Source organism: Paraburkholderia sp. UCT31 (genome assembly GCF_014397655.1).
GTDB lineage: Bacteria > Pseudomonadota > Gammaproteobacteria > Burkholderiales > Burkholderiaceae > Paraburkholderia > Paraburkholderia tuberum.
In genome coordinates this window covers 55,006-110,809 of sequence record NZ_VZQP01000023.1, presented here as the reverse complement: position 1 = coordinate 110,809, position 55,804 = coordinate 55,006, and the positions used below count along the sequence as shown (strand labels likewise).

General features: G+C 65.4%; 51 protein-coding genes and 2 pseudogenes (2 of these 53 running past the window's edge). 32 read left to right on the top strand and 21 right to left on the bottom strand.

Annotated features, from left to right (window positions below; all coding sequences use genetic code 11):
* A protein-coding gene (locus tag F6X40_RS20700; protein ID WP_184051401.1) for a nucleotide pyrophosphohydrolase crosses the window boundary here: on the bottom strand, positions 1-316 show its 5' portion. Its footprint begins 35 nt before the window's first position; the window shows 316 of its 351 coding nt (coding positions 1-316); it begins with the start codon at positions 314-316; its stop codon lies off the left edge, out of view.
* Positions 317-347: 31 nt separating this feature from the next.
* Positions 348-827 (bottom strand): cyclic pyranopterin monophosphate synthase MoaC, encoded by a 480-nt coding sequence (moaC, locus tag F6X40_RS20695; RefSeq protein WP_018421713.1) that lies wholly within the window; start codon positions 825-827, stop codon positions 348-350.
* 229 nt (positions 828-1,056) lie between these two features.
* Here moaC and F6X40_RS20690 point away from each other — a divergent pair.
* Positions 1,057-1,482 (top strand): annotated as a pseudogene (locus F6X40_RS20690) (M48 family peptidase); the annotation flags it as partial.
* Positions 1,483-1,500: 18 nt separating this feature from the next.
* Here F6X40_RS20690 and F6X40_RS20685 read toward each other — a convergent pair.
* From F6X40_RS20685 to F6X40_RS20660, 6 genes are all read right to left on the bottom strand, one after another.
* Positions 1,501-2,076 carry a DUF2946 family protein gene (locus F6X40_RS20685; RefSeq protein ID WP_184066540.1) on the bottom strand — a complete coding sequence of 192 codons (576 nt, stop codon included), beginning with the start codon at positions 2,074-2,076 and terminating at the stop codon, positions 1,501-1,503.
* Positions 2,069-3,121 carry a hydrolase gene (locus F6X40_RS20680; protein ID WP_184066537.1) on the bottom strand — a complete coding sequence of 351 codons (1,053 nt, stop codon included), beginning with the start codon at positions 3,119-3,121 and terminating at the stop codon, positions 2,069-2,071. Before F6X40_RS20680 ends, F6X40_RS20685 begins: the two co-directional genes overlap by 8 nt.
* 52 nt (positions 3,122-3,173) lie before the next feature.
* The gene (locus F6X40_RS20675) at positions 3,174-3,620 is read right to left on the bottom strand and encodes a nuclear transport factor 2 family protein (protein ID WP_184022998.1); all 447 of its coding nucleotides are present in this window, start codon (positions 3,618-3,620) and stop codon (positions 3,174-3,176) included.
* A gap of 165 nt (positions 3,621-3,785) precedes the next feature.
* Positions 3,786-4,811, bottom strand: a complete 1,026-nt coding sequence (gene waaF / locus F6X40_RS20670) for a lipopolysaccharide heptosyltransferase II (RefSeq protein ID WP_018421708.1) — start codon at positions 4,809-4,811, stop codon at positions 3,786-3,788.
* A 209-nt stretch (positions 4,812-5,020) separates the two neighbouring features.
* Entirely contained in the window at positions 5,021-5,215 is a 195-nt protein-coding gene (locus tag F6X40_RS20665) for a zinc-finger domain-containing protein (protein WP_008920434.1), read from the bottom strand.
* A 74-nt stretch (positions 5,216-5,289) separates the two neighbouring features.
* Complete coding sequence (locus tag F6X40_RS20660) at positions 5,290-6,213, bottom strand: branched-chain amino acid transaminase (protein ID WP_187629032.1); 924 nt, start codon at positions 6,211-6,213, stop codon at positions 5,290-5,292.
* Between the two features lie 227 nt (positions 6,214-6,440).
* On the opposite strand from F6X40_RS20660, the gene F6X40_RS20655 reads away from it, so the two are divergent.
* From F6X40_RS20655 to F6X40_RS20615, 9 genes are all read left to right on the top strand, one after another.
* Complete coding sequence (locus F6X40_RS20655; RefSeq protein ID WP_184066531.1) at positions 6,441-7,196, top strand: AzlC family ABC transporter permease; 756 nt, start codon at positions 6,441-6,443, stop codon at positions 7,194-7,196.
* A complete protein-coding gene (locus F6X40_RS20650; protein ID WP_090801726.1) occupies positions 7,193-7,516 on the top strand; it encodes an AzlD domain-containing protein in 324 nt (107 codons plus the stop codon). Before F6X40_RS20655 ends, F6X40_RS20650 begins: the two co-directional genes overlap by 4 nt.
* A 278-nt stretch (positions 7,517-7,794) precedes the next feature.
* Positions 7,795-8,988: a phosphoglycerate kinase gene (locus F6X40_RS20645; protein WP_187629031.1), complete on the top strand. Its 1,194-nt coding sequence runs from the start codon at positions 7,795-7,797 to the stop codon at positions 8,986-8,988.
* A 451-nt stretch (positions 8,989-9,439) separates the two neighbouring features.
* Positions 9,440-10,876, top strand: a complete 1,437-nt coding sequence (gene pyk / locus F6X40_RS20640; protein WP_018421702.1) for a pyruvate kinase — start codon at positions 9,440-9,442, stop codon at positions 10,874-10,876.
* A 187-nt stretch (positions 10,877-11,063) separates the two neighbouring features.
* Positions 11,064-12,128 carry a class II fructose-bisphosphate aldolase gene (gene fba / locus F6X40_RS20635; protein WP_184023005.1) on the top strand — a complete coding sequence of 355 codons (1,065 nt, stop codon included), beginning with the start codon at positions 11,064-11,066 and terminating at the stop codon, positions 12,126-12,128.
* 133 nt (positions 12,129-12,261) lie between these two features.
* Positions 12,262-13,152, top strand: coding sequence for a phosphoribosylaminoimidazolesuccinocarboxamide synthase (locus tag F6X40_RS20630; RefSeq protein ID WP_184006461.1), 891 nt, complete (start codon positions 12,262-12,264; stop codon positions 13,150-13,152).
* Between the two features lie 56 nt (positions 13,153-13,208).
* Positions 13,209-13,727 (top strand): 5-(carboxyamino)imidazole ribonucleotide mutase, encoded by a 519-nt coding sequence (gene purE / locus F6X40_RS20625; protein WP_018421699.1) that lies wholly within the window; start codon positions 13,209-13,211, stop codon positions 13,725-13,727.
* 104 nt (positions 13,728-13,831) lie between these two features.
* Complete coding sequence (locus tag F6X40_RS20620) at positions 13,832-15,028, top strand: 5-(carboxyamino)imidazole ribonucleotide synthase (protein ID WP_184066527.1); 1,197 nt, start codon at positions 13,832-13,834, stop codon at positions 15,026-15,028.
* Between the two features lie 10 nt (positions 15,029-15,038).
* The gene (locus F6X40_RS20615; RefSeq protein ID WP_187629030.1) at positions 15,039-16,088 is read left to right on the top strand and encodes an L-threonylcarbamoyladenylate synthase; all 1,050 of its coding nucleotides are present in this window, start codon (positions 15,039-15,041) and stop codon (positions 16,086-16,088) included.
* 151 nt (positions 16,089-16,239) lie between these two features.
* Here the strand turns inward: F6X40_RS20615 and F6X40_RS20610 are convergent, their stop codons facing one another.
* From F6X40_RS20610 to dacB, 3 genes are all read right to left on the bottom strand, one after another.
* Positions 16,240-17,463, bottom strand: coding sequence for an SGNH/GDSL hydrolase family protein (locus F6X40_RS20610; protein ID WP_187629029.1), 1,224 nt, complete (start codon positions 17,461-17,463; stop codon positions 16,240-16,242).
* A gap of 95 nt (positions 17,464-17,558) precedes the next feature.
* The gene (locus F6X40_RS20605) at positions 17,559-18,476 is read right to left on the bottom strand and encodes a sterol desaturase family protein (protein ID WP_187629028.1); all 918 of its coding nucleotides are present in this window, start codon (positions 18,474-18,476) and stop codon (positions 17,559-17,561) included.
* Between the two features lie 188 nt (positions 18,477-18,664).
* Positions 18,665-20,227: a D-alanyl-D-alanine carboxypeptidase/D-alanyl-D-alanine-endopeptidase gene (dacB, locus tag F6X40_RS20600; protein ID WP_409340018.1), complete on the bottom strand. Its 1,563-nt coding sequence runs from the start codon at positions 20,225-20,227 to the stop codon at positions 18,665-18,667.
* A gap of 321 nt (positions 20,228-20,548) precedes the next feature.
* Between dacB and F6X40_RS20595 the strand changes: the two genes are divergently transcribed.
* From F6X40_RS20595 to F6X40_RS20570, 6 genes are all read left to right on the top strand, one after another.
* Positions 20,549-21,211 carry a response regulator gene (locus F6X40_RS20595; RefSeq protein WP_184066517.1) on the top strand — a complete coding sequence of 221 codons (663 nt, stop codon included), beginning with the start codon at positions 20,549-20,551 and terminating at the stop codon, positions 21,209-21,211.
* Positions 21,212-21,215: 4 nt separating this feature from the next.
* Positions 21,216-22,514, top strand: coding sequence for an ATP-binding protein (locus tag F6X40_RS20590; RefSeq protein ID WP_187616399.1), 1,299 nt, complete (start codon positions 21,216-21,218; stop codon positions 22,512-22,514).
* A 168-nt stretch (positions 22,515-22,682) separates the two neighbouring features.
* Positions 22,683-24,200, top strand: a complete 1,518-nt coding sequence (locus F6X40_RS20585; RefSeq protein ID WP_187629027.1) for a DegQ family serine endoprotease — start codon at positions 22,683-22,685, stop codon at positions 24,198-24,200.
* Positions 24,201-24,478: 278 nt separating this feature from the next.
* On the top strand, positions 24,479-24,973 hold the full coding sequence (locus F6X40_RS20580; RefSeq protein WP_187629026.1) for a carboxypeptidase regulatory-like domain-containing protein: 495 nt from the start codon (positions 24,479-24,481) through the stop codon (positions 24,971-24,973).
* Positions 24,974-25,120: 147 nt separating this feature from the next.
* Positions 25,121-25,501 carry a DUF427 domain-containing protein gene (locus tag F6X40_RS20575; protein WP_184023015.1) on the top strand — a complete coding sequence of 127 codons (381 nt, stop codon included), beginning with the start codon at positions 25,121-25,123 and terminating at the stop codon, positions 25,499-25,501.
* Positions 25,502-25,535: 34 nt separating this feature from the next.
* Positions 25,536-26,258 carry a CoxG family protein gene (locus tag F6X40_RS20570; RefSeq protein ID WP_184066506.1) on the top strand — a complete coding sequence of 241 codons (723 nt, stop codon included), beginning with the start codon at positions 25,536-25,538 and terminating at the stop codon, positions 26,256-26,258.
* Between the two features lie 107 nt (positions 26,259-26,365).
* On the opposite strand, the gene F6X40_RS20565 is transcribed toward F6X40_RS20570, so the two are convergent.
* A complete protein-coding gene (locus tag F6X40_RS20565) occupies positions 26,366-27,361 on the bottom strand; it encodes a helix-turn-helix domain-containing protein (protein WP_187629025.1) in 996 nt (331 codons plus the stop codon).
* Positions 27,362-27,531: 170 nt separating this feature from the next.
* On the opposite strand from F6X40_RS20565, the gene F6X40_RS20560 reads away from it, so the two are divergent.
* Complete coding sequence (locus tag F6X40_RS20560; RefSeq protein WP_187629024.1) at positions 27,532-28,170, top strand: cysteine hydrolase family protein; 639 nt, start codon at positions 27,532-27,534, stop codon at positions 28,168-28,170.
* Between the two features lie 92 nt (positions 28,171-28,262).
* Here F6X40_RS20560 and F6X40_RS20555 read toward each other — a convergent pair whose 3' ends face one another.
* On the bottom strand, positions 28,263-28,904 hold the full coding sequence (locus F6X40_RS20555) for a TetR family transcriptional regulator (protein WP_184066498.1): 642 nt from the start codon (positions 28,902-28,904) through the stop codon (positions 28,263-28,265).
* 428 nt (positions 28,905-29,332) lie between these two features.
* Between F6X40_RS20555 and F6X40_RS20550 the strand changes: the two genes are divergently transcribed.
* The 3 genes from F6X40_RS20550 to F6X40_RS20540 are packed head-to-tail and all read left to right on the top strand — an operon-like array spanning position 29,333 to position 35,327.
* Positions 29,333-30,556 carry an efflux RND transporter periplasmic adaptor subunit gene (locus F6X40_RS20550; RefSeq protein WP_187629023.1) on the top strand — a complete coding sequence of 408 codons (1,224 nt, stop codon included), beginning with the start codon at positions 29,333-29,335 and terminating at the stop codon, positions 30,554-30,556.
* Between the two features lie 18 nt (positions 30,557-30,574).
* Positions 30,575-33,805, top strand: coding sequence for an efflux RND transporter permease subunit (locus F6X40_RS20545; protein WP_187629022.1), 3,231 nt, complete (start codon positions 30,575-30,577; stop codon positions 33,803-33,805).
* Position 33,806: 1 nt separating this feature from the next.
* Complete coding sequence (locus tag F6X40_RS20540; RefSeq protein WP_187629021.1) at positions 33,807-35,327, top strand: efflux transporter outer membrane subunit; 1,521 nt, start codon at positions 33,807-33,809, stop codon at positions 35,325-35,327.
* A 115-nt stretch (positions 35,328-35,442) separates the two neighbouring features.
* Here F6X40_RS20540 and F6X40_RS20535 read toward each other — a convergent pair whose 3' ends face one another.
* The gene (locus F6X40_RS20535) at positions 35,443-36,852 is read right to left on the bottom strand and encodes a nucleobase:cation symporter-2 family protein (RefSeq protein ID WP_187629020.1); all 1,410 of its coding nucleotides are present in this window, start codon (positions 36,850-36,852) and stop codon (positions 35,443-35,445) included.
* A 465-nt stretch (positions 36,853-37,317) separates the two neighbouring features.
* On the opposite strand from F6X40_RS20535, the gene F6X40_RS20530 reads away from it, so the two are divergent.
* The 3 genes from F6X40_RS20530 to fghA all read left to right on the top strand — a co-directional run bounded on the left by F6X40_RS20530 (position 37,318) and on the right by fghA (position 40,921).
* Positions 37,318-38,784 carry a xylulokinase gene (locus F6X40_RS20530; protein ID WP_187629019.1) on the top strand — a complete coding sequence of 489 codons (1,467 nt, stop codon included), beginning with the start codon at positions 37,318-37,320 and terminating at the stop codon, positions 38,782-38,784.
* A 163-nt stretch (positions 38,785-38,947) separates the two neighbouring features.
* On the top strand, positions 38,948-40,054 hold the full coding sequence (locus F6X40_RS20525; protein WP_187629018.1) for an S-(hydroxymethyl)glutathione dehydrogenase/class III alcohol dehydrogenase: 1,107 nt from the start codon (positions 38,948-38,950) through the stop codon (positions 40,052-40,054).
* Positions 40,055-40,069: 15 nt separating this feature from the next.
* Positions 40,070-40,921 (top strand): S-formylglutathione hydrolase, encoded by an 852-nt coding sequence (gene fghA / locus F6X40_RS20520; protein WP_187629017.1) that lies wholly within the window; start codon positions 40,070-40,072, stop codon positions 40,919-40,921.
* An 84-nt stretch (positions 40,922-41,005) separates the two neighbouring features.
* On the opposite strand, the gene F6X40_RS20515 is transcribed toward fghA, so the two are convergent.
* The 4 genes from F6X40_RS20515 to F6X40_RS20500 all read right to left on the bottom strand — a co-directional run bounded on the left by F6X40_RS20515 (position 41,006) and on the right by F6X40_RS20500 (position 44,303).
* Positions 41,006-41,788 (bottom strand): metal ABC transporter permease, encoded by a 783-nt coding sequence (locus tag F6X40_RS20515; RefSeq protein ID WP_090801692.1) that lies wholly within the window; start codon positions 41,786-41,788, stop codon positions 41,006-41,008.
* Entirely contained in the window at positions 41,781-42,731 is a 951-nt protein-coding gene (locus F6X40_RS20510; RefSeq protein WP_187629016.1) for an ABC transporter ATP-binding protein, read from the bottom strand. The genes F6X40_RS20515 and F6X40_RS20510 overlap by 8 nt, the downstream gene beginning before the upstream one ends.
* A complete protein-coding gene (locus F6X40_RS20505; protein WP_187629015.1) occupies positions 42,728-43,714 on the bottom strand; it encodes a metal ABC transporter solute-binding protein in 987 nt (328 codons plus the stop codon). The genes F6X40_RS20510 and F6X40_RS20505 overlap by 4 nt, the downstream gene beginning before the upstream one ends.
* 91 nt (positions 43,715-43,805) lie before the next feature.
* Positions 43,806-44,303 carry a Fur family transcriptional regulator gene (locus tag F6X40_RS20500; RefSeq protein WP_187629014.1) on the bottom strand — a complete coding sequence of 166 codons (498 nt, stop codon included), beginning with the start codon at positions 44,301-44,303 and terminating at the stop codon, positions 43,806-43,808.
* A gap of 297 nt (positions 44,304-44,600) precedes the next feature.
* Between F6X40_RS20500 and F6X40_RS20495 the strand changes: the two genes are divergently transcribed.
* The 6 genes from F6X40_RS20495 to F6X40_RS20470 all read left to right on the top strand — a co-directional run bounded on the left by F6X40_RS20495 (position 44,601) and on the right by F6X40_RS20470 (position 50,670).
* Positions 44,601-45,380, top strand: coding sequence for an L-iditol 2-dehydrogenase (locus F6X40_RS20495; RefSeq protein ID WP_184066470.1), 780 nt, complete (start codon positions 44,601-44,603; stop codon positions 45,378-45,380).
* Between the two features lie 97 nt (positions 45,381-45,477).
* Positions 45,478-46,800, top strand: a complete 1,323-nt coding sequence (locus F6X40_RS20490) for an ABC transporter substrate-binding protein (protein ID WP_187629013.1) — start codon at positions 45,478-45,480, stop codon at positions 46,798-46,800.
* A 167-nt stretch (positions 46,801-46,967) separates the two neighbouring features.
* Positions 46,968-47,903, top strand: a complete 936-nt coding sequence (locus F6X40_RS20485; protein ID WP_090801682.1) for a carbohydrate ABC transporter permease — start codon at positions 46,968-46,970, stop codon at positions 47,901-47,903.
* The gene (locus F6X40_RS20480; RefSeq protein WP_184006437.1) at positions 47,900-48,775 is read left to right on the top strand and encodes a carbohydrate ABC transporter permease; all 876 of its coding nucleotides are present in this window, start codon (positions 47,900-47,902) and stop codon (positions 48,773-48,775) included. Before F6X40_RS20485 ends, F6X40_RS20480 begins: the two co-directional genes overlap by 4 nt.
* Positions 48,772-49,473, top strand: a complete 702-nt coding sequence (locus F6X40_RS20475) for an HAD family hydrolase (protein WP_187609898.1) — start codon at positions 48,772-48,774, stop codon at positions 49,471-49,473. The genes F6X40_RS20480 and F6X40_RS20475 overlap by 4 nt, the downstream gene beginning before the upstream one ends.
* Positions 49,474-49,560: 87 nt before the next feature.
* Positions 49,561-50,670 carry an ABC transporter ATP-binding protein gene (locus F6X40_RS20470; protein WP_187629012.1) on the top strand — a complete coding sequence of 370 codons (1,110 nt, stop codon included), beginning with the start codon at positions 49,561-49,563 and terminating at the stop codon, positions 50,668-50,670.
* A 239-nt stretch (positions 50,671-50,909) separates the two neighbouring features.
* Here the strand turns inward: F6X40_RS20470 and F6X40_RS20465 are convergent, their stop codons facing one another.
* Positions 50,910-51,263: a contact-dependent growth inhibition system immunity protein gene (locus F6X40_RS20465; protein WP_316251822.1), complete on the bottom strand. Its 354-nt coding sequence runs from the start codon at positions 51,261-51,263 to the stop codon at positions 50,910-50,912.
* Positions 51,264-51,702: 439 nt separating this feature from the next.
* Between F6X40_RS20465 and F6X40_RS20460 the strand changes: the two genes are divergently transcribed.
* From F6X40_RS20460 to F6X40_RS20450, 3 genes and pseudogenes are all read left to right on the top strand, one after another.
* Positions 51,703-52,533 (top strand): RNase A-like domain-containing protein, encoded by an 831-nt coding sequence (locus F6X40_RS20460; RefSeq protein WP_187629011.1) that lies wholly within the window; start codon positions 51,703-51,705, stop codon positions 52,531-52,533.
* 15 nt (positions 52,534-52,548) lie between these two features.
* Positions 52,549-52,959 carry a hypothetical protein gene (locus F6X40_RS20455; protein WP_187629010.1) on the top strand — a complete coding sequence of 137 codons (411 nt, stop codon included), beginning with the start codon at positions 52,549-52,551 and terminating at the stop codon, positions 52,957-52,959.
* A gap of 49 nt (positions 52,960-53,008) precedes the next feature.
* A pseudogene (locus F6X40_RS20450) lies at positions 53,009-53,215 on the top strand (contact-dependent growth inhibition system immunity protein); the annotation flags it as partial.
* A gap of 122 nt (positions 53,216-53,337) precedes the next feature.
* Here F6X40_RS20450 and F6X40_RS20445 read toward each other — a convergent pair.
* Positions 53,338-54,285, bottom strand: a complete 948-nt coding sequence (locus tag F6X40_RS20445; protein ID WP_184066452.1) for a sugar-binding transcriptional regulator — start codon at positions 54,283-54,285, stop codon at positions 53,338-53,340.
* Positions 54,286-54,362: 77 nt separating this feature from the next.
* Positions 54,363-55,804: the 3' portion of a xylulokinase gene (gene xylB / locus F6X40_RS20440; RefSeq protein ID WP_090801671.1), read on the bottom strand. Its footprint extends 40 nt past the window's final position; 1,442 of the gene's 1,482 nt are visible here — the last part of the coding sequence; the start codon falls outside the window, past its right edge; the stop codon is at positions 54,363-54,365.

Genomic DNA, 55,804 nt, shown 5'->3' with positions numbered 1-55,804 from the left:
CCTTGTCGACGGGGTAGCGCGCTTCGTTCAGCTTCAGTTTTTCCGCTGCCGCGTCGACGAGATCGAAGCCGGCGGTATGGGCGACCAGCAGCAGATACATGAACACGTCGGCGCACTCGTGCCTGAGGTTCGTCGATTGCGCGGGATCGCCGAGCAGCGCGTCGATCTGCGCATCGGTCTTCCACTGAATCGTCTCCAACAGCTCGCCGGCTTCGATGCCCGTGGAGACGATCAGGTTGCGCAGCGTGTGAAACTGCCGCCAGTCGCGCGCGTCGCGAAACGCCAGTAGCTGCTCGAGCAGTTCGTCGATGGTCATGTTGCTATCCGATTAGTTGTCGAACCGCAGGTCAAGCTTGCGCCACCCAATCCCCCGATTTCCCGCCATGCTTCTCCATCACCTTCACATCGGTGATGGTCATGCCGCGATCCACCGCCTTGCACATGTCGTACACGGTCAGCAGCCCGATCTGCACGGCGGTAAGCGCCTCCATTTCGACGCCCGTGCGTCCAAACGTCTCGACCTGGACCGTGCAATGCACGCCGGGCATCTGCTCGTCGAGTTCGAAATCGGCCTTCACGCGTGTCAGCGCGAGCGGATGACAGAGCGGAATCAGATCGGCGGTGCGCTTCGAGGCCTGGATCGCCGCGATCCGCGCGATGCCGATCACGTCGCCCTTTTTGGCGTTGCCGTCGCGGATCAGCGCGAACGTGTCGGGCAGCATGCGGATCGAGCCACGCGCGATCGCGATGCGCCTGGTCTCCTGCTTGCCGCCGACGTCCACCATATGCGCGTCACCGGCCGCATCGAAATGAGTGAGTTCAGGCATGGTTGACTCCTTCAGAGGGCGCCTATCATAGCAGGGCGGCGCGGCCTCGAATCGTCGCGGCGACTGATTACATTTGCGCTGTGTCGTGCTCTGAGTTTTGCCTCGTACGCGTCCTGCGACGCCCTTGCCCATTATCTTAGTCCGGGCCACGCGCGGCGTTTTTCGACTTCGTCAGGCCGGCTTCGCGATGCATCCAAAACGATTCCTCGCTGCGTCGCTATCCGTCGCACTCGCGATCGACATCGCACGGAGTGCCGGTCACACCGACGAAGCCGCGCGTCTCGCCGAGCTCGCGCAGAAGCGCTGGCCGCAATCGAACGCGGCGATCGACATGCATATCCGCACGCTGTTCACGCTGCATCGCTTCACCGACGCGCAGGCGCTCGCGAAGCAGGAGACCCGGGCGCATCCCGATCAACCCGCGTGGTGGCTCTATCTCGCGCAGGCGAGCGCGGGCAGTGGCGATGCATTGACGCAGCATCGCGCGATGGCGGAGAAGTTCGCGCTGGAGGGCGCGTGGCCATCGGCGATCCGGCAGATGAAGGACGCGCGCGACCTGAAGACGATCGGCTATTACGACCTCGCGACCGTCGACGCGCGCCTGCACGAGATGGAGAGCCGCTACAAGGAGGAGCGGCTCGACGAGAAAGGGTAGGGTGGACGTGAGCGCGCGTCAGACCTGCGCCGCCGGGCTCGCAACGAAGCCAAAGCGCGCGGCCACCTGATCGCGTCGCACGCTTTGCAGCGGCAAGGTGCGCTGAACACTCCAGTGGAACGCACCGCTCAATGAGCCATCGTCGGCGAGCGTCGCGTGATCGGAGAAGATCTCGAGGTCGTGATCGTGCAGCACCGCGATACGTGCTGGCTGCGAGCGATCGGCAAACAGAATGCCGCCGTCTTCATCCACGAACACCGCCGCCGGCTCGAACGCGCCGCCGCCCTGGTCGTGCAGCGCGAGCGTTCCATCCGCGTGCGCGGACAATCTGACCACCCACGGCGTATAAGCCAGCTCGACATACACGCGCTGTGGTCCGTTCTGAAAAAACCACTGCCCGCGCTCATCGGCCTCATAGTTCCGGTTGATGAAGCCAAGCAGCGCCTCATGCCGGATCGGCACGCCGGGCGCGCCGCTCGTCTGGGCCGCTTCGTCGCGCATGCGCCAGTTGCCGCGCCGGTCGAGCATCAGCCAGCCGGTGCAACTCGGCACGTTCGGCCATTTGGCGAGCGCCTGTTTGACGATGTCATCCATGATCGACGTGTCGCTCCAGATAGCCGAACACGCGCCGCGACAGCCAGTCGATGCGGCCCGGGAACGGCCCGGTCATGAAGCCCGCGTGGCCGCCGTGCTCAGGCTGATAAAGCTCGACCGCCGCCGACACCTCGTGCCGCGACGGCAGCGCTTCGGCCGGCAGGAACGGGTCGTTGCGCGCGTTGAGCACGAGCGTCGGCACCTGAATGTGCGGCAGCAGCGGGCGGGTGGTTGCGGTGCTCCAGTAGTCGTCGGTATCGCGAAAGCCGTGCAGCGGCGCGGTCACGACGTTGTCGAACTCGTACATCGTGCGGCTCGCGAGCATCGCGTCGCGATCGAACAGGCCCGGGAACTGCTCGAGCTTCTGGTTGGCCTTGTGCTTCAGCGTCTTCAGGAAGCTGCGCGTGTAGACGAGGCCGAAGCCCTGCGACAGCGCACGGCCGCCCGCATGGACGTCGATCGGTGTCGAAATCGCGGCAGCGGCGGCTACCACCCGCGCCGCATCGGCCTGCCGCTCACCGAGCCAGCGCAGCAGCACGTTGCCGCCGAGCGACACGCCCGCCGCGACCACCGACCCGCGATGCGCGGCGCGCAGGCGGCGCAGGATCCAGTCGACCTCGTTGCTGTCGGCGAGATGATAGAAGCGCGGCAGCCGGTTCAGCGGGCCGCTGCAACTGCGAAAGTGCGGCACCACGCCGTGCCAGCCGTATTCGCGCGCGGCGGCCATCAGCGCGACCGCGTAGTGCGACGACGAACTGCCTTCCAGGCCGTGAAACAGCACGAAGAGCGGCGCGGTGTCGGTGGGCGGAGTATCGTGCGCGACCCAGTCGAGATCGATGAAATCGCCGTCCGGGGTGTCCCAGCGCTCACGGCGAAACGATACCGCGGGGCGGCGCGCGAACAGCGACGGGACGATCGTCTGCACATGCCGGTTCGGCAGCCACAGCGGCGCGCGGTACAGCAGCTCGACGGTCGCCTCGACGGCGGCCGCCACCTTGACGGGGGCCGTACCGGAGGAAGCGGGTTTATGTGGCGTCGAACTCATACCGGCGGAAAAGCGAGAGAACGTGATTCTGAATCTGTCGTGGTGCCGCGCGTCAGTGCAGCGGACCCTGGCCATGCCGCATCTTCGTCGCGAACTGGCTGGCGGTCTCGTTCGGCATCGGGCTTGCGTGAATATGCGCAATGCGCCATTCGCCGCGTTCATGGACCAGCACGTAGGTGGTGAAGACCATCGCGGGCGTGGCGGTCGGGTCGGCCGGACGGTGTGCTTCGGCAATCGCATAGACGACGGTGCCGAGGCTGTCGTAGACGCGGATGTCGAGCGGCTCGATCGACACCGGCAGCGCTTCGAGCTGGACCTGCAAGCCATTGCGGATGCTCTCGAGGCCGTGCAGATGCGAGCCGTCCGCGCAGATGCAGCTGACGAACTCCTCGTCGATCCACAAGCCCATCAAGCTGTCGATATTGACCTCGGCGACGGCCTGATAGTAGGCGTTCAGGGTATCGGCGGCGGCTTCGAAGATATGGGCAAAACGTGGCATGGCTCGTCAGTCTCTTGTGCGCGGCGCGCGGTTGCGGGTCAGCGGTAGCGGGACGGTCCAGAGCGCCGGACCATCGCCCCCGGCGTCAGCTTGCCCGTGCCGCAAGGCGCGAACATGACGCGACGCGCTCGGGGCGTGCGGTGTTGCGTGCAAGTACCAGTCAGCTCAGCGCTGCGCGAGCAGCATGCCGCGCAAATCGCCGAAAACCTGCTCGGCGCTCAGCTGCTTCAGACAGTTCAGATGACCGAGCGGGCACTCGCGCTCAAAACAGGGGCTGCATTCGAGATGAAGCCATTGTACCTTCGCGAGCTCGGACAAGGGCGGGGTGTGGCGCGGATCGGTCGAACCGTAGACGGCCACGAGCGGGCGGCGCAGCGCGGCGGCGACGTGCATCAGTCCGGAGTCGTTGGTGACGACCGCGTTGGCCCGCGAGATCAGCGCGCAAGCCTCGCCGAGTGCGGTCTGGCCGCACAGGTTGCGCACGTTCGGCGCTTTCTCGGCGATCGCCTGCGCGAGCGGCGCGTCTTTCGGCGAGCCGAGCGCGACGATTTGCGTGTACGGGAACGACTGGCCGACCATCTGCGCGAGCGACGCGAAGTGCTCGGGCGGCCAGCGCTTCGCGGGACCGTATTCGGCGCCGGGGCAGAACACCAGCAGCGGCACGCGCGTATCGAGATTGAAGCGCGCCGACACGCGCGAGGCCTCGTTCAGGTCCGTGTCGAGGCGCGGCATCGGCAGATCCTCGGGGACCTTGGCGCCTGGCGCATAGGCGAGGGCGGCGTAGTGGCCGACCATCGGCGGGCGGGCGTCCTTGCGCGGATTCGCGTGACGCACGTTCAGCACGCCGTAGCGACTCTCGCCGGTGTAGCCGATGCGCAGCGGAATGCCCGCCAGCCACGGAATCAGCGCCGACTTGAACGAATTCGGCAGCACGTAGGCCGCGTCGTAGCCGACGTCGCGCAGATCGCTCGACAGCTGCCAGCGGCGCAGCATCTGCAGCTTGCCGTGGGCGAGATCGGTCGCGTAGACGTCGCGGATTTCCGGCATGCGTTCGAGCACGGGTGCGACCCAGCTGGGCGCGACCGCGTCGATGACGATGCGCGGATGCAATTTCACGAGGCGCGCAAACAGCGGCTGCGCCATCAATGCGTCACCGATCCAGTTCGGTGCGATAACCAACGCGCGACGCATCAGAGTGAGTGTCCGGTGTCGATAACAAGCGCCGCGCGCGCGATGCGCGCGGCACTCGGATAGGTAAATGGGGAAAGCGGAAAGCCGCACGGCGCGATGCCGTTCGGCCGCACGGGTCGTGCGGTCGAGCCTGCGGCGCGGCGAGCGCGTGATTCAAAACGCGCGCCTCGTGCCGTGCAAGCTGGCTCAGAACCGCTCGATGCGTTGGATCAATGGCCCTTGATCACTTCGCCGTCGCGCAGCTTGTAACGCGTGCTGCAATACGGGCAACGCGCTTCGCCGTGCGACACGTCGATGAAGACGCGCGGATGCGCGCTCCAGCGCGGCATGGCCGGGTTCGGACAATACGCCGGCAGATCTTTTGCCGACAGTTCGACCAGCGGCATTTCCTTGATTTCGCTCATGAGACTTTCTCGTTGTATGCGGGGTGCTTGCAGTGCGCCGCCGTTGGGCTGCGCGGGGCATCTCGAAACGTCGCTCAGATCTTCGTGAGCCAGTGCGCGTATTTCGCGCTCCTGCCGTTCACGACGTCGAAGAAAGCCGACTGCAGCTTTTCGGTGATCGGGCCGCGCGCGCCAGCGCCGATCGTGCGGTTGTCGAGCTCGCGGATCGGCGTGACTTCGGCCGCCGTGCCGGTGAAGAACGCTTCGTCGCAGGTATAGACTTCGTCGCGCGTGATGCGCTTTTCGATCACCTGCAGGTCCATGTCGCGCGCGAGCGTGATGACGGTGTCGCGCGTGATGCCGTCGAGGCACGACGACAGATCAGGCGTGTACAGCTTGCCGTTGTTGACGAGGAAGAAGTTCTCGCCCGAGCCTTCCGACACGTAGCCGTCGACGTCGAGCAACAGCGCTTCGTCGTAGCCGTCGGCGATCGCTTCCTGGTTCGCGAGGATCGAGTTCACGTACCAGCCCGACGCCTTCGCGCGCACCATCGACACGTTCACGTGATGGCGCGTGAACGACGACGTCTTTACGCGGATGCCCCTGGTGATGCCGTCTTCGCCGAGGTATGCGCCCCACGGCCACGCGGCGATCGCGACGTGAATCGTGTTGCCCTTGGCCGACACGCCGAGCTTTTCCGAGCCGACCCAGATGATCGGGCGCAGATAGCACGAATCGAGCTTGTTCTCGCGAACCACTTCGCGCTGCGCGGCGGCGAGCGTTTCATGGTCGAACGGCACGTTCATCTGGAAGATCTTCGCCGAGTTCAGAAGGCGCTTGGTGTGCTCCTGCAGGCGGAAAATCGCGGTGGCGCCGTCGGCCGTCTTGTAAGCGCGCACGCCCTCGAACACGCCCATGCCGTAGTGCAGCGTATGGGTGAGCACGTGGATTTTGGCATCACGCCACTCGATGAGCTTGCCATCCATCCAGATCTTGCCGTCGCGGTCGGCCATTGACATACGGTTCTCCAGCAGGTGCGTTATGAGGTGCGGCCATGAGCGCAGGACATGGCCGGGAGCGCTATTTTAGCGTCATTTGCACACACCACGGGCATTTGGGCGCACCCCGGACGCTATAATCCAGCGCACGCATAAATCAAATCCGGATGCGCCAGCGGGTGGTCTCGCAAGCTGGCTTGCGACCTGGCCTTCTTGACGGCGTTTCCTGCGCCCGCACCCTTCGCCCGATGCTCGCTCGACTGTCCGACACCGATCGCCGCGCTTTTCGTGAAGGCGCGCGCGCCTACGCCCCCACGCTGATGGCGATTTTTTCCTGGGGCCTCGTGACCGGCATCGCGATGAGCAAGTCCGTGCTGACGCTGCCGCAGGCGCTCACGATGTCGCTGCTGTGCTACGCCGGATCGTCGCAGCTGGCGGTGTTGCCGCTCCTCGCGGCGAAGCTGCCGGTGTGGACCGTGTTGCTGACCGCGGCGATGGTCAACACCCGCTTCGTGATCTTCAGCGCCGGCCTCGCGCCGCACTTCCCGTATCTGTCGATGTGGCGGCGCATCGTGCTGGGCTATTTCAACGGCGACGTGATCTATCTGCTATTCGTCAAGAAGAGCTTTCCGACCGGCTACGTGCCGGGCAAGGAGGCGTACTTCTGGGGCATGGCGGTATCGAGCTGGCTGTCGTGGCAGGTGTCGTCGATCATCGGCATCCTGCTCGCGAGCCTGATTCCGGACAACTGGGGGCTCGCGCTGGCCGGCACGCTCGCGCTGCTGCCGGTGATGGTGTCGGCGATCGCCACCCGCTCGACGCTGGTCGCGGTCAGCGTGGCCGGCATCGTGTCGCTGCTCGCGCTCGATCTGCCGTACCGGCTGGCGTTGCCGCTCGCGGTGATCGCGGCGATCGCGGCCGGCAGTGCGGCCGACCTGATGATCGAGCGCGCCGACCTGCGCCGCATTCGTGGCGTGAACGATCGCGCCGGAGACTCCCGATGACCTCCACGCAAATCTGGCTCGCCATTTTCGGCATGACCTTCGTCACCGCGCTCACCCGCGCGATGTTCCTGATCGGCGGCGAGCGCACGGTACTGCCGGCGCGCGTGCAGAAGATGCTGCGCTACGCGCCGGCCGCCGCGCTCGCCGCGGTGGTGGTGCCCGACGTGCTGACGACGTCCGACGGGCTGTCGTTCGCGCCTTCCAACCATGAGCTTTACGCGACGCTCGCCGGCCTGGGCTGGTTTTTGTGGCGGCGCACCATGCTCGGCACGATCGTGACCGGAATGGTCGTGTTCACGCTGATGCGCGTCTTCCTGTGAGGGCCGGGCCCGGGGTGCGGCGATGAATGCTACGCCGCGGCATCTGCGGCCTTGCGATCAAATGCGCGACATTCGCCGTGTCGCGGATCAGAAGGCCGTTGGGATCAGTTAAAATGCCTTTTCCGGGTTGAGCGCGCCGCGGCAAGGCGCCTGGTGCCGCGGCCGGCCGCCGGCGCCCGATCCCGCGGAGCCGTTGGGCCGAAGCGCTGGAGTTCGCTGCGCTTCGGCCCCGCGCGCTGTCCGTCACCGCCTTCTCATCAACTCGCATACTCAAGCCCATGAACAAGGTATTGCGTCTCTCCGACCTGATCGCCGAAGGCAAGCTGTCCGGCAAACGCGTGTTCATCCGCGCCGATCTGAACGTGCCGCAGGACGATCAAGGCAACATCACCGAAGACACCCGCATCCGCGCTTCCGTGCCGGCCATCAAGGCCGCGCTCGACGCCGGCGCCGCGGTGATGGTCACCTCGCACCTTGGCCGTCCGACCGAAGGCGACTTCAAGCCGGAAGATTCGCTCGCACCAGTGGCGAAGCGTCTCGCGGAGCTGCTCGGCCGCGACGTGCCGCTCGTCGCGAATTGGGTCGAAAAGGGCGTGAACGTCGCGCCGGGCTCGGTCGTGCTGCTCGAAAACTGCCGCGTCAACAAGGGCGAAAAGAAAGATTCCGACGAGCTCGCGCAGAAAATGGCCAAGCTCTGCGATATCTACGTGAACGACGCGTTCGGCACCGCCCACCGCGCCGAAGCGACTACGCACGGCATCGCGAAGTACGCGCCGGTTGCCTGCGCGGGTCCGCTGCTCGCCGCTGAGCTCGAAGCGCTCGGCAAGGCGCTCGGCGCACCGAAGCGTCCGCTCGTGGCGATCGTCGCGGGCTCCAAGGTGTCGACCAAGCTGACCATCCTGAAGTCGCTCGCGGAGAAGGTCGACCAGCTGATCGTCGGCGGCGGCATCGCCAATACGTTCATGCTCGCGGCCGGCCTGAAGATCGGCAAGTCGCTCGCCGAAGCCGATCTGGTCGACGAAGCGAAGGCGATCATCGACGCGGCCAAGGCCCGCGGCGCCTCGGTGCCGATCCCGACCGACGTCGTCACGGCCAAGGAGTTCTCGCCGACCGCGAAGGCAGAAGTAAAGGCCGTCGCCGATGTGCAGGACGACGACATGATCCTCGACATCGGCCCGGAAACGGCCAAGGTGCTCGCCGCGCAACTCGAGAAGGCCGGCACGATCGTGTGGAACGGCCCGGTCGGCGTGTTCGAGTTCGACCAGTTCGGCAACGGCACGAAGACGCTCGCGGACGCGATCGCGCGCTCGGCGGCGTTCTCGATCGCAGGCGGCGGCGATACGCTCGCGGCAATCGCCAAGTACGGCATCCACGACCAGGTGAGCTACATTTCCACGGGCGGCGGCGCATTCCTCGAGTTCCTCGAGGGCAAGAAGCTGCCGGCGGTAGAAGTTCTGGAATCGCGGGCTTAACGTGGCGACGCGCTCCCCAGCGGCGAAGTCGACCAAGGCGCGTGGCGTGAAAGCGCCGCGCGGTAACGCGGCAACGCCGGCAGGGGAGCGCGCGACACGCGCGGCCGCTGCGTCGGCAGCGGCCGGACAGGACGAGGCTGCCGAAGCGCCGATAGCGCCCGCGGGACCGGTTGCAGCGCATGCTCCGACCGGCGACGCGGAGCAGCCCCCAACGGCACAGGTCGAAGCTGCTCAACACGATTCGGCCCGGCCGGAACAGCCTTCCGGCAAGCAGGGCAGCAAATCTCCGGCGCGCGAGGCGCCGCTCTCGAATATCGCATCACCCGCATCACTCCACAAAGCGACACCGGCCACAACCGGCGCGCGACCCCAGCCAGCATCTTTCGATGCGCGAACTCCGCAGCAGCCCCGCAGCGCTCTTACCAGCGATCCTATCCAGACGAGGAGACTCATGCATCGCGCCACCAAGATTGTCGCTACTATCGGTCCGGCTTCCAGCACGCCGGAAATCCTGCTGCAAATGATTCAGGCGGGATTGGACGTGGTGCGGCTCAATTTCTCACATGGCACCGCGGACGACCATCGCCAGCGCGCCGAATTCGTGCGCGAGGCGGCCCGCCAGGCCGGCCGCGAAGTCGCCATCATGGCTGACCTGCAAGGCCCGAAAATCCGCGTCGGCAAATTCGAGAACGGCCGCACGACGCTCGTCACCGGCAATCCGTTCGTCCTCGATGCCGACTGCGAGCTCGGCAACGACGAGCGCGTCGGCCTCGACTACAAGGATCTGCCGCGCGACCTGAAGCCGGGCGACGTACTGCTGCTCAACGACGGCCTGATCGTGCTGAACGTGCAGCGCCTGATCGGCAACGAGATCCACACGGTCGTGAAGATCGGCGGCGAGCTGTCGAACAACAAGGGCATCAACCGCCAGGGAGGCGGTCTGTCGGCGCCCGCGCTGACCGCCAAAGACATGGAGGACATCCGCACGGCGATGTCGCTCGGCGTCGATTTCGTCGCGGTGTCGTTCCCGAAAAACGCGACCGACATGGAAATGGCCCGCCAGCTCGCGAACATCGCCGGCGCGCCGTACGGCATCAAGCCGAAAATGATCGCGAAGATCGAGCGCGCGGAAGCGATTCCGGCGCTGCAAGGCATCCTCGACGCGTCGGACGGCATCATGGTCGCGCGTGGCGATCTGGCCGTGGAAGTGGGCAATGCCGCGGTGCCGGCGCTGCAAAAGCGCATGATCCGGATGGCGCGCGAATCGAACAAGTTCGTGATCACCGCGACGCAGATGATGGAGTCGATGATCCACGCGCCGGTGCCGACCCGCGCGGAAGTGTCGGACGTCGCCAACGCGGTGCTCGACGGCACGGACGCGGTGATGCTGTCGGCGGAATCGGCGGCGGGCAAGTACCCGGTGCAGACCATCGAGACGATGGCCGCGATTTGCGTCGAAGCGGAAAAGTCCGAGCAGTCGGAGCTCGACAAGGACTTCCTCGACCGCACGTTCACGCGGATCGACCAGTCGATCGCGATGGGCGCGCTGTTCACCGCCTATCACCTTGGCGCCAAGGCCATCGTCGCGCTGACCGAATCGGGCTCGACCGCGCTGTGGATGTCGCGTCACTGGACCCACGTGCCGATCTTCGCGCTGACGCCGCGCGTCGGCAGCGAACGGGCGATGGCGCTGTACCGCAACGTGACGTCACTGCATCTGGACACCAACACCGACCGCGACACGGCGCTGCAGCAGGCGCTCGAAACGGTGGTCGGCAAGGGCTACGCGTCGCACGGCGACATGGTCGTGCTGACGGTCGGCGAGCCGATGGGTCAGGCGGGCGGCACCAATACGTTGAAGATCGTGCGGGTCGGTGAACCGTACTGATCAGGCAGGACTGCTCGATCGGCACAGGCTCGATTGAGCGAAGCAGGGCGGCGAAACCCGCACGGTCCATGTGCGACGGCGCACCAAAGTGCCGGTGTCATCGCGGGAACGCCCCCTGCGTCGCGATAAAATCGCCGCAAAAGATGCCGACGGCAAAAGAATTCGTTTCAATCTAAGGAGTTTCAGCATGCCTCTCGTATCAATGCGTCAACTGCTGGACCATGCTGCGGAAAACGGCTATGGCCTTCCGGCATTCAACGTGAACAATCTGGAGCAGGTGCAGGCGATCATGGCCGCGGCCGACAAGGTCAACGCCCCAGTCATCATGCAGGCGTCGGCCGGTGCGCGTAAGTACGCGGGCGAGCCGTTCCTGCGTCATCTGATCGAAGCGGCGGTCGAGTCGTATCCGCACATTCCGGTCGTGATGCACCAGGACCACGGTCAGTCGCCGGCGGTGTGCATGGCGGCGATTCGCAGCGGCTTCACCAGCGTGATGATGGACGGTTCGCTCGAAGCCGACGGCAAGACGGTCGCATCGTACGAGTACAACGTCGAAGTGTCGCGCAAGGTCGTCGAAGCGGCGCACTCGATCGGCGTCACCGTGGAAGCGGAGCTGGGCGTGCTCGGTTCGCTCGAAACGATGAAGGGCGACAAGGAAGACGGCCACGGCGCCGAAGGCACGATGACGCGTGAACAACTGCTGACCGATCCGGAGCAGGCCGCCGACTTCGTCAAGCTGACCCAGTGCGACGCGCTGGCCATCGCGATCGGCACCTCGCACGGCGCCTACAAGTTCAGCAAGAAGCCGACGGGCGATATTCTCTCGATCCAGCGCATCAAGGAAATCCATCAGCGCATTCCGAACACGCACCTCGTGATGCACGGCTCGTCGTCGGTGCCGCAGGAGCTGCTCGCGGAAATCCGCGAATTCGGCGGCGACATGAAGGAAACCTACGGCGTGCCGGTCGAAGAAATCCAGGAAGGCATCCGTCACGGCGTGCGCAAGGTCAACATCGATACCGACCTGCGTCTGGCGATCACGGGCGCGATCCGTCGCTACATGGCGACCAACCCGGGCAAGTTCGATCCGCGCGATTACCTGAAGCCGGCGCGCGAAGCGGCGATGAAGATCTGTATCGACCGTTACACACAATTCGGCTGCGAAGGCCAGGCTGGCAAGATCAAGCCGGTTTCGCTTGATAAAATTGCGCAGAAGTACAAGTCGGGCGAGCTCGCGCAAGTCGTCCGTTAAGCTGTAGTTTTGGCTCCGCGCCTGGCCGTTTGGCCAGGTTGTCGTCCGATCGCCGTTCCCGCATCATCGGGGGAACGGCGTTTCCCTTTTGTTCCGGTCACATTTTTTGCACCACTTTTAGCGAACCACGACGATGTCTACCCTCTACGAATCCACGCTCCGCTCGCTGCCGCTGCTCGGCCGCGGCAAAGTCCGCGACAACTATGCGGTGGGCAACGACCAGTTGCTGATCGTCACGACCGACCGTCTGTCGGCGTTCGACGTGATCATGGGCGAGCCGATTCCGAACAAGGGTCGCGTGCTCAACGCGATGGCGAACTTCTGGTTCGAGAAACTGAAGCACGTGGTGCCGAACCACCTGACGGGCGTCGCGCCGGAGTCGGTGGTCGCGCCGGACGAAGTCGAGCAGGTCAAAGGGCGCGCGGTGGTCGTCAAGCGTCTCGAGCCGATCCTCGTCGAAGCGGTGGTGCGCGGCTATCTGGCCGGCAGTGGCTGGAAAGATTACCAGGCCACCGGTTCGGTCTGCGGCGTGCAACTGCCGCCGGGTTTGCAGAACGCGCAGAAGCTGCCCGAGCCGATCTTCACGCCGGCCGCCAAGGCCGAGATGGGCCACCACGACGAAAACATCACCTACGACGAGATGGAGCGCCGCATCGGCACCGAACTGTCGGCCACGATCCGCGACATTTCGATCCGTCTGTATAAGGAAGCCGCTGATTACGCGGCCACGCGCGGCATCATCATTGCGGACACGAAGTTCGAATTCGGTCTGGACAACCACGGCAAGCTGTACCTGATGGACGAGGCGCTGACCGCCGATTCGTCGCGCTTCTGGCCGGCGGACCAGTACCAGGTCGGCACGAACCCGCCGTCGTTCGACAAGCAGTTCGTGCGCGACTGGCTCGAAACCCAGCCGTGGAAGAAAGAGCCGCCGGCGCCGAAGCTGCCGGACGACGTGGTCGCGAAAACGGGCGAGAAGTACCAGGAAGCGCTCGAGCGCCTGACCGGCCACAAGCTCGACTGATCTGATCGCGCGCGCCGTGTCAGGCGCGCATCGCCGGGAAACAAGGAAGCCGTAAGATGAGTGAAGCACAAACCGCCCATACGCATGATGCGCCGGTCGTCGGCGTATTGATGGGCTCCAGTTCCGACTGGGAAGTGATGAAAAACGCCGTCGCGATTCTGCAGGAATTCGGCGTGCCGTACGAAGCGAAGGTCGTGTCCGCGCACCGCATGCCCGACGAAATGTTCGCCTATGCTGAAAGCGCGCGCGAGCGCGGCATTCGCGCGATCATCGCGGGTGCGGGCGGCGCCGCGCATCTGCCGGGCATGCTGGCCGCGAAGACCACGGTGCCGGTGCTCGGCGTGCCGGTCGCGAGCAAGTATCTGAAGGGCGTCGATTCGCTGCATTCGATTGTGCAGATGCCCAAGGGTGTGCCGGTCGCGACGTTTGCGATCGGCGAGGCGGGTGCCGCGAATGCGGCGCTGTTTGCGGTGTCGCTGCTCTCCGGCACCAGCGCCGAATACGCGGACAAGCTCGCTGCATTCCGTGTGCGCCAGAACGAAGCGGCTCACGCGATGGTATTGCCGGCGCTGTAAGTGCGCTGGTTGTTTTATAAGACGTCTCCTGTCCGACCCCCGGCCGGATGCCCGCCGCTCGATGCATGAGCGCGACGCGTATCCGGCCGCGACCGACCACCAAGATGAACCCTGACAACACACCGGTTTCACCGATTCTGCCCGGCGCATGGCTTGGCATGGTCGGTGGCGGCCAGCTCGGCCGCATGTTCTGTTTTGCCGCCCAGGCGATGGGCTATCGCGTCGCCGTGCTCGATCCGGACGAAACCAGCCCGGCCGGCGCGGTCGCCGACCGCCACCTGCGCGCGGCCTACGGCGACGAAGCGGCGCTGACCGAACTCGCGCGGTTGTGCGCGGCGGTGTCGACCGAATTCGAGAACGTGCCGTCCGCGAGCCTCGACTTTCTCGGCAAGTCCACCTTCGTGAGCCCGGCGGGGCGTTGCGTCGCCGTCGCGCAGGACCGGATCGCCGAGAAGCGCTTTATCGCGTCGTCGGGTGTGACGGTTGCGCCGCACGTCGTGATCGAGTCGTCGGATGCGCTTGCGGCGCTGGGCGATGGCGAGCTCGAAGCGGTGCTGCCCGGCATCCTGAAAACGGCGCGCATGGGTTACGACGGCAAAGGCCAGATTCGCGTGCGCAACGCCGAGGAAGTGCGCGAGGCGCATGCGTCGCTCGGCGGCGTACCGTGTGTGCTCGAGAAGCGCCTGCCGCTGAAGTTCGAGGTGTCGGCGCTGATCGCGCGCGCGGCGAGCGGGGCGTCGGTGGTCTATCCGCTCGCGCAAAACACCCATCGCGACGGCGTGCTGTCGCACACCATCGTCCCCGCGCCGGACGCGTCGCCGGCGCTCGTGCAGCAGGCTCAACAGGCCGCGCTGCAGATCGCCGAGAAGCTCGGCTACGTCGGCGTGCTGTGCGTCGAATTCTTCATTCTCGAAGACGGCTCGCTGGTCGCCAACGAAATGGCGCCGCGCCCGCATAACTCCGGCCACTACACGGTCGACGCGTGCGCGACGAGCCAGTTCGAGCAGCAGGTGCGCGCGATGACCGGCATGCCGCTCGGCGACACGCGCCAGCATTCGCCGGCGGTGATGCTGAACATCCTCGGCGACGTGTGGTTTCCGGACGGTCCGAAGCGCGCGGCGGTCACGCCGCCGTGGCAGGAAGTCGCCGCGATGCCGTCAGCGCGCCTGCATCTGTACGGCAAGGAAGAGGCGCGTTGCGGCCGCAAGATGGGCCACGTGAACTTCACCGCGCCGACGCTCGAAGAAGCCCGCACCGCGGCGCGCGATTGCGCGCGGCTGCTGCACATCGCCACCAGCTGACGCGCGCGCCATGCCGGATCAACAGAAACCCGCCGAGGACGCTACCAACGCGTTGCCGGTCAGCGCCGCGCAGATCGAGCACGCGGCTGCCTTGCTCGACGCGGGGGGGCTGGTCGCGTTTCCGACGGAAACCGTGTACGGCCTCGGCGGCGATGCCGAGAACCCGGACGCGGTCGCGCGCATTTACGCGGCGAAGGGGCGGCCGGCCAATCATCCGGTGATCGTGCATCTCGCGCCGCATGGCGATCCGAACTACTGGGTCGAGCATTTGCCGGCGGATGCGCAGCGCCTGATCGACGCGTTCTGGCCGGGACCGCTCACGCTGATCCTCAAGCGCGCTGCGCGCATTCCGGCAGCGGTCAGCGGCGGGCAGGACTCGGTGGGACTGCGCTGCCCGTCGCATCCGGTTGCGCAGGCGTTGCTCGATGCATTCAGCGCGTTGCGCGGCGGGCATGGCGGCGTCGCCGCGCCGTCGGCGAACCGCTTCGGGCATGTGAGCCCGACCACCGCGCAGCATGTGCGCGACGAGTTCGGCAGCGCGATTCATGTGCTCGATGGCGGCGCGTCGGATGTCGGTATCGAGTCGACGATTCTCGATCTGTCGCGCGGCTTTCCGGCGCTGCTGAGGCCCGGTCGCGTGACGCCGCAGGATATCGCCGACGTGCTCGGCGAGGTGCCGCGTCTGCCTGACGGGTCGGACGCGACCGCGCCGCGCGCGTCGGGCACGTTGAAAGCGCATTACGCGCCGCGCACGCCGCTCGTGCTGCTGCCATTCGGCGAGCTCGAGCCGCTTCTCGCGGTGCGCGAGCCGGGCGAGCGCGTCGCGCTGGTCGCGCGCGCGTCGCGTGCGGGACAGTGGGCCGATGTCGACGGCGTGCATTTCGTCGCCGCGCCGGAAGATCCGCACGTCTATGCACGCGAACTCTACGGCTTGCTGCGCGCGCTCGATCGCGCGAACGTCACGCGGATTCTGATCGAGAAGCTGCCCGATACGATCGAATGGATCGCGCTCAACGATCGGCTCGGGCGCGCGGCGGCGGCGTTCGAAGCGCAGCACTGACGCAATCGGATCGCTGCGCTGCATGGTGTGGCCACCGGAAAAGGCAAAGGCCCGGCTCGTTCAACGAGCCGGGCCTTTTGCCATCTAGCCAGCCTTAGCGATGCCGGTTAGCTGTCATGTCAATACCGCTAACCCCACGGCCACCGCCGCGTTACTTGCCAAGCCCGCTAGCAGCGATCTGCGTCTCGACCTGCTGTGCGAACAGCGCCTGCAGATGCGTGGTCGGATGCACGAGGTCGGCGAACATGTAGGTCTGGTCCGCGCCGGCCACCGTGTAGGTTTGCGGCGAGCAGAACAGCGACGACGCAAGCGCGCTGCCGAAGTCCGCCGCCGTCTGGCCGGATGCGAGCACGCTCGGATTGTTCGTCGCGTACGTGGTCGCGCTTTGGGCCATCGACGCCAGATTACACGCGGTGCCCGCATTCGACACCGTGAAACCGAGCGACTGATAGTTCTGCAACGTCTGGTCGATCCACGCGAATGCGCTCACGTAGATGACCTGCTTGGTCGACGCGAGGCCTTGCTGTAGCACGCCGTTGTAGGTCTTGACGAGCGCGTTGATGAGCGCCTGGCCTTGCGCGCCCGCGGCGAGACCTTGCGGCGTCTGCGCGATGTCCGGCACGTCCGACACCACCACGTGCGTCGCGCCCGACGCGACGACCTTCTGCACCGTGCCGACGAACGTGGTCGCTGCGGTGGTGATGTCCTGCAGCGCGGCCAGCGTGGCCGTCTGCGACGCGGCGGCTGCCGCCGTCTGCGCGTCGGCCGGGGTGCCGCCGTTCAGGAGCGCCTGCGTCGCCGCTGCCGTACCGGCAGCCGAGACCGCTTGCACCGCGACGAAGATGTCGTTCGCGCCGCCGTTCATCAGCACGAGCTGGTTCGAATTGAAGCTGTTATTGTGCCCGGCCAGATACTCGGCGACCTGCGTCGTGACCGGCACCGTCGTCGCGGCCATGTTGTTCGGCGCGTAGCCTTCGCCCGGCTGCAGATCGACACGCGAGCCGCCCTGCGCGTAACCGAGGCCGCCCGTCGCGGTGAGCGGCATGCCGAAGCCGCCGACGTACGCGGCGGTGAGCGTGCCGCCGTAGTACTCGGCGACCTTCTGCGTCCAGACCTCACCCGGATTCGTCGTGAAGCGGCCGCCGCCCGTGCCGACGTTCGCCTGGACCGTCGGCATGTATGTGCCGACATCCGACAGGCTGTCGCCGAATGACACGACCTGCAGCGTGACGCCCCCCGGCGGCGTGTTGCTGCTGCTCGAACTATTGTTGTCGCTGCCACCGCCGCATGCCGCGAGCGCGGCGAACGCTGCGCTCGCCACTGCGATCTGCGTGACGCGCAACCATTGCTGTTTCTTCGAAGCGGTTCGATTCATGTTGACTGCATCTCCTCGTATGTGTGGCCCTTGATGCCATGTGTTGCAGGCGGCGTCCACCGCGTTGGCGGCGTGACGACAGCTTACAGAATCTTCTACGGCCTGCGCGATGTCCGAAGCGCGACCGTATGGTTTGAGTTCAAGCCGGCTCCCTTCGCGCGCTGCGCATGATAAGCGGCGGCCCAGGCGGGCGGCGCGAACAGCGCACGCCATTTGTTGCGCCAGCCGCGCACGCTCGCGAAGTCTGCGGCCATCGATGCCCATTCGTGAAACGTCGCCTTCAGCGGGTTGTACGTGTGCAGTGGCTCGACGATGCCGTACCGCGGCGCCTCGTGCGGATCTTCTTCGACGTAGCTGCCGAGCAGGCGATCCCAGATCACCAGTACACCTGCGTAATTGCGATCGATGTAGCGATCGTTGCACGCATGATGCACGCGATGGATCGACGGCGTATTGAACACGTATTCGAGCCAGCCGAGCTTGCCGATCGCCTGCGTGTGCACGAAGAACTGGAAGCCGAGATTGACCAGCACGATCGCGACAATCTGCTTCGGAGCAAAGCCAGGAATGGCGAGCGGAATCCAGAACACCCACATGCCGGCGATCGGGTACATCAGGCTCTGGCGGAACGCGGTCGAAAAATTCATCCGCTCCGACGAGTGATGCACGACGTGCGCGGCCCACAGCCAGCGCACGCGATGACTGCAGCGATGAAAGACGTAATAGAGCAGGTCCTGCGCGACGAACAGCACGACGAACGACAGCCATGTCGCCGGCCATGTATGAAAGCGGTAATGCTCGTAGAAAAACGCGTAGACAGGGATGATCGCGAGCCACGCGAGCTTGTCGGCGGCCTGCTGCAGCAGCGCTAGCGCGGCGTTGCACAGCGTGTCGCGCCAGCTGTAGAGCCGCTCGGCCGGGCGCGTGCGGCTCACGTGCCACGCCTCCCAGCCGATGCAGGCAAGAAAGACCGGCGCCATGGCGAGCAGCAGCAATTCGGCATCGAATTGCATCTTGTCTCCCTTCCTGGTCCCTGACCGCCGCGCGGTACGCGGCGGGTGGTGTCGTTATCGTTCGTGAGGTCGCGCGGTATCCACGACCGGCGCCCTGCGCGGCAAGCCCGTGATGTCGCGCGCCGCATGCTGCCCGACAGCGTACACGGTTAGGAGCTTGCCGCGCGCGGCATCGCTAGAAGGAATACTCAGTGGCTGCCGCGCTTGCGCGGGTTTTTCCTGGGCTTCTCGCGCGCTTCCTCGATGGGCGCGGAAACCTTCGTGAAGCCCTGCGACGGGCCTTCGTACACCCATTCGAGCAGCGCGTCGTGCGCGGCGCGCGCCGCTTCCGAATGCGGATCGTTGATCAGGCTGACGACGACATAGCTGTTGCCGTCGGCCGACGCGACGTAGCCGGCGATCGCGCGTACGTCGCGCAGCGTGCCGGTCTTGATGTGCGCGTTGCCGCCCGCGCCCTGGCTGGTCAGGCGGTTGCGCATCGTGCCGTCGACACCGGCGATCGGCAGCGAGTCGACGAACACCTGCGCGACTGGGCTCGCGTTCGCGCGTTGCAGAACATCGGCGAGCGCGAGCGCGGTGATGTGTTCGTCGCGCGACAGGCCCGAGCCGTTATCGAGCGACAGGTATTCGGTGTTCAGGCTGTCGCGCGTCAGGAAAGCTTCGACCGCGTGCGCGGCTTTCGCGGGCGTGGCGGGCGGCCTTTCTTCGGCGGCGCCGATTGTCAGGAACAGGTTGCGCGCCATCGTGTTGTTGCTGAACTTGTTGATGTCGCGAACGATGTCCGACAGCATCGGCCCCTCGTGCCTGGCGACGAGCTTCGCGCCGGCGGGCACCGCGCCTTCGCGGGTCGCGCCCGTGAATGTGCCGCCGGTTTGCTGCCACAGCGCGAGAAAGCCGCGCGCGAAGAACGTCGAGTGATCGAGCACGGCGACGTTGATCGTGCGCGCGTCGCAGCGCACCGGAAAGTCGCCGATGAACGACGCGACGAGCGTGCCGTCAGGCTCCGGCGTGACGGTCGGCGTCGGCAACTCGCCCCGGCATGGGCCGCTCGTCGCACGCAGCTGGTTGTCGATGCGCAGTTGCGCGAGCGCGGGCAGCACGTCGATCGCCACCGTGCCGTCGGGCGACGGCGTCAGCGTGAACGACAGCGATTTGAACGCGTACAGCAGCGGATCGGGGCCGACGTTGTACGGCGCGTTCACGTCGTCGTCGAACGCGGGCAGGTCGCGAGTCGACGGATCGAAGTAGCGCTTGTCGAGCACCAGCGCGCCGTCGATACCGTTGATGCCCGCCTTGTGAATCTTCTGCACGAGGTCGATCAGTTCTTCGGGCACGAGCTTCGGGTCGCCGGTGCCCTGGATGTACAGATTGCCGTGCAGCACGCCGCTCGCGTCGAGCGGGCCGTCCGCGTACGCGCTGGTGCGCCAGCGGTAACCGGGACCGAGGATCGACAGGCCTGAGTAGGTGGTGACGAGCTTCATGGTCGAGGCGGGCATCATCGGCTTGCCGGCGTTCAGCGCGAGGATCGGCGTGCGATCGCCGACCTTTTCGACGACCACGCTGATCGACGACAACGGCACGTGCGCGCGCTGCAGACCGACCATCACCGGCTGCGGCAGTACCGTCGTGACGTTGACGCTCGGATGCGTGGCCTTGACGCGTGCCTCCGCGGTCAGCGGCAGCAGCGTGCCTGCGCCGAGCGCGGCGGCGCAGAGCCAGACGGCTGCGCGCGGCACGACGCGGTTAGGCATGAAGGCTGCGCGATCGAACATACGGCGCGAGTGCAGCGCCATACGGCGTGCGACGGAAGACAGAAAAGCGTGCGTCATGAATGGGTGAACGGGCAAACGGACGAGCAGGATTTCAAGGTCGGCGTGCGAGGGACGATGGAACGGCAAGCTGGGCGCCTTGACGGCGCGGTAGCGCGCCGCGGTCTACCGGCCGTCGCGCGACGCAAAGCGCCCATTGTAGTGACATCCCGCGAGGCTGCGGTGAAAAAAGCGCCACACGCCGCACGGGTCGGAAGCGGGCGCTAGAATGCGGCATCATCGAATGTTTTGGAACGGACAACCATGCGCATCCTGCTAGTCGAAGATGACCGGATGATCGCCGAAGGCGTGCGCAAGGCGCTGCGCGGCGAAGGCTTCGCCGTCGATTGGGTCGAGGACGGCGAAGCGGCGCTGCGCGCGGCGGCGTCCCAGCCTTACGACCTCGCGTTGCTCGACCTCGGTCTGCCCAAGCGCGACGGTCTCGAGGTGCTGCGCGCACTGCGTGCGCGCGGCCATGCGCTGCCGGTGCTGATCGTCACCGCGCGCGACGCGGTCGCCGATCGTGTCAAGGGCCTCGACGCCGGCGCTGACGATTACCTTGTCAAACCTTTCGATCTCGACGAGCTCGGTGCGCGGATGCGCGCGTTGATCCGACGCCAGTCCGGCCGCAGCGATTCGACGATTCGCCACGGCAATTTGACCCTCGATCCCGCGTCGCACCAGGTGACGCTCGATGGCGCCCTGGTCGCGCTATCTGCGCGCGAATTCGCGCTGCTCGAGGCGCTGCTCGCGCGACCCGGCGCGGTGCTGTCCAAGAGCCAGCTAGAGGAAAAGATGTATGGCTGGGGCGAGGAGATCGGCAGCAATACCGTCGAGGTCTATATCCACGCGCTGCGCAAGAAGCTCGGCGCCGATCTGATCCGCAACGTCCGCGGGCTTGGCTACATGATCGCGAAGGACGCCTGAGCCGATGCGCTCGATTCGCCGACAACTGTTGTTCTGGCTGCTCGCGCTCGTGCTGCTCGGCGTCGGCATCGCGGGCTGGCTGATCTACCGGCAGGCACTCGCCGAAGCGAACGAGCTGTTCGACTACCAGCTCGAGCAGATCGCCGCGGCGCTGCCGGCGGAACCGTTCTCGCAGGTGCTCGGCCGCGATACCGGCGACGAGGGCATCGTGCTGCAGATCTGGAACCGCAACGGCATGCTGATGTATTACTCGCGGCCGCGTGCGCCGCTCGCGCCGCGCGCCGAACTCGGTTTTTCGACCGAGCGCACCGACCGCGGCGAATGGCGCGTATATGGCGCGATCGTCGGCGACAACGTCGTGCAGCTCGCGCAGCCGCTGTCGGTGCGCAACCGGCTCGCCGCCGATGTCGCGCTGCGCACGCTGTGGCCGCTGATCGTGCTGCTGCCGCTGCTCGGACTCGCGGTATGGGTGATCGTCGGTCGTGGGCTGCGGCCGCTGCGGCGCGTGACGAGCGCGCTCGACACCCGTCATCCCGAAGCGCTGGATCCATTGCCTGATCAGCGCCTGCCGCTCGAAGTGCGGCCGCTCGTGCGTGCGCTGAACGGGCTGCTGCAGCGGCTCGCGACCGCGCTCGATATCCAGAAGGCGTTCGTCGCCGATGCCGCGCACGAATTGCGCACGCCGCTTGCCGCGGTACAGATTCAGGCGCAACTGGTCGCGCGCGCGAAGGACGACACAGCCCGCAGCGAGGCGCTCGCCGATCTGCAGGCGGGTGTCACGCGCGCGACGCGCCTCGCCGAGCAACTGCTCGCGCTCGCGCGCGCCGAGCCGGACGGCGCCGCCGGCGCAGTGATGCTCGATCTGCGCGAGCTGCTGCAGGAGTGCGTCGCGACCTACGCGCCGCTCGCAATGAATCGCGGCGTCGACCTCGGCATCGAGGCGAGCGAGGCCGCCAGCGTGACCGGCGACGCCGAAGCGCTGCGCGTGATGTTCAACAACCTCGTCGACAACGCGACCAAGTACACGCCGCGTGGCGGCCGCGTCGACGTCAGCCTGCGTGTCGAGGACGGCCATCCGGTCGTGCGGATCGCCGATAGCGGCCCCGGTATCGATCCCGCCGATCGCGAGCGCGTGTTCGACCGGTTCTATCGCGCGGGAGCGGGCGCGAATCGCGCGCGCACCGACGTGGCGGGCAGCGGCCTCGGTCTCGCGATCGTGCGTCGGATCGCCACCCAACATCATGCGCAAGTGTCGCTCGACGACTCGCCGGCCGGTGGTTTGCAGGTCATCGTACGCTTCTGATCATGGTGATTTACTGTTCGGCCAACGCCGGCGTTGATGCTGGCGCGGCGGTCCGTAGCGGCCGGTCCGATAAGGTTCCCATGATCTGGCGCTGCTTAAGACTCTTTTAAGTGATGCCCCTTACGCTCCTCGACATCCAAAGTCACTTTGTCCAGTCAGGAGCTCAAGATGAACGCGAAAACCTTGTCCCGCGGCGCCGTTGCGGTAGCTGTGGCCGCTGCGCTTTCAGCCGGCTATGTGGCGGGCCATCGCGACGTGCCAGCACCGCAGATCATCTCGCCGGCGCAAGCCGCCGCGATGATGCCAGCCGAAGCAGCCGCCAAAACCGGTATCCCCGATTTCTCCGGTCTCGTCGAGACTTACGGTCCGGCCGTCGTCAACATCAGCGCGAAGCACGTGGTCAAGCAAACCGCGATGCGTGGTAATGGCGGCAACCTCAACGGCAACCAGCTGCCGATCGATCCGAACGATCCGTTCTATCAGTTCTACAAGCGGTTCTTCGGCGGCGTGCCCGGCATGCAGGGCGGCGATGGCGGAGACGCGCCCGACCAGCCGAGCACGAGCCTCGGCTCGGGCTTCATCATCAGCAATGACGGCTACATTCTGACGAACGCGCACGTGGTCGATGGCGCGAACGTCGTCACCGTGAAGCTCACCGACAAGCGCGAGTTCAAGGCGAAGGTGGTCGGCGCCGACAAGCAGTCCGACGTCGCCGTGCTGAAGATCAACGCGAGCGATCTGCCGACGGTGAAGATTGGCGATCCGCGCCAAAGCAAGGTTGGTCAGTGGGTCGTCGCGATCGGCTCACCGTACGGCTTCGACAACACCGTGACCTCGGGCATCATCAGCGCGAAGTCGCGTTCGCTGCCCAATGAGAACTACACGCCGTTCATCCAGACCGATGTGCCGGTGAACCCTGGCAACTCGGGCGGTCCACTCTTTAATCTGCAAGGCGAAGTGATCGGCATCAACTCGATGATCTACTCGCAGACGGGCGGCTTCCAGGGCCTGTCGTTCGCGATCCCGATCAACGAGGCGATCAAGGTCAAAGACGATCTCGTCAAGACCGGTCACGTGAGCCGCGGCCGCCTCGGCGTCGCAGTACAGGGCTTGAACCAGACGCTCGCCGAGTCGTTCGGCATGCAGAAGCCGCAAGGCGCGCTGGTCAGCTCGGTCGACGCCAACGGGCCGGCGGCCAAGGCTGGCTTGCAGCCGGGCGACGTGATCCTGTCGGTGAATGGCGACGAAGTGAGCGATTCGACGGATCTGCCGGCGAAGATCGCAGGTCTCGCGCCGGGCAGCTCGGCGACGCTGAAAGTGTGGCGCGATAAGGCCAGCAAGGACGTGAAGGTGACGATCGGCTCGTTCTCGGACGCAAAGGTTGCGTCGGCGAACAAGACCGATCAGCAGACCCAGTTGCAAGGCCGTCTCGGCGTCGCTGTGCGGCCGTTGACGCCGGAAGAGAAGAGCAGCGCGTCGGTGTCGCACGGTCTGCTCGTACAGCAGGCAGGCGGCGCGGCGGCGAGCGCCGGCATCCAGGCGGGCGACGTGATTCTCGCGGTCAATGGCCGTCCGGTCACGAACATCGATCAGCTGAAGCAGATGATTTCGGGCGCAGGCAACAGCATTGCGCTGCTGATCCAGCGGGATAACGCGCAGATTTTCGTGCCCGTAGATCTCGGCTGATCCAGTATCCGGGCGGTTCGAACGGATCGCCCACCCCAGTTTGAGCTGTAGTAGCGATTGCCGGTCCTTTGCATTTACTGCAAGGACCGGTTTTTTTTCGCCTGTCCGCACCGTGCTACGGCGAGCAGCGCGGGCAGGGCGAAACGCGCCACGCGGCTTGTTGTCACGGTCGCGCATGTCCAGTCGACGCAACCGGATGGTTGGCACGCAGGTTGCTTCGACCTTGATTTGGGCCTGTTCGGGGATTGGGCAAGGACTGCAACAAGGAGAGCGAACCGATGAAAACCCAACGCAATCAGCAAAGGATCGTAGCCGTCGCGCTGTGCGCGGCGCTCGCGTTCGGACTGGCGGGCGGTGCATACGCGCAGCAGGCGGGCGCGACCGGTGGCTCGACGACCGACAACACCAGCGCGGGCAACACCAACGGCGACGGTCTGCCGCAAGTCCAGCAGCAGGGCGACGTGTCGTACGTGTCGGGCGGCGTCGGCCTCGACGAATCGCGGGCGTTGCGACAAGCGCAAAGCCAGTGGCCACTGACGCTGCGCTTCACCGGACCCAACGCCGAGTTTCTCGCGGATGTGCACGTGCGTATCGTCGATGCCCATAACGGCGAAGTGCTGAACACGACGTCGCGCGGACCGTTCATGCTGGTGCGCTTGAGCCCCGGCCGCTATACGGTGCACGCGAAATACAACGACAGCGAGCAAACCCGCTCGGTTAGCGTGCCGGCGCACGGCAACGTCAAATCCGCGTTCATCTGGAACGCGAAGTAACGGGTCGATCGGTCCGCCGCCGCGCAGCAAGCTTGCGCAATCGGCCGAAGTTTGGCCGATAATGAAGCCACGGGCAGCTCCCGTGGCTTTGCCGTTCCGGCGGCAACAGCCGGCAGTGCAGCACCCACCCCATCACGGAGCCTGGACATGAGCGATGCGTCGACATCTGCGGGACGGCTGGACGGCCATACCATCGTGATCCGCGACAATGGTCACCGCGTGCGCGTGATTCACGGCGGCGTGACGATGGCCGACACCCAGGCCGCGCTGACGCTATCGGAGACCGGCCTCGCCGACGTGTTCTATTTCCCGCGCGAGCACGTGAACATGGCCCGGCTCGAACGCTCGACGCACACGTCGCATTGCCCGTTCAAGGGCGACGCGTCGTACTTCCATCTGCGCACCGAAGATGGCGTGATCGAGAACGCGGTGTGGTGCTACGAGGCGCCGTTCGAGCAGGTCAGTCGCATCAAGGGCTATCTCGCTTTTTACGCATCGCGCGTCGACCGCATCGATCAGACGTCCTGATCCCGCAGTCGGCGCGTTCATCGGGGAGGTTGTCATGGAACTGAACGACGCGTTACGGATTCCGCTGGCGCCGTCCGAGGTCTGGGACGCGTTGCAGGACCTTGCGCTGTTGCGTGCCAGCCTCGACAACTGCGAGTCGTTCGTGCGTCTCGCCCACGGCGAATACGCGCTGACGATGACCGTGCCACTCGGCCCGTTGCGCGCGCATTATCAGGCGCGCGCGCACGTCGCCGGCCAGGATTCCGGCCCGGCGGACGCGCAGCGCCGCACCATCAACTTCAAGGCCCTGGCCGAGGGCATCGGCGCGTTGCGCGGTCAGATCGAAGTGCGTTTGCGCGCGGACGAGGGGCGGGAGCGCGGCACGCGCATCGACTACACACTGTGGGCGACGTCGTCGGGACCGCTCGCCGAGTTGCCGACGCGCCAGCTCGAGAACGCCTTGCGTCAGATCGCCGACGATTTTTTCGCCGAGTTCGATGCCGTCGTGCGCGCCAAGCACGGCAAAGGGCCGAACCGCGCGCGTGGCACGGCGCCGCGTCGCCAGCACGTGTTTTTGCGGCCGATCACGCTCGGCGGCATCGCGCGGCGAGCGCGCATCGAGCACAGCCATGCGCTGTCGGGGCGCGCGGCGAGCGCGTCGCATAGCTGGTCGCATCACGAGCCCGGTCAGCATGTCGTGCCGTACTGGGCGTGGGCCGGGATGATCTTTCTGGTCGCACTATTGTTGTATGTCGCGCGCTGGTTCAGCGAGCATTGAGGCCGCGAGCCGCGCGCAGCCCCTGATGGAACGCGCGACAAACATCCCGCGCGACTACGAAATCCCGGTGACGCACTACGAAATAGCGGTGCTCCCGCCGCCTTCATCTAATCCCCGCGAAACTCCCGCCGCCACGCGCTCGGCGACGTGCGAAACGCGTCCGCGAAATGCTGCCGCAGCGATGCGGCCGAGCCGAATCCGGCGCTCGCCGCGATCGCTTCGACCGACTCGTCGGTGCTTTCCAGCAGCTGTTGCGCACGCGCGAGCCGCTGCGCGAGCAGCCACGCGCCGACGGTGGTGCCGGTCGCGAGCCGGAAGCGCCGCGTGAAGGTGCGGCGGCTCATCAACGCGCGCGCGGCGAGCGTGTCGAGCGTATGCGGCGTGGCCAGGTTGCCGCTCACCCAGTCGAGCAGGCCGGACAGGCGATCGCCGCGCGGCTTCGGCGGCATCGGCTGCTGCACGTATTGCGCCTGGCCGCCCTGGCGATGCGGCGACACGACGAGCCGGCGCGCGACGTGGTTCGCCACCCGCGCGCCGCAGATCTTGCGCAGCACGTGCAGGCAGCAGACGAGGCCGGCGGCGGTGCCGGCCGAGGTCAGCACGTTGCCGTCGTCGACGTACAGCACGTCGGCGTCGAGCCGCACGCGCGGGTAGCGGCGCGCGAAGTCGTCGGCCCAGGCCCAGTGCGTCGAAGCGGGCCGTCCATCGAGGATGCCCGCGGCGGCCAGCACGAAAGCGCCGAGGCACAGGCCGACGAGCAGCGCGCCGCGCGCATGCGCGGCCCTCAGCGCGTCGAGCAGCTCGGCGGGCGGGGTTTCGGCGGGATCGCGCCAGCTCGGCACGATGATCGTCTGCGCGTCGGCAAGCGCTTCGAGTCCGTGTATGACCGCGATCGAGAAGCCCGCGGTCGTCGCGAGCGCGCCCGTCTCCGCGGCGCAGACGCGAAAGTCGAAGTCGGGAACACCGCCGCCGCGACGGTCCTCGCCGAACACGACGCACGGCACCGACAGATGGAACGGGCTGATGTGGTCGAACGCGACGACGGCGACGACGTGGCGCGGCGCCTGATCGGAGACGTCGTCGGAAGATGCGAAGGTGGTCATGCCGGGCGCCTCATGAAAGCCATAAGTATGGCCCGATTCTAGCGAAGGTTGTCATTCGGGCCGCTGTCGACGGGCGGGCAGCGGAGCAACAATGCCGTCATTGCCCTCGCGCCGCGGCCACCGCGCTGGGCGCGCGCCATCGACCGCTTTTTCTGACAAGGAGCCTTGCCATGAGCACACCCGCGCCGCGCCGCGCGCTGATCGTCATCGACGTGCAGAACGAATACGTGAGCGGCGACCTGCCGATCGAATTTCCGGACGTGAGCACGTCGCTCGCCAACATCGGTCGCGCGATCGATGCAGCGCGCGCCGCCAGCGTGCCGGTCGTGATCGTGCAGAACGTCGCGCCCGCCACCGCGCCGCTGTTCGCGCGCGGCAGCGCGGGCGCGGAACTGCACACGGTCGTGAGCTCGCGCGCTCATGATCATTTCGTCGAGAAGTCGCTGCCGAGCGCATTCGCTGGGACCGATCTGGCCGACTGGCTCGCCGCCCGGCAGATCGATACGCTGAGCGTTACCGGCTACATGACCCACAATTGCGATGCCTCGACGATCAACCACGCGGTGCATGCTGGCCTCGCCGTCGAGTTCCTGCATGACGCAACCGGCTCGGTGCCGTATGAAAACAGCGCGGGCTTCGCGAGCGCGGAGGAGATTCATCGCGTGTTCAGCGTGGTGCTGCAGTCGCGCTTCGCGGCGGTCGCGAGCACCGATCAATGGATCGCGGCGCTAAAGAGCGGCGCGCCGCTCGAGCGCGGCAACATCTATGCGTCGAATCAGGCGGCGCGAGCGCGCCGGGCGGTTGCCTGAACCCGGCGCAGGGGCGGTGGCCCGGTCCAAAAACAGAAACGGGCGGTTCACCGAACCGCCCGCTGTTCCAATCCGTCACCCTGGCGCGCCTTCTACGCCGCCTTCCTGCGCAACGCCGGACTCAGGCGCAAGGCGTCGAACATCGCTTCCACCATCTGCTGCGCTTGCGCGCCGAAGTCGGTCGCGTCGGGCAAAAACAGCATGTCGCGCAAAGAACCGCCGACGAACGCGTGGACCATCGCCGCGGCAAGCTTCGTGTCGAGGTCGGCGGGCATCTGGCCTTTGGAGATCGCATTGCGCAGACCGCCCTCGATCTTCGCGAGCCCCTCGCGCATATTGTTCTGATACCGTTCCATCACCGGCCCCATATCTTCGACCAGCTCGCACTTCAGAAACAGAATGTCGAACACGCGGCGGCGGCGCGGATCGTTGGCAGTGTCGCGCAGGCAGACCACGCAGACTTCAATCAGGCGTCCGAGCGGATCAGCTTCGTTGGGATCGAGCGACGCCGCCTTCAGTTCGTCGAGCGGCAGCAGCACGCGGTCGAACATTTCGGTGAACAGCTCGCTCTTATGTGCGAAATGCCAATAAATGGCGCCGCGCGTGACGCCCGCGGCCTGCGCGATATCGGCCAGCGACGTGCGCGATACACCCTTCTCGAAGAAGACCTGTTCGGCCGCGTCGAGAATCCGGTTGCGCGTCTCCAGCGCCTCTTCTTTGGTTCTTCTGACCATATTGGTGTAGCCTGCGCTGATCCTGGGGTTTATGCGGACAGTCTTAAGTCGGTCTGATGACGCTTTGACTACTTCTGAAGCGAATTGCGACGCGAATCTGCGGTACCCCAGCCTCGGAAGATATGAATGCACTTTTACATGCATTCATGAATGTATATATAATAGCACCCCACGATCGGATAGCCCAAGTCGTGACGAGCGGTTAATATCCGTCACTGTTGCCTTTCGAAAGCGCTTTCGCGGCCACCAAACGGCGGCGCTGCGCGGCATTCCCCGGTATGGCGCATTCGTAGCAGGGTGCCCTGCAGGCGCAGGTTTGCATCCATGGGCTTCCGGTCGAGCGTCGCGAGACGCTTGTGTGCGCTGTCGTCCCCGGGGTAGGGATGCGCGCACTTTTTCATTTCTCAGTCTTTGACAGAGGTCGCTCCATGCGCGTCGAACGGGTTCCATTCCGCTTAATCAGTGCCGCGACGGCTGCCATCTTGCTGGCGGCGTGCGGACCAAAACAATCTGCCCCGCCGCCACAGACGCCCGAAGTCGGCGTCGTCACCCTCCAGCCGACGACCGTGCCCGTCGTCACCGAACTTCCCGGCCGTACCAGTGCCTTCCTCGTCGCGCAGGTGCGCGCGCGGGTCGACGGCATCGTGCTGCGCCGCGAGTTCACCGAGGGTAGTGAGGTCAAGGCCGGCCAGCGTCTGTACAAGATCGATCCGGCGCCGTACATCGCGTCGTTGAACAACGCGAAGGCATCGCTCGCGAAGGCGCAGGCGAACCTGGTGACGACCACCGCGCAGGCCAATCGCTACAAGGTGCTGGTCGCGGCGAACGCGGTCAGCAAGCAGGACTACGACAACGCGGTCGCCGCCGAAGGCCAGGCTGCCGCCGACGTCGCCGCGGGCAAGGCCGCGGTCGATACCGCGCAGATCAACCTCGGCTATACCGACGTGACCTCGCCCGTGACCGGCCGGATCGGCGTGTCGCAGGTCACGCCGGGCGCCTTCGTGCAGCAGAGCGCGGCCACGCTGATGGCCACGGTCCAGCAGCTCGATCCGGTCTACGCCGACCTCACGCAATCGAGCCTCGAGGGTCTGAAGCTGCGCCGCGAGGTCCAGGAAGGGCGTCTCAAGACGACCGGCCCGGGCGCCGCGCAGGTCACGCTGGTGCTGGAAGACGGCCGCATCTATTCCGAGAAGGGCAAGCTGCAGTTCACCGACGTGACCGTCGACCAGGGCACCGGTTCGGTTACGGTGCGCGCGATCTTCAAGAACCCGAACCACGTGCTGCTGCCGGGCATGTTCGTGCGCGCGAAGATCGACGAGGGCGTCAACCAGAACGCGCTGATCGTGCCGCAAGTCGGCGTCACGCACGACCAGAAGGGTCAGCCCACCGCGCTCGTCGTCGGCAACGACAACAAGGTCGAGCTGCGTCAGCTCGTCACCTCAGGCACCTTCGGCTCGTACTGGGTGGTCTCGGACGGCCTGAAGGCGGGTGACCGCGTGATCGTCCAGGGCACCGACAAGGCGCATCCCGGCCAGCTGGTCAAGCCCGTGCCGGCGCAGCTGCCCGGCAACCCGGCTTCCGACGCCGCCGCAAACGGCGCCCAGACAGGTCAACCCGCGGCTCAGCCTGCCTCCGCCGCTTCGGGCGCGTAATAACAGGGAGCCCGCCTCATGGCAAAGTTCTTTATTGATCGCCCGATTTTTGCATGGGTGATCGCCATCATCCTGATGCTCGCGGGTCTCGCGTCGGTGTTCACGCTGCCGATCGCGCAATACCCGACCATCGCGCCGCCGTCCATCCAGATCAGCGCAACCTATCCGGGTGCTTCGGCGAAGACGGTGGAAAACACCGTTACGCAGGTGATCGAGCAGCAGATGAGTGGTCTGGACCACCTGCTGTACCTCGCGTCGACCTCGGACGACACGGGCACGGCCACCATCACGCTGACGTTCGCGGCCGGCACCAACCCTGACATCGCGCAGGTGCAGGTGCAAAACAAGCTGCAGCTCGCCACGCCGCTGCTGCCGCAAGCGGTGCAGCAGCTCGGCACCAAGGTCACGAAGTCGAGCAGCAGCTTCCTGCTGGTGATGGCGTTCGTGTCGACCGACGGCAGCATGAACAAGTACGACCTCGCGAACTACGTCGCGTCGAACATTCAGGATCCGGTCAGCCGTATCGACGGCGTGGGCACGGTGACGCTGTTCGGCTCGCAGTACGCGATGCGCATCTGGCTCGACGCGAACAAGCTGAATAACTTCGGTCTGACGCCGCTCGATGTCGAAACCGCGCTGCAGGCGCAGAACGTGCAGGTCGCGGGCGGCTCGCTCGGCGGCACGCCGTCGGTGCCGGGTCAGGTGTTGCAGGCCACGATCACGCAGGCGACGCTGCTCAATACCCCCGAGCAGTTCGGCGACATCCTGCTGAAGGTGAATCAGGACGGCTCGCAGGTGCGTCTGCGCGACGTGTCGCGCGTCGAGCTCGGCGGCGAAAACTATAACTTCGACACCAAGTACAACGGTCAGCCGACGGCGGGCTTCGGTATCCAGCTCGCCACGGGCGCGAACGCGCTCGCCACCGCGAAGGCGGTGCGCACGAAGATCGCCGAACTGTCGAAGTACTTCCCGCACGGCCTGGTGGTGCAGTACCCGTACGACACGACGCCGTTCGTGCGCCTGTCGATCGAGGAAGTGGTCAAGACGCTGCTCGAAGGTATCGTGCTGGTGTTCCTCGTCATGTACCTGTTCCTGCAGAACCTGCGCGCTACGCTGATCCCGACGATCGCGGTGCCGGTGGTGCTGCTCGGTACGTTCGCGATCATGAACGTGGTCGGTTTCTCGATCAACACGCTGTCGATGTTCGGTCTCGTGCTCGCGATCGGCCTGCTGGTGGACGACGCGATCGTGGTGGTGGAAAACGTCGAGCGGGTGATGCAGGAGGAGGGCTTATCGCCTCGCGATGCAACCCGCAAGGCGATGGACCAGATCACCGGGGCGCTCGTCGGCGTGGCCCTCGTGCTGTCGGCGGTGTTCGTGCCGGTGGCGTTCTCGGGCGGCTCGGTCGGCGCGATCTACCGGCAGTTCTCGCTGACGATCGTCGCGGCGATGGTGCTGTCCGTGCTCGTCGCGTTGATTCTGACGCCGGCGCTGTGCGCGACGATCCTGAAGCCGATTCCGAAGGGTCATCACGAAAAAGCGACCGGCTTCTTCGGCTGGTTCAACCGTACCTTCAACACGAGCCGCGACAAGTACCACTCGGGCGTGCACCACGTGATCAAGCGCTCGGGCCGCTGGCTCATCATCTACATGGTGGTGATCTTCGCGGTGGGGCTGCTGTTCGTGCGTCTGCCGAAGTCGTTCCTGCCTGACGAAGACCAGGGCACGATGTTCGTGCTGGTGCAAACGCCGTCGGGTTCCACGCAGGAAACTACCGCGCGCGCGCTGAAGGACGTGTCGGACTACCTGCTGAACGAGGAGAAGGCGATCGTCGAATCGACCTTCACGGTGAACGGCTTCAGCTTCGCGGGTCGTGGCCAGAACGCGGGTCTCGTGTTCGTGCGGATGAAGGACTACGCGCAGCGCCAGCACGCGGACCAGAAGGTGCAAGCGCTGGTGGGCCGTCTCTACATGCACTTCAGCACCTACAAGAACGCGACGGTGTTCCCGGTCAATCCGCCGTCGATTCCTGAACTCGGCACCGCGGCGGGCTTCGACTTCCAGCTGCAGGACCGCGCGGGTATCGGTCACGCGAAGCTGATGGAAGCGCGCAACATGCTGCTCGGTCTGGCGGCGAAAGATCCGACGCTCGCGCAGGTGCGTCCGAACGGCCTGAACGATACGCCGCAGTTCAAGGTGAGCATCGACCACGAGAAGGCTTCGGCGCAGGGTGTTTCGCTCGCCTCGATCGACCAGACGTTCTCGATCGCATGGGCCTCGGCGTATGTGAACAACTTCCTCGACACCGACGGCCGGATCAAGAAGGTCTACCTGCAGGGCGACGCACCGTTCCGGATGAAACCGGAAGACGTGAATGCCTGGTTCGTGCGCAACGGCGCGGGCGCGATGGTGCCGTTCTCGGCCTTCGCGAGCACCGAGTGGACCTTCGGTTCGCCGAAGCTCGAGCGCTACAACGGTATTTCGTCGGTGGAAATCCAGGGTGCGGCCGCGCCGGGCAAGTCGACCGGTCAGGCGATGGCGGCGATGGAACGGATCGTCACCAAGCTGCCGGCGGGAGTCGGCTACGAGTGGACGGGTCTGTCGCTGCAAGAGCGTCAGTCGGGTTCGCAGGCGCCAATTCTGTACGGCATCTCGATTCTCGTCGTGTTCCTGTGTCTCGCGGCGCTGTATGAAAGCTGGTCGATCCCGTTCTCGGTGATCATGGTGGTGCCGCTCGGTGTGATCGGCGCACTGCTGGCCGCGACGCTGCGCGGGCTCGAGAACGACGTGTTCTTCCAGGTGGGTCTGCTGACCACCGTGGGTCTGTCGGCGAAGAACGCGATTCTGATCGTGGAATTCGCGCGAGAACTGCAGCAGAGTGGAGGCATGGGACCGATCGAAGCCGCGCTCGAAGCGGCGCGTCTGCGGTTGCGTCCGATCCTGATGACCTCGCTCGCGTTCATTCTCGGCGTGCTGCCGCTCGCGATCAGTAACGGCGCGGGGTCGGCCAGCCAGCACGCGATCGGTACCGGCGTGATCGGCGGCATGTTGACGGCGACCTTCCTCGCGATCTTCATGATCCCGATGTTCTTCGTCGTGATTCGCGCGAAGTTCGGCGGTGAGAAGGAAGACCCGGATGAGGCGCTGCGCCACTATGAACAGCACCATCCGCACGATCCGCAAGGCGGCGCGCCGGGTGGCACGACCGACGGGTCGGATGGCAATGGCTCGGGCAAGGATGGGCATTGAGATGCAAAAACACTCTTTGATTGCAGTGGCGGTCGCGCTGCTCGCCACGGGTTGCACGCTGGCGCCGCACTACCAGCGGCCCGCCGCGCCCGTGACGGCGACTTTCCCGACGGGCGGCGTGTACGACCAGCAGCCGGGCGCGCAGGGCGCGCGCGGCGCGAACGGCCTGGCTGCCGCCGACATCGGCTGGCGCGACTTCTTCGTCGATCCGCGTCTGCAGCAGCTGATCGAAATCGCGCTGAAGAACAACCGTGATCTGCGTGTGTCGGTGCTGAACATGCAGGCGTCGGCGGCGCAGTACCGTATCGTGCGCGCGGGCCTGTTCCCGACGCTCGACGCCGCGGCTTCGCAAAGCCGGCAGCGCACGCCGCGCGATCTGCTGGCGTTGCCCAACGGCCCGACGATTACCAACACGTATTCGGTGGGCTTGAACGCGTCGTGGGAAATCGACTTCTTCGGGCGCGTGCAGAGCCTGAAGGATCAGGCGTTGGCCACGTACCTCGGCACCGCGCAGGCGCGCAAGTCCGCGGAAATCGCGCTGGTGTCGCAGGTGGCGAACCAGTACATGACGGTGCTCGAACTGGACGATCTGCTGACGGTCACGCAGAACACGCTGAAGACGGCGCAGGAGTCGTTTCGGATCACCAAGCTGCAGTTCGACAACGGCACCGGTTCGGAACTCGATCTGCGCCAGTCGCAAACGGTTGTCGAAACCGCGAGCGCGGACCTGCAGGCGCAGATGCGTTTGCGGGCTCAGGCTGACAACGCGCTGGTGCTGCTGATCGGCGAGCCGTTGCCGGCTGATCTTGCGCCAGGCCTGCCGCTGAGCGACCAGAGCCTGCTCACGGATATTCCGGCGGGCCTGCCGTCCGATCTGCTGACGCGCCGTCCCGACATCATGGAGGCCGAGGAAAATCTGCTCGCGGCCAACGCGAACATCGGCGCGGCGCGCGCCGCGTTCTTCCCGAAGGTCACACTGACCGGCAGCGCCGGCACGCTGAGCCCGACGCTCGGCGGGCTGTTCAAGCCGGGTTCGGCGGCGTGGAGCTTCGCGCCGTCGATCACGCTGCCGATCTTCGAGGGCGGTCAGAACATGGCCAACCTCGATCTCGCCAACATCGAGAAGAACGTGCAGATCGCCACGTATGAAAAGGCGATCCAGACGGCCTTCCGCGAAGTGGCGGACGGACTGGCCGCGCGCGGCACGTACGACGAGCAGATCGCGGCGCTCGAGCGGGATGTCGCGGCCGAGCAGCGCCGGCTGGATCTGTCGACCCTCCGTTATACGAGCGGTGTCGACAGCTATCTTTCGGTGCTGACCGCGCAGACCTCGTTGTACGAGGCTCAGCAGGCGCTGGTCACCGCGCGCATGGAACGTCTGCAGAACCTGGTCACGCTGTACCAGGCGCTCGGCGGCGGCTGGATCGAGCACAACGGCGACCAGCCGCGTCCCGCCGACGCGCCGGTCGACTACGGTGCGGCGAGCGCACCGGTCGCGGCTTCGGCGGCGACGGCAGGGTAAGCGCTGCGGCTCGATGAACCGCTGAAGTAAAGCAAAAACGCCACGGCATGCCGTGGCGTTTTTGTTGATTCGCGGCGTTCGGTGCCGCTCGCCGCATCATCGCTGCATCAAAAGCTCAATGCAGATCCGCCGCCCGCAGCATCTCGTTGCTCTGCGGTGCGCCGCCCGCGCTGGCGTCGAGATCGTGCCCGGCGCGGCGAAGCTCGCTCTTCGCCATCTTCTCGCTCTTCACGCCGTTGAAGATCAGGTTCAGCGCGACCGCCGACACCGACGCGAGCAGAATCCCGCTATGTAGCAGCGGCGACAACGCCGGCGGCAGTTGCGAGAAGAAGTGCGGCGAGACGACCGGCACGAGGCCGAGCCCGATGCTGACCGCGACGATGAAGAGGTTGTGCTGATTCCTCACGAAGTCGACGCGCGACAGCACCTTGATGCCGTTCGCCGCGACCATGCCGAACATCACGATGCCCGCGCCGCCGAGCACGAACGCCGGCACCGACGCGACCACCTGCGCCATCTTCGGGAAGAGGCCGAGCAGCACGAGGATCACGCCGCCCATCGCGCAAACGAAGCGGCTCTTCACGCCGGTCACGCCGATCAACCCGACGTTCTGCGAGAACGACGTATGCGGGAACGAGTTGAAGATGCCGCCGATCAGCGTGCCGAGACCGTCGACGCGCAAGCCACGCACCAGCGTTTTCTGATCGACCGGACGATCGACCATGTCGCCGACCGCGAGAAACATGCCGGTCGATTCGATGAACGTGACGAACATCACGGTGACCATCGTCGCGATCGACAGCGGATCGAAGTGCGGCAGACCGAAGTGGAACGGCATCACGAAGCCGACCCACGGCGCGTGCATGACGCCGTCCAGGTTGACGCGGCCGAGCATCAGCGCGATCGCGAAGCCCGCGACGATGCCGAGCAGCACCGAGATATTGGCGACGAACCCCCTGGCAAACCTGTTGATCAGCAGGATCAGCGTCAGCACGAGCAGCGCCAGGCCGAGATATACCGGATTGCCGTAGTCGGGATTGCCGACACCGCCGGCCGCCCAGTTGATACCGACCTCCATCAGCGACAGGCCGATCACCGAAATCACGACGCCGATCACGACCGGCGGGAAGAAGCGCAACAGCTTGCCGACCGCGGGCGCGAGCAGAATGCCGATCACGCCGGCCGCGATCGTCGAGCCGAAGATGTCGAGGATGCCGAGCGAAGGATTGGTGCCGATCGCGACCATCGGGCCGACGGCCGCGAACGTGCAGCCCATGATGACGGGCAGGCGGATGCCGAAGATCCACAGTCCGAGCGTCTGGATCAGCGTGGCGATGCCGCAGGAAAACAGATCGGCGCTGATCAGGAAGGCGACCTGGTCTTTAGGCAGCTTCAGCGCCGCGCCGATGATCAGCGGCACCGCGACCGCGCCAGCGTACATGACCAGCACGTGCTGGATGCCGAGAGTGAGCAACTGGCCCGCCGGTAGGCGCTCGTCGCACGGGTGAACCGTGTTCGCTTGCATATCGTCTGTCTCCACCATCTCGTTTTGGGATGACTCCAAGGTATCGGGGACGAAAAGTCGCAACAAGACCATACGTGGCTATTCCGGCATTCCCGGCGACGATATGCAGAGACCTGTTTTGAAAGGCAAATTAAAGCCACGCGTGGGACGGATCGGCCGTCGGACGCCAGAGAACCCTATGCAGTGGGGGCCGCGGGCGGTGCATGGCGTGCGCGGCGCGGGTTCGTCGCGCGAGGGGATATGTGTGAGAATCAATGACGTGTATCACGCTTCACGCATAGTCCTGTTTTGATGACGCTCGCAGCACGGCGGGGTTAACCCGCGAATGGTTTTTTTCGCGTGTTTTCCGAGCCGTTTGTTCAACGTTCGCGGCGTCTGTGCAGCTTCGCCCTTGAGCTTCGCTTTCCCACTTCGTCGCCAGTCTCGCTGGCTCCTTCTTCACCTCGTTTCAACGTCCCTGCGCTCATGAGTTTTCTCGGCATCGACCTCGGCACCGGCTCCCTGAAAGCGGCAATCGTCGACGAACATGGACGCGAGCAGGCGGTATCGAGCGTCGCTTATGCGCTCGTTACGCCGCACGCGGGTTGGGCCGAAATCGACGTCGAGACCTGGTGGAACGCGCTCGTCCATGCGATGGCGGGCCTGCCGCGCGAGCTGCGTGACGGCGTGCGCGCGATTGGCTTCTCTGGCCAGATGCACGGCGTCGTGCTGCTCGATGCAAACGGCGCAGCGGTGCGGCGCGCCATGCTGTGGCCGGACTCACGCGCGCTCGCCATGCTCGACGCGTGGCCCGAGCCGCAACCGAATCCGGTCGCGCCCGGCATGGCCGGACCGCTGCTGCGCTGGCTCGTGCTGCAAGAGCCGGATGCCGCGCGCCGCACGCGCTGGGCGCTGCAGCCGAAGGACTGGCTGCGCGTCGCGCTCGGCGGCGCGTGCGTGACCGATGCGTCCGACGCGTGCGCGACCGCGCTCGCCGATCCCGCCGGCGCGTGGGACACGGCGCTTCTGCAACGCCTCGAGATTCCGCCCGAGTGGTTCGCGCCTGTGGCGCCGTCGTATGCGGCGGCGGGCGCGCTGTCGCCGCAGGCCGCGCAGGCACTTGGCTTACTGGCCGGTATCGTGCTCGCCACCGGCGCCGCGGATACGCCGTGCGCGGCGCTCGGCAGCGGACTCGTGCGTGACGGCGACGCGCTGCTGACGACCGGCACCGGCGGACAGATCGTCGTGCTCGCGAACGACGAGCCTGCGCCGCTGAAGGGCTTGCATCGCTATCGCGCGGCGAGCGATCACTGGTATCGGATGGCGGCGATGCAGAACGTCGGCATCGCGCTGGAGCGGGTGCGCGGGTGGCTGTCGTTTGGGTGGGCGGAGGCTTACCGAGAGGCATTTGACGATGCGGCTGATGCAAGCGCTCATGCCGCCGCTGAAGTGGCGTCGACGCTGAGCTTCCTGCCGTACCTGACCGGCGAGCGCACGCCGTGGCTGAACCCGCAGGCGCGCGGCGGCTGGCTCGGTTTGTCGCTCGAGCATACGCGCGGCGCGATGATGCGTGCCGCGTTCGAGGGCGTCGCGTTCTCGTTGCGCGCGGGGCTCGACGCGATTCGCGCGAGCGGCGCGCCGGTGACGGCGCTCAAGCTCGCGGGCGGCGGCTCCGTCGATGCGCGCTGGCGACAACTGCTCGCCGATGCGCTCGACGTCGACCTGCATGCGGTCGATTGCCCGAACGCGGCGCCGCGCGGCGCGGCGATCCTCGGCGGTCTCGCGTGCGGCCACTGGCAGACGCGCGATCTCGCCGCGCTCGCGCCGGGCGCGACGCGCGTCGCGGGTCCACGAGGCGATGCGGCGCTTGCTGAACGCTATGCGCGCTTCGTCGATCTGTATGTCCGGGTCGAGCCGTGGTTCGGTGGTAGCGCGCCGTGCGAAGCGCAGTGACAGCGAGGGCGTTGAACACGGTGCCGAGCGCAGCCATCGGCGACGCAGCCTTCACGCACTATGCAATACCATGACGCTTTTCGCGCGCCACGTAGTCGCCGGCACGCGATGCCATTTCGCATTCACGCACTCACGGACTCACGGACTCACAGGAGCATTGACGATGAAGACCAAAGCAGCAATCGCATGGAAAGCCGGCGCCCCGTTGACGATCGAGGAAGTCGATCTCGAAGGTCCGCGCGCCGGTGAGGTCCTGATCGAAGTGAAGGCGACGGGCATCTGCCACACCGACTACTACACGCTGTCGGGCGCCGATCCCGAAGGCATCTTCCCGGCGATTCTCGGCCACGAAGGCGCGGGCGTGATCGTCGATGTCGGGCCGGGCGTCGGCACGCTGAAGAAGGGCGATCACGTGATTCCGCTCTACACGCCCGAATGCCGTCAGTGCAAGTTCTGCCTGTCGCGCAAAACGAATCTCTGCCAGGCGATCCGCGCGACGCAGGGCAAAGGCCTGATGCCCGACGCGACCTCGCGCTTCTCGCTCGATGGCAAGCCGCTGTTTCACTACATGGGGACGTCGACGTTCTCGAACTACATCGTCGTGCCGGAGATCGCGGTCGCGAAGGTGCGTGAAGACGCGCCGTTCGACAAGATCTGCTACATCGGCTGCGGTGTGACGACCGGCGTCGGCGCGGTCGTGTATTCGGCGAAGCTCGAGGCGGGTGCGAACGTGGTGGTGTTCGGGCTCGGCGGTATCGGGCTGAACGTGATTCAAGGCGCGAAGATGGTCGGCGCGGACAAGATCATCGGTGTCGATCTCAACCCGGGCCGCGTCGAGCTAGCGAAGAAGTTCGGCATGACGCACTTCATCAACCCGAACGAAGTCGAGAACGTCGTCGATCACATCGTGCAGTTGACCGACGGCGGCGCCGACTACTCGTTCGAATGCATCGGCAACGTGAAGGTGATGCGCCAGGCGCTCGAATGCACGCACAAGGGTTGGGGGCAGTCGTTCATCATCGGCGTCGCGGCGGCGGGCGAGGAGATCAGCACGCGGCCGTTCCAACTGGTGACGGGCCGCGAGTGGAAGGGCTCGGCGTTCGGCGGCGCGCGAGGCCGCACCGACGTGCCGAAGATCGTCGACTGGTACATGGAAGGCAAGATCAATATCGACGATCTGATTACGCACCGTCTGCCGCTCGAGCGCATCAACGAGGGCTTCGAGCTGATGAAGAAGGGCGAGTCGATCCGCTCGGTCGTGCTCTACTAAGCGAGGAGCGTCGCGATGCTCGAACTACTATCGTCGCACGCCTGCCACGGCGGCGAGCAGCGCTTTTACCGGCACGAGTCGCGCACCATCGGTCTGCCGATGCGCTTCTCGGTCTATCTGCCGCCGCAGGCGTTGCGGGGCAATGCGAAGGTGCCCGCGCTGTTCTACCTCCCGGGGCTGACCTGCACCGAAGAGACGTTCGCGATCAAGGCCGGCGCGCAGCGCTTCGCGGCCCGGCCCGGCATCGCGCTGATCGCGCCGGATACGAGCCCTCGCGGCGCGGGCGTGCCAGGCGAGAGCGATGCGTGGGACTTCGGCGTCGGCGCGGGCTTTTATGTCGATGCGACCGAGCAGCCGTGGGCGCGGAACTACCGCATGTACTCGTATGTGCGCGACGAGCTGCGCGAAACGGCGCTTGCGAACCTGCCGATCGATGGCGCGCGTCTCGGCATCTTCGGTCATTCGATGGGCGGCCACGGCGCGCTGATGCTCGCGCTGCGCAATCCGGACATTTATCGGTCGGTGTCGGCGTTCGCGCCGATCGCGGCGCCGATGCGTTGTCCCTGGGGCGAGAAGGCGTTTAGCGGTTATCTCGGCGAGAACCGCGAAGCGTGGAAGCAGTACGACGCGAGCGAGCTGGTTTCGCACGCGACGCACAAGTTCGCGGAAGGGATTCTCGTCGATCAGGGGCTCGCGGATCAGTTCCTGCCCACGCAGCTCAATCCCGACGTGTTCGAAGCGGCGTGCAAGGCCGCGGGGCAGCCACTGACGTTGCGCCGGCATGCGGGTTACGACCACGGCTACTACTTCATCTCGACGTTCGTCGAGGATCATCTCGCGCATCATGCGAAGGTGTTGCTCGGCTGAAAACGTCGGGTAGCGCGGGATGAAATAAAAAACGGCGGCACGTCACGTGCCGCCGTTTTTTCGTGTGATCGGCGTAAGCGCCGCTCAATGCCGCTTCAACAGACTCCCGCCATACACCACCGCCGACAGCGCGGTGATCCAGAAGCTCGTCGGGCAATCGGTATAGAACGCGAGCGTCAGCCCGAGCCACGCCTGCGCGAGCGCGAACACGGCCGCGAGCACGAGACCCGTCGACAGCCGCGTGCTCAGGTTCTGCGCGGCGGCGGCCGGCCCCACCATCAGCGTGAACACGAGCAGCACGCCGACGATCTGCGTGCAAGCGGCGACGGCCAGCGCGGCGATCGCGAGAAACAGCACCGACACGCGGCGCAGCGACACGCCCTTCGCTTCGGCCAGCTCCGGTTGCAGCGACGCGAACAGCAGCGGCCGCATGATGGCCGCGAGCGCGGCCAGACTGACGACGCCCAACGCCGCGAGCACACCGAGCGTCGCTGCATTGACGCCGAGCACGTTGCCAAACAGCAGCGCCGTCACCTGCGTCGCGTAGGCGGTGAAGAAATGCAGAAACAGCAGCCCAAAGCCGAGCGACAAGGAAAGGATTACGCCGATCGCGACGTCGCGGCCGGCGAGCCGTTCGCCGAGCGCGCCCATGCCCACACCGGCCGCGAGCGTGAAGCCGATCATCCCCCAGATAGGCGAGATGCCGATCAGCACCGCGCCGGTCGCGCCGGTGAAGCCGACGTGCGACAGCGCGTGGCCCGCGAAAGTCTGTCCGCGCATCACGAGAAAATAGCCGACCACGCCGGCCAGCACCGCGACGATCCCCGAGGCCGCGAATGCGTTCACCATGAAATCGTATTCAAACATCGTGCGTGTGTCCGTCGCGTAAGTCGTGCGGGTTTGGGCGACTGTGTGAGTGGCCGTGCGAATGCGTATGTCCGCCGTCCTCGTCGTGTTCGTGCTCGTGATCGTGCTTCTCGACTTCGACGCCGCCCGACATCACGAAGATGCGGCCGTTCACGCGCATCACGTCGATCGGCGAGCCGTACAGACGCGACAGCACCGGCCGCGTGATCACTTCGTCGACGGTGCCGAGCGCCGCGACGCCGCTGCCGAGATACAGCACGCGATCGATCGAGTTCAGCAGCGGATTGAGTTCGTGCGCGGAGAACAGCACCGCGATGCCGAGCTCCTGCTGCACGCGCCGCACCAGTTCGACGACGCTCTTCTGGTGATGCGGATCGAGACTGATCAACGGTTCGTCGAGCAGCAGCAGTTTCGGATTGCCGAGCAGGCATTGCGCGAGCAGGAGCCGCTGCCGTTCGCCGCCCGACAACTCCGACAGTGGCCGCTTCGACAGATTCGTCCCGTCGACGAGCTCGAGCACCCGATCGACGTCCGCGCGCGTTTTTGCATCCGCATGCGGCAAGCCCCAGCGATGACCATCGGCTGCCATCGCGACCAGATCGCGGCCGCGCACGCGACGGCCGGCGAGCGCGCTGCGCGTCTGCGGCATATAGCCGATCGACGCGTTGCCGCGCTCGACCGTCTGCCCGAGCACGCGGATCGCGCCGCCCACGGCCGGCACGAGGCCGAGCACCGCGCGCATCAGCGTCGTCTTGCCCGCGCCGTTTGGCCCGAGCACGCCGATGAACTCGCCCTGGTTCACGACGAAGCTGGTATCGCGCAGGATCGTGCGGCCGCCCAGATCGAGCGTCGCGTTGTCGAGTTCGAGCACGGGCCGGTCGCCGCGCGCGGTGGGTGCGCCTGATTGCGCACCTGCTGGCGTTTGATGGCCAGTCGGAATCATGGAGCCTTTCCTTGCGCGTTCGCGCTGGTCGCGCCAATCGCGCCGTTCGTGTCACCCGCCGCGAGCGCTTTCTGCAACGCATCGAGCTGCGTCAGCATCCACGTCTGATAGGTCTTGCCGGGCGGCAGGGTTTCGGTGACGCTCATCGTCGGTACCTTCGATTGTTGCGCGAGCTTCAGCATGCGTTTGGTCAGCGCCTCGGTGGCCTGGCTGTTATAGATCAGCACGCGCACGCGCCGCTCGCGCAGATCGCGTTCGAACGCGGCGATATCGGCCGCGCTCGCTTCGGTGTCGTTCATCGTGGCGAGCTGGAAGCGCTGGTTGCGCATGGCGAGGCCAATCGCGTCAGACATATAGCCGAACACCGGCTCCGTCGCCGTGACCGGCAAGCCCGCATAGCGGCCGTGCAGCTCGGCGACCTTCGCGTCGATCGGCTTCAGCGAATCGAGAAACTTCGCGAGGTTCGCATCGTACGCCGGCTTGTGCGCCGGGTCAGCAGCGCTGAGTGCGTCGCAGACCGCGCGCGCGACTTTCGGCATCGTCGCCGGGTCGTACCACAGGTGCGGATTGTCGCCGCCTTTTTTGCCGACGAGGTCGGCCGCGACGATCACTGTGCGATGCGCGCCTTTCGACGCGGCCAGCAGCTTCGCCATCCACGGATCGTAGTCGGCGCCGTTGTAGACGACGAGGCTCGCGTGCTGCAACGCGCGCGCGGTGGCCGGGCTCGCTTCGAACAGATGCGGGTCCTGGTCCGGGTTGCTGAGGATGCTGGTCACGTCGACGCGATCGCCGCCGAGTTGCCGGACCACGTCGCCATAAAAGTTCTCCGCGGCGACGACCGGAATTTTCGCGTCGGCGGCGAACGCGTTGTGGCCGAAGCCGAGCGCCGCGATCGCGAGCAGACAGGTGTACAGGGTGCGCACAGACGTCGAACGCTTCAGCGCGCGGTGCGCTCTGGACAACATCAAGCCGATTGTTTTCATCGTTGTTTCCTGCTGGGTGAGAGTTGAATCAGCCACTCGCGGTGGCAAGGCCAAATACAGGGTGGCGCTTAGCGCGGCGCCGCGCGCCTGATCAGGACGAAGTGCCTGCTGCGCCGCCGGCGCCGCCAGGCTTCGCCGCTCGCGCACATGGTCCGCACAGTCCACTTAGCTCGATCACCTGACGATGCACCTCGAAGCCATGCGCGGGTGCGCTGTGCGACAGGCGGTCGGCGAGCTCGTCGCCGGGAATCTCGACGGTCGCGCCGCAACCGTCGCATATCAGGAACTGGCTGCGATGCGGCACGCCGATTTCGCAGCAGGCGACGAACGCGTTCTTCGATTCGATCCGGTGCACGAAGCCGTGCGCGACGAGGAAGTCGAGCGCGCGATAGACGGTGGTCGGCGGCATGCGACCGCGCTCGGGGGCGAGCGCGTCGAGCAACTCGTACGCGCCGACCGGCCGCTCGCTCGCGACGATCGCCGCGTACACCTGGCGGCGCAGCGGCGTCAGCGCGAGCCCCTGCGCCGCAGCGTGCGCGTCCGCATGCGCGAGCCGCATGGCGTGCTGTTCGGCGAGCGAGGTAGTCATCGGCGTGAATCTCCTGACATGGCGGCCCCGAGCGGGCTGCAAGGTCGAAATGATATAACGTAGCGCGATTTTTTGTCAGCGGCGCGAATCTTCGCACGGCGGCACGCAGCGAACGCGTCGTGGCGACCCGTGGCGCAATCGGCTCGCTCCTGCCGCGCTGCACCATCGAAATTCGTCCGCGTGCCTTGACATGATCCGGTCCGTATCCGATCATTCGATCACTAGCCGAGCAATTGTTCGCGTGATGCGCGTTCGCTCACCGCGCGCCAAAATGTAAAAACGAAGCGGAGACAGGCAGTGGCACGATTGCAGGACAAAGTCGCCATTCTGACGGGCGCGGCCAGCGGTATCGGTGAAGCGGTAGCCCGGCGCTATCTCGACGAGGGCGCGCGCTGCGTGCTGGTCGACGTGAAGCCGACCGACAGCCTCGGCGGCGCGCTGCGCGGCATCTACGGCGAGCGCGTGTTGAGCGTCAGCGCCGACGTCCGGCGCCGCGAGGACATCGAGCGCATCGTCACGAGCACGCTCGGCTGCTTCGGCCAGATCGACATCCTGTTCAACAATGCGGCGCTCTTCGACATGCGCCCGCTCCTCGACGAATCCTGGGACGTGTTCGACCGCCTGTTCGCGGTCAACGTGAAGGGCATGTTCTTCCTGATGCAGGCGGTCGCGCGGCAGATGGTCGAGCAGGGCCGCGGCGGCAAGATCATCAACATGTCGTCGCAGGCCGGGCGGCGCGGCGAGGCGCTCGTGTCGCACTACTGCGCGACCAAGGCGGCGGTGTTGAGCTATACGCAGTCCGCGGCGCTCGCGCTCGCGCCGCATAAGATCAATGTGAACGGCATCGCGCCGGGCGTCGTCGACACGCCGATGTGGAACGAGGTCGACGCGCTGTTCGCGCGCTACGAGAACCGGCCGCTCGGCGAGAAGAAGCGCCTCGTCGGCGAGGCCGTGCCGCTCGGCCGCATGGGCGTGCCCGACGACCTGACCGGCGCCGCGCTGTTCCTCGCGTCGGCCGATGCCGACTACATCACCGCGCAGACGCTGAACGTCGACGGCGGTAACTGGATGAGCTGAATAAAGAGCAGGGAGCGGGCACGTTGACTGCTCCGAGCGGCGCGTCATTCCGTCAAACGAACGCAGCATCACATAACGTACGAGAAAGGAGACAACGATGAAACCAGCTTTCAAATTCGCGCTGAAGGCGGCCGGTGCCGGCGCGGCCACCTGCTTCGCGCTGAGCGCATCGGCGGCGACGGTGACGATCGCGACGCTGAACAATCCGGACATGATCGAGTTGAAGAAGCTGTCGCCCGCGTTCGAAAAAGCGAATCCGGACATCAAGCTGAACTGGGTGATCCTCGAGGAAAACGTGCTGCGTCAGCGCGCGACGACCGACATCACGACCGGCAGCGGCCAGTTCGACGTAATGACGATCGGCGCGTATGAAACCCCGCAATGGGGCAAGCGCGGCTGGCTCGCGCCGATCACCAACCTGCCGGCGAGCTATGACCTCAACGACGTCGTGAAGACGGCCCGCGACGGTCTGTCCGCGAACGGCCAGCTGTACGCGCTGCCGTTCTACGTCGAAAGCTCGATGACCTATTACCGCAAGGATCTGTTCGACAAGGCCGGCCTGAAGATGCCCGACCAGCCGACCTACGACCAGATCGGCCAATTCGCCGACAAGCTCACCGACAAGTCCAAGGAGCAATACGGCATCTGCCTGCGCGGCAAGGCGGGCTGGGGCGAGAACATGGCGTACGCCACGACGGTCGTGAACACCTTCGGCGGCCGCTGGTTCGACGAGAAGTGGCACGCGCAGCTGACGTCGCCGGAATGGAAGAAGGCGATAACGTTCTACGTCGATCTGCTGAGGAAGGACGGCCCTCCGGGAGCGAGCTCGAACGGCTTCAACGAAAACCTGACGCTGATGTCGTCGGGCAAGTGCGCGATGTGGATCGACGCGACGGTCGCGGCCGGCATGCTGTACAACAAGCAGCAGTCGCAGATCGCCGACAAGGTCGGCTTCGCCGCCGCGCCGATCGAGGTCACGCCGAAGGGCTCGCATTGGCTGTGGGCCTGGGCGCTCGCGATTCCGAAGTCGTCGAAGCAGCAAGATGCGGCGAAGAAGTTCATCGAGTGGGCGACCTCGAAGGAGTACATTGAAATGGTCGCGAAGGATGAGGGCTGGGCCTCGGTGCCGCCGGGCACGCGCGAGTCCACCTACGCGCGCCCCGAGTACAAGCAGGCCGCGCCGTTCGGCGACTTCGTGCTAAAGGCGATCCAGACCGCCGACCCGGATCATCCGACCTTGAAGCCGGTCCCGTACACGGGTGTGCAGTTCGTCGGAATTCCCGAATTCCAGTCGTTCGGCACGGTGGTCGGGCAGAGCATCTCCGGCGCGATCGCCGGTCAGATGACGGTCGACCAGGCACTCGAGGCCGGCAACGCGGCCGCGAATCGCGCGGTCAAGCAGGCGGGTTATCAGAAGTAACCCGGCAGGCCGCCGCATCGACCGATGCGGCTCATGCAGCAGGGCGGCCGTTCGTCTGCGCCCGATGCGATGCGGCGCGTGTCGTGCGCCATTCAGGCACGGCACGCCGCGTCGCACATACGCGGCTCCGGCGAACGCTCCGCGCATTACCGAACAGGTGGTCCATCATGCGTCCTTTGCGCCTACCTCTGATGCAAACCCATCCCCAGACAGAAAAAGAACGCGAGGAGCGTAAGGCCAATTCGGCCCGCTGGCTCGTGGCGCCGTCGGTCGGCGTGCTCGTGCTGTGGATGGTCATTCCGCTCGCGATGACGATCTGGTTCTCGTTCTCGCACTACAACCTGCTCAATCCCGATCTGCGCGGCTTCGCAGGTCTCGACAACTACCGCTATCTCGCGACCGATCCGTCGTTCGGTCCGTCGATCGCGCATACGATCGAGCTGATCGTGTGGGTGCTCGTGATCACCGTGGGCGGCGGCGTGCTGATGGCGATCCTGTTCGACCGCAAGTTCTACGGGCAGGGCGTGGCACGCCTGCTCGCGATCGGCCCGTTCTTCGTGATGCCGACGGTCAGCGCGCTGATCTGGAAGAACATGATCCTGCACCCGGTGTACGGCCTCGTCGCGCAGGGCATGCGGGCACTCGGCATGCAGCCGATCGACTGGTTCGCCGACTATCCGCTGACCGCGGTGATCATGATCGTCGCGTGGCAGTGGCTGCCGTTCGCGTTCCTGATCCTGTTCACGTCGATCCAGTCGCTCGACCAGGAGCAGAAGGAAGCCGCGAAGATCGACGGCGCCGGTCCGTTCTCGATGTTCTTCTACATCACGCTGCCGCACCTGCGACGTGCGATCGCGGTCGTCGTGATGATGGAGACGATTTTCCTGCTGTCGATCTTCGCCGAGATCTATACGACCACGGGCGGCGGTCCGGGCAACGCGACCACCACCTTGTCGTACCTGATCTTCGCGCTGGGCCTGCAACAGTTCGACGTCGGTCTCGCCTCGGCGGGCGGTATTCTCGCGGTCGTGCTGGCCAACATCGTGTCGATCTTCCTCGTGCGGATGCTCGCGAAGAACCTGAAAGGGGAGTACGAAAAATGAGCCACGTTGCCTCCACTACGGCATCGACGACGCAGCCGGTCGCGGTGCCGACCAAATCGCCGTTCGACACGATTCGTCGCGGCATTCCCGGCGTGATCGCGTGGCTCGTCGCGCTGCTGCTGTTCTTCCCGATCTTCTGGATGACGATCACCGCGTTCAAGACCGAGCAGCAGGCCTATGCGTCGTCGCTGTTTTTCGTGCCGACGCTCGACAGCTTCCGCGAGGTGTTCGCGCGTAGCAACTACTTCGCGTTCGCGTGGAACTCGATACTGATCTCGGTCGGCGTCACACTGCTGTGCCTGATCCTCGCGGTGCCGTGCGCGTACGCGATGGCGTTTTTCCCGACGCGCCGCACGCAGAAAGTGCTGCTGTGGATGCTGTCGACGAAGATGATGCCGTCGGTCGGCGTGCTGGTGCCGATCTATCTGCTGTGGAAAAACAGCGGCCTTCTGGATACCGTGTCGGGCCTGATCATCGTCTACACGCTGATCAATCTGCCGATCGCGGTCTGGATGGCGTTCACGTACTTCGCCGAGATTCCGCGCGACATTCTCGAAGCCGGGCGCATCGACGGCGCGGCGACGTGGCAGGAGATCGTCTATCTGCTGATGCCGATGGCGCTGCCCGGGCTCGCGTCGACCGCGCTGTTGCTCGTGATCCTGTCGTGGAACGAGGCGTTCTGGAGCATCAACCTGTCGAGCTCGAACGCGGCGCCGCTGACCGTGTTCATTGCGTCGTATTCGAGTCCTGAAGGGTTGTTCTGGGCCAAGTTGTCGGCCGCTTCGTTGCTGGCGGTCGCGCCGATCCTGATCGTCGGCTGGCTGTCGCAGAAGCAGTTGGTGCGCGGGCTCACGTTCGGGGCCGTCAAATGACGGCTGGCCCGGGCATCGTGCGCTATGCGTTGATCTGCGATTGCGACGGCGTGCTGATCGACAGCGAAGCGGTGGCCGCGCGCATGCTGGTGCGCGAACTCGAGGCGCGCTGGCCCGGCATCGACGCCGCGCCGGTCGTGCTGCCGCTGCTCGGGCTGCGCATCGAGCGCGTGTTGCAGGACACCGCGACTCAGCTCGGCAAACAGCTCGGCGCCGACGATATCGATGCGATCCGCCGCGCGGTCGAAGCGGCGGCGATCGAGGCGCCCGCCGTCGACGGCATCGAGATGGCGCTGACCCAGGTGCCGCTCGTCAAAGGCTGCGCGAGCAATAGCTTCCGGCCCTACGTCGAGACGGTGCTGGCGCGCACGGGCCTGAAGCGTTTCTTCGGCGAGCGGCTGTTCTGCGCCGATGCGGTGCCGAATCCGAAGCCCGCGCCGGACGTGTATCTGGCGGCGGCGCAAGGCTTCGGGCTCGCGCCGGGTGCGTGCCTCGTCGTCGAGGACAGCGTGACCGGCGTCACGGCGGCGGCCACGGCGGGCATGGCGGTGCTGGGGTTTATCGGCGGCGGTCATGCGAGCGATGCGCAGATCGATCGATTGCACGCGGCGGGCGCGCGTCATGTGTTCGAGGACATGCGGCAGTTGCCCGACCTCGTCGCGCAATGGACGCTCTCGGCGACGGCCGCGGCGCCATGAGCGCACGAATGCACGCGACACGACACGGCATCAGGTAGCAGCATGAAGTAACGGGCAGCATCGAACGGCATTACACGGAGACACATCATGGCAAGCGTAACCTTGCGCAACATCAGAAAGGCCTACGACGACAACGAAGTGATGCGCGACATCAATCTCGACATCGCCGATGGCGAGTTCGTCGTGTTCGTCGGGCCGAGCGGTTGCGGCAAATCGACCCTGATGCGGATGATCGCGGGCCTCGAGGACATCACGGGCGGCGATCTGAACATCGACGCCGTGCGCATGAACGACGTGCCGCCGGCCAAGCGCGGCATCGCGATGGTGTTCCAGTCGTACGCGCTGTATCCGCACATGACGCTGTACGACAACATGGCGTTCGGCCTGAAGCTTGCCGGCGCGAAGAAGCCGGAGATCGACTCAGCCGTGCGCAACGCGGCGAAGATCCTGCACATCGACCATCTGCTCGATCGCAAGCCGAAGCAGCTGTCGGGCGGGCAGCGTCAGCGCGTCGCGATCGGCCGCGCGATCACGCGCAAGCCGAAGGTGTTTCTGTTCGACGAGCCGCTGTCGAATCTCGACGCCGCGCTGCGCGTGAAGATGCGCCTCGAGTTCGCACGCCTGCACGACGAGCTGAAGACGACGATGATCTACGTGACGCACGACCAGGTCGAGGCGATGACTTTGGCCGACAAGATCGTCGTGTTGTCGGCGGGCAATCTGGAGCAGGTCGGCAGTCCGACGATGCTGTATCACGCGCCGGCGAACCGCTTCGTCGCCGGCTTCATCGGCTCGCCGAAGATGAACTTCATGGAAGGCGTCGTGCAGTCGGTGTCGCATGACGGCGTCTCGGTGCGTTACGAGACCGGCGAGACGCAGCGCGTGTTGGTCGAGCCGGGCGCGGCCAAGCAGGGCGACAAGGTGACGGTCGGCATCCGCCCCGAGCATCTGCACGTCAGCACGACCGAGGATGGTATCGAGGCACGCACGATGACGGTCGAATCGCTCGGCGATGCCGCGTATCTGTACGCGGAGTCGAGCGTCGCGCCCGATGGTTTGATCGCGCGGATTCCGCCGCTCGAACGGCATGCGAAGGGCAATACGCAGAAGCTGGGCGCGACGCCCGAGCATTGCCATCTGTTCGACAGCGAAGGTAAGGCGTTCCAGCGCAAGATCGTCGAGGTGCTGGCGGCTTGATCGCGCGATGACGCATTGCAGGAGCAGGCGGCGCACGCGCCGTCCGTTGCGGGCAAGGTTTGCGCTTTCAGGATGGCGGGCGGCGAGCCCGCACGCGCGTTGGCGCGCCTTGGCGGTGCGTGAGGCGCACGCAAAGCGCTGTCGCTAGAGGGCGTTAGGCGCTTTGGGTTGCCAGCTGAAATGAAAGCGCGGAAAACCTGCCGGACGGCGGGGAGCCCTCCGGTGCGAGGAAAGCGAGGTTACTCGCTCATGAGACGCTTAAGCTCGTTAAGAAACGACTCGGTGGTATGTCCCCACAGCGTCGGATCAAAACCCGATCCATAGTTCGTTTCAAACGCAGAATCCAGATCGGTCGAGTGCTCATCCATGAACGAATTAATTTCATGAATCAGGTTTGAATATGTGTTGGGACTGTCCTTCTTGTAACAAACCACGATTTCAGCAATGGTTTCACCAAACAGGTCAAAATCCTGACCAAAATACACATGAAATATGCGGCACATCGCCGGGTAGCGTTCGGGCGACATCGTTTTCCCTCCAGTCCTGACCAGTCCAGCCTTGCCGCAGGCCCGCAGCTGCGGAGTCGAAGCCATGTGCCCAGAGCACTGATCGACTGGCGGGATATTACGGCCACGAGTTGCGGAGCACTCAGTACAACCTCCACTCCTGCGGCACTATCGGCACCGGGCATAGTGAAACGCCCGGATGTTTTTATGGGACTCCGATGCTGCTTTGCTGACCGCCTCTCAAGATTCGGATAACTCCGAATTTTCCGTAGCCCGATGCGCGGTGCTGTTCTGCATCAAGCAGAAATAGCCGCAGCATTACGCTCGCCGTGACTGTTTCGTCATAACGGAGCGACAGAAATTGCGCGCGTCGCGCGGTCTGACTGTCGATCAGCGATAGCAGCTGCCGCGACCCGGTATTGGCTGCCGAACAGCGCCTTCTTCTCCGAATCATCCTTCGCCCATAGCGGGACCATGCATCCACCGGTTAACGTGGGAGTCCGAAAGGAATGGAGAGGACTTTTGCATGTCACAGGTGAATGAGTCAGACGGCGTCCGCGTCGTACTGAGCGCCCCGCAAATGGCGGCCGTTCTGGTTCGTCAGTCGATTAGCCAGACTGAGATGCTTTCGAACCGTTTATGGGGCGGTTTGCAGGTTGTCGGCGGAGTATTGGAAATGGTCGGCGCGGGTGCGTTATGCGTGCTGCCAGAGCCGACGATGGCAAGCAAGGCCGGGTGCATTGTGTTTGGCGTGCATGGCTCGGATACCGCAGCAGCAGGTCTGCGACAGGTTTGGACCGGGCGAGATTCCTCCACGCTGATCCAACGCGGTACGGCGAAGCTGGCCGAAACTATGAAGGCCAGCCCCGACATGGCCAACAATATCGGCCTGTCGCTCGATATCGCAGTGTCGGCAGGCGTGGCGGGATCGATCAAGGCGGTGCGGGCGTCCGAGATCACATTGGGCCGGATCAACTTGATGATGCACGAAGCGAAGGCGGGCAGCGGGATTGGCGGGCACACGCTGCTGAAACATGTGGGGCGCACTGAGACACAATTGTCAGAGAGATTGTTGAAGGAACCGTGGCGAGATCGGGTCTCGTCATTTGCGAATATTGCTGCGGCGGAATGGGCCATCTCGGAGACGATGCAGGCGAACGCCATTGCGATAAAGTCGTGGGTTGCTTCACCATCACGAGATTTGGCTTTAAAGAAAGATGTCGGGAAAAATGTTGGCTACACCTTGTTCAAAAAATCAGAAAACTTGATAAGTTCGAGCAAGGTCACTGTTATTCTTCGACATCAGGCATACAATGGAATGCCATACTATATTCTCACCGCTTATCTGGATGCCTAATTTAGGGAAGTGAAAATGAGTTTAATCGCGGATATCCTCGCGGCGAGAGGCCCAACGATGGTTAGAATTTCCAATGTACTGGACTATTCGAATGACCTGTCCCTGGTACTGTCCAAATTCGGCCTGACTCAAAATGAGGCGATGCTTGTGCGCCATGATAGAGCCGGGGCCATTGCTATTCTCACGAACCTGCTATGGAAAGGGCAGGCTTATGATTGTGAATGCATGGGCAGGAGTAAAGCGGAAGAGCTTGCTGAAAAAATAATTTCTGAAAATGAATCAAAAGAAAGTAGGTATTTTTCAAACAAGGAATCACCATCATCGGATTCGTGGAATGGTCTTACGGGCTCGACCTTTGACTCAGGTATTGTTATAAGTAGTGGGGATGGGCGATATTTCTGTATCTGGCTTGAAGATGAAGATTAATTTGACGTCTTCAGTTAAGTCATGAAACTAGTCAACTTATCCAGAGCTTGGTCATTTCTTCGGAGCCTACCTCAATCAGGATTACGACCTTTCAGGAGACACACTCGCGGAGGTCGTTGAATGCTACAAACAGGGGACGCCTGTGGACGCGCATGAAAGGATGCTGTCCGAGATAGAGCGATTCAAGGGCGAACATCCAGACCTGGACGAGGCATTTGAGGAGGCTTACGGCCAAGATTGTTCGCCAGACCTGTGAGGTCACACGACCGCCTCGCTTCTTATGGAGTTGAAGCAGATCCCGAGCGAGTAAGACTCTCGGCTACGCCAACTTACGGCGCGTCTACACCAATCGCGCCCGCTTCTTCTGCGGGCACCGTTTCACGCCTCCAACGCCGCCCGCGCGCACACCTCGTCGGTAACGAGCCCCGACAACCATCCCCCCTTGAGCACCGCGATCAGCGCCTCGCGCTTGCGCTGCCCGCCCGCGAAGCCGATGGTCGGCCGGCGCGGCGGCGTGTCGAGCGCGATGCTCGTCACGCGTCGGCCAGTCGGCGATTCGACGTGCGCGCCGGCCGCATCGATCGGCAGGCCGAGCATTTCGGCGACCGCGCCGTTGTGCATCAACTCGTTCACCTCGCCTTCCGTGATGAAGCCGTCCTCGTGCAACGGACAGGTCATCCCAATGTTGCCGATGCCGACGAACGCGACATCGGCCTGCGCCGACAGCGATTCGACGATCCGGTACAGACGGTGATTGCACCACTGCGCGCGCTCGGCCTCGCTGTCGGCGAGCAGCGGCGCGGGCAGCAGAAAATGCTTGCCCCCGGTCTTTTCGGAAATGTGCAGCGCGACGTCGTAGCGGTTCGAGGAGCCGTCCTGCGCGATCGCGCCGACCATCGATACCAGCCGATGCTGCGGACGGTCTAGCTGCGCGATCTGATCGACCGCGGCCTTCAGCGTGCGGCCGCTGCTGACCGCGACGACCATCGGCTTTTCCTCGCTCAGATAGCGCTCCATCACCTGCGCGCCGGCCACCGCGAGCTTACGGTCGACTTCCTCGGAGGTATCGCCGTCGATCGGCACGATCTCGCACATGCTGAGGCCATAGCGCTTCGACAGCTGATCGGCGAGCGACAGGCAATCAGCGAGCTTGTGATCGACCCGCACGCGGATCAGGTTCTTTTCGACCGCGAACGCGACGAGCCGCTGCGCGACCGGCCGCGATACCTGCAACTTCTCGGCGATTTCGTTCTGGGTATTGCCCGCGACGTAATAAAGCCACGCGGCGCGTGTGGCGAGATCGAGTTTTTCTGTGGACCTGGGCACGATGAGGTTTCGGTTGAAGTGCGCCGATGATAGCGGCCGGCGGCGCGTCTGTCGCGCGGGCCGGCCGCGGTTGACGCTCAGGCGAGCGGTGCGCGCGCGGGATCGAACAGCGGCCGTACGTGGCGATACAGCGCGCGATACGCTTCGAGCCGCGTGCGCAATTGCGCGTGGCGGCGCGGATTCGGCGTGAACTCCTTTTCGACAGGCGGCTTGGTCAGCACGGTGGCCGGCTCGCCACCGGCGGCGAGCCAGCCGAGACGCGCCGCGCCGAGCGCCGCGCCGGTTTCGCCGCCGCCGTGCTTGACGGTGACGGTGTCGAGCGCATCGGCGAGCAACTGGGCCCAGTAGTCGCTGCGTGCGCCGCCGCCGAGCAGCGACAACACCTTCGCCTCGGTGCCGGCCGCGCGCAGCGCGTCGAGGCCGTCGGTCAGCGCGAGCGTCACGCCTTCGAGCACCGCGTAGCCGAGCAGCGCGCGGTCGGTTGCGTGAGTCATGCCGAAGAATACGCCTTGCGCATAGGGGTCGTTGTGCGGCGTGCGCTCGCCCGACAGATACGGCAAAAAGAGCGGCGCGGTGGTCAAGGCCTCGGCGGGCAGCGCCTCGATTTCGGCGAGCAGCGTCGGCTCGTCGGTCGACGTCAGCTTGCAGACCCAGCGCAAACAGCTCGCCGCCGACAGCACCACGCTCATCTGATGCCAGCGGTCCGGGATCGCATGACAGAACGCGTGCACGGCGGAGGCCGGGTTCGGGCGGAAGCTGTCGCCGACCACGCACAGCACGCCCGAGGTGCCCAACGACACGAAGCCGTCGCCCGGTTGCGTCGCGCCGATGCCGATCGCGCTGGTCGCGTTGTCGCCGCCGCCGGCCGCGACGATCACGTCGTCGCGCAGGCCGAATTCGCGCGCGAGTTCCGGCAGCAGCGTGCCGGCCGGCGCGCTGCCTTCGCGCAGCGCCGGCATCTGCGCGCGCGTCATGTTGCAGGCAGCGAGTAGCGAATCGGACCAATCGCGTTTCGCGACGTCGAGCCACAATGTGCCGGCCGCGTCCGATGGATCGGACACCTTGCCGCCCGTCAGTTGCAGGCGCAGATAGTCTTTCGGCAGCAGCACGCAGGCAGTCCTCGCGAAAATCTCCGGCTCGTGACGCGCGACCCACAGCAGCTTCGGCGCCGTGAAACCGGGCATCGCCAGATTGCCGGCGACGCTGTGCAGTTCCGGCGCGCGCTCGGTCAGCTCCGCGCACTCCTTGTCACTGCGCATGTCGTTCCACAGGATCGCGGGCCGCAGCACGCGGTTTTCCGCGTCGAGCAGCACCGCGCCGTGCATCTGCCCCGACAGGCCGATGCCGCGAATCTGCGCGAATTCGTCGGGATGACGCGCGCGCAACGCGGCGAGCGCCGTGCGCGTGCCGGCCCACCAGTCTTCGGGATTCTGCTCGGCCCAGCGCTGGTGCGGACGCGAAACGGTGAACGGCGAGCCTGCGGTGCCGATCACGCGGCCGTCCGAGGCGAGCAGCAGAA

What these genes read in the sequence shown, in the direction of transcription:
- F6X40_RS20570 (WP_184066506.1), top strand. Translation starts at nt 25,536, where the DNA reads ATGGAACTGAACGACGCGTTACGGATTCCGCTGGCGCCGTCCGAGGTC.
- F6X40_RS20460 (WP_187629011.1), top strand. Translation starts at nt 51,703, where the DNA reads ATGTCACAGGTGAATGAGTCAGACGGCGTCCGCGTCGTACTGAGCGCC.
- F6X40_RS20555 (WP_184066498.1), bottom strand. Translation starts at nt 28,904, where the DNA reads ATGGTCAGAAGAACCAAAGAAGAGGCGCTGGAGACGCGCAACCGGATT.
- F6X40_RS20490 (WP_187629013.1), top strand. Translation starts at nt 45,478, where the DNA reads ATGAAACCAGCTTTCAAATTCGCGCTGAAGGCGGCCGGTGCCGGCGCG.
- F6X40_RS20470 (WP_187629012.1), top strand. Translation starts at nt 49,561, where the DNA reads ATGGCAAGCGTAACCTTGCGCAACATCAGAAAGGCCTACGACGACAAC.
- F6X40_RS20650 (WP_090801726.1), top strand. Translation starts at nt 7,193, where the DNA reads ATGACCTCCACGCAAATCTGGCTCGCCATTTTCGGCATGACCTTCGTC.
- F6X40_RS20605 (WP_187629028.1), bottom strand. Translation starts at nt 18,476, where the DNA reads ATGCAATTCGATGCCGAATTGCTGCTGCTCGCCATGGCGCCGGTCTTT.
- F6X40_RS20485 (WP_090801682.1), top strand. Translation starts at nt 46,968, where the DNA reads ATGCGTCCTTTGCGCCTACCTCTGATGCAAACCCATCCCCAGACAGAA.
- F6X40_RS20610 (WP_187629029.1), bottom strand. Translation starts at nt 17,463, where the DNA reads ATGAATCGAACCGCTTCGAAGAAACAGCAATGGTTGCGCGTCACGCAG.
- F6X40_RS20580 (WP_187629026.1), top strand. Translation starts at nt 24,479, where the DNA reads ATGAAAACCCAACGCAATCAGCAAAGGATCGTAGCCGTCGCGCTGTGC.
- F6X40_RS20680 (WP_184066537.1), bottom strand. Translation starts at nt 3,121, where the DNA reads ATGAGTTCGACGCCACATAAACCCGCTTCCTCCGGTACGGCCCCCGTC.
- F6X40_RS20585 (WP_187629027.1), top strand. Translation starts at nt 22,683, where the DNA reads ATGAACGCGAAAACCTTGTCCCGCGGCGCCGTTGCGGTAGCTGTGGCC.
- F6X40_RS20530 (WP_187629019.1), top strand. Translation starts at nt 37,318, where the DNA reads ATGAGTTTTCTCGGCATCGACCTCGGCACCGGCTCCCTGAAAGCGGCA.
- F6X40_RS20590 (WP_187616399.1), top strand. Translation starts at nt 21,216, where the DNA reads ATGCGCTCGATTCGCCGACAACTGTTGTTCTGGCTGCTCGCGCTCGTG.
- F6X40_RS20630 (WP_184006461.1), top strand. Translation starts at nt 12,262, where the DNA reads ATGTCTACCCTCTACGAATCCACGCTCCGCTCGCTGCCGCTGCTCGGC.
- F6X40_RS20620 (WP_184066527.1), top strand. Translation starts at nt 13,832, where the DNA reads ATGAACCCTGACAACACACCGGTTTCACCGATTCTGCCCGGCGCATGG.
- F6X40_RS20480 (WP_184006437.1), top strand. Translation starts at nt 47,900, where the DNA reads ATGAGCCACGTTGCCTCCACTACGGCATCGACGACGCAGCCGGTCGCG.
- F6X40_RS20615 (WP_187629030.1), top strand. Translation starts at nt 15,039, where the DNA reads ATGCCGGATCAACAGAAACCCGCCGAGGACGCTACCAACGCGTTGCCG.
- moaC (WP_018421713.1), bottom strand. Translation starts at nt 827, where the DNA reads ATGCCTGAACTCACTCATTTCGATGCGGCCGGTGACGCGCATATGGTG.
- F6X40_RS20655 (WP_184066531.1), top strand. Translation starts at nt 6,441, where the DNA reads ATGCTCGCTCGACTGTCCGACACCGATCGCCGCGCTTTTCGTGAAGGC.
- F6X40_RS20525 (WP_187629018.1), top strand. Translation starts at nt 38,948, where the DNA reads ATGAAGACCAAAGCAGCAATCGCATGGAAAGCCGGCGCCCCGTTGACG.
- F6X40_RS20500 (WP_187629014.1), bottom strand. Translation starts at nt 44,303, where the DNA reads ATGACTACCTCGCTCGCCGAACAGCACGCCATGCGGCTCGCGCATGCG.
- F6X40_RS20545 (WP_187629022.1), top strand. Translation starts at nt 30,575, where the DNA reads ATGGCAAAGTTCTTTATTGATCGCCCGATTTTTGCATGGGTGATCGCC.
- F6X40_RS20560 (WP_187629024.1), top strand. Translation starts at nt 27,532, where the DNA reads ATGAGCACACCCGCGCCGCGCCGCGCGCTGATCGTCATCGACGTGCAG.
- F6X40_RS20505 (WP_187629015.1), bottom strand. Translation starts at nt 43,714, where the DNA reads ATGAAAACAATCGGCTTGATGTTGTCCAGAGCGCACCGCGCGCTGAAG.
- waaF (WP_018421708.1), bottom strand. Translation starts at nt 4,811, where the DNA reads ATGCGTCGCGCGTTGGTTATCGCACCGAACTGGATCGGTGACGCATTG.
- dacB (WP_409340018.1), bottom strand. Translation starts at nt 20,227, where the DNA reads ATGCCTAACCGCGTCGTGCCGCGCGCAGCCGTCTGGCTCTGCGCCGCC.
- pyk (WP_018421702.1), top strand. Translation starts at nt 9,440, where the DNA reads ATGCATCGCGCCACCAAGATTGTCGCTACTATCGGTCCGGCTTCCAGC.
- F6X40_RS20675 (WP_184022998.1), bottom strand. Translation starts at nt 3,620, where the DNA reads ATGCCACGTTTTGCCCATATCTTCGAAGCCGCCGCCGATACCCTGAAC.
- F6X40_RS20540 (WP_187629021.1), top strand. Translation starts at nt 33,807, where the DNA reads ATGCAAAAACACTCTTTGATTGCAGTGGCGGTCGCGCTGCTCGCCACG.
- fba (WP_184023005.1), top strand. Translation starts at nt 11,064, where the DNA reads ATGCCTCTCGTATCAATGCGTCAACTGCTGGACCATGCTGCGGAAAAC.
- F6X40_RS20535 (WP_187629020.1), bottom strand. Translation starts at nt 36,852, where the DNA reads ATGCAAGCGAACACGGTTCACCCGTGCGACGAGCGCCTACCGGCGGGC.
- F6X40_RS20575 (WP_184023015.1), top strand. Translation starts at nt 25,121, where the DNA reads ATGAGCGATGCGTCGACATCTGCGGGACGGCTGGACGGCCATACCATC.
- F6X40_RS20645 (WP_187629031.1), top strand. Translation starts at nt 7,795, where the DNA reads ATGAACAAGGTATTGCGTCTCTCCGACCTGATCGCCGAAGGCAAGCTG.
- F6X40_RS20660 (WP_187629032.1), bottom strand. Translation starts at nt 6,213, where the DNA reads ATGTCAATGGCCGACCGCGACGGCAAGATCTGGATGGATGGCAAGCTC.
- F6X40_RS20685 (WP_184066540.1), bottom strand. Translation starts at nt 2,076, where the DNA reads ATGGATGACATCGTCAAACAGGCGCTCGCCAAATGGCCGAACGTGCCG.
- fghA (WP_187629017.1), top strand. Translation starts at nt 40,070, where the DNA reads ATGCTCGAACTACTATCGTCGCACGCCTGCCACGGCGGCGAGCAGCGC.
- F6X40_RS20510 (WP_187629016.1), bottom strand. Translation starts at nt 42,731, where the DNA reads ATGATTCCGACTGGCCATCAAACGCCAGCAGGTGCGCAATCAGGCGCA.
- F6X40_RS20515 (WP_090801692.1), bottom strand. Translation starts at nt 41,788, where the DNA reads ATGTTTGAATACGATTTCATGGTGAACGCATTCGCGGCCTCGGGGATC.
- F6X40_RS20565 (WP_187629025.1), bottom strand. Translation starts at nt 27,361, where the DNA reads ATGACCACCTTCGCATCTTCCGACGACGTCTCCGATCAGGCGCCGCGC.
- F6X40_RS20455 (WP_187629010.1), top strand. Translation starts at nt 52,549, where the DNA reads ATGAGTTTAATCGCGGATATCCTCGCGGCGAGAGGCCCAACGATGGTT.
- F6X40_RS20665 (WP_008920434.1), bottom strand. Translation starts at nt 5,215, where the DNA reads ATGAGCGAAATCAAGGAAATGCCGCTGGTCGAACTGTCGGCAAAAGAT.
- purE (WP_018421699.1), top strand. Translation starts at nt 13,209, where the DNA reads ATGAGTGAAGCACAAACCGCCCATACGCATGATGCGCCGGTCGTCGGC.
- F6X40_RS20550 (WP_187629023.1), top strand. Translation starts at nt 29,333, where the DNA reads ATGCGCGTCGAACGGGTTCCATTCCGCTTAATCAGTGCCGCGACGGCT.
- F6X40_RS20475 (WP_187609898.1), top strand. Translation starts at nt 48,772, where the DNA reads ATGACGGCTGGCCCGGGCATCGTGCGCTATGCGTTGATCTGCGATTGC.
- F6X40_RS20465 (WP_316251822.1), bottom strand. Translation starts at nt 51,263, where the DNA reads ATGGCTTCGACTCCGCAGCTGCGGGCCTGCGGCAAGGCTGGACTGGTC.
- F6X40_RS20595 (WP_184066517.1), top strand. Translation starts at nt 20,549, where the DNA reads ATGCGCATCCTGCTAGTCGAAGATGACCGGATGATCGCCGAAGGCGTG.